The 57,051-nt window shown below is 69.5% G+C and carries 52 protein-coding genes and 3 tRNA genes (1 of these 55 only partly in view); 21 read left to right on the top strand and 34 right to left on the bottom strand.

What is annotated here, in order from left to right:
* The 3 genes from VIR15_RS08615 to VIR15_RS08605 form a co-directional block, all read left to right on the top strand.
* A protein-coding gene (locus VIR15_RS08615) for a winged helix-turn-helix domain-containing protein (RefSeq protein WP_331927060.1) crosses the window boundary here: on the top strand, positions 1–1,695 show its 3' portion. Its footprint begins 864 nt before the window's first position; only the last 1,695 of its 2,559 coding nucleotides appear in the window; the start codon falls outside the window, past its left edge; it ends in the stop codon at positions 1,693–1,695.
* Between the two features lie 91 nt (positions 1,696–1,786).
* On the top strand, positions 1,787–2,017 hold the full coding sequence (locus VIR15_RS08610) for a DUF8691 family protein (RefSeq protein WP_331927059.1): 231 nt from the start codon (positions 1,787–1,789) through the stop codon (positions 2,015–2,017).
* 119 nt (positions 2,018–2,136) lie between these two features.
* Positions 2,137–2,523: an SHOCT domain-containing protein gene (locus VIR15_RS08605; RefSeq protein ID WP_331927058.1), complete on the top strand. Its 387-nt coding sequence runs from the start codon at positions 2,137–2,139 to the stop codon at positions 2,521–2,523.
* Positions 2,524–2,605: 82 nt separating this feature from the next.
* Here VIR15_RS08605 and VIR15_RS08600 read toward each other — a convergent pair.
* From VIR15_RS08600 to VIR15_RS08585, 4 genes are all read right to left on the bottom strand, one after another.
* A tRNA-Val gene (locus VIR15_RS08600) sits at positions 2,606–2,680 on the bottom strand.
* Between the two features lie 17 nt (positions 2,681–2,697).
* Positions 2,698–2,768: transfer RNA gene (locus VIR15_RS08595), tRNA-Cys, on the bottom strand.
* Between the two features lie 36 nt (positions 2,769–2,804).
* Positions 2,805–2,877, bottom strand: a tRNA-Gly gene (locus VIR15_RS08590).
* Positions 2,878–2,955: 78 nt separating this feature from the next.
* Positions 2,956–4,068 (bottom strand): YihY/virulence factor BrkB family protein, encoded by a 1,113-nt coding sequence (locus tag VIR15_RS08585; RefSeq protein WP_331927057.1) that lies wholly within the window; start codon positions 4,066–4,068, stop codon positions 2,956–2,958.
* Between the two features lie 95 nt (positions 4,069–4,163).
* Here VIR15_RS08585 and VIR15_RS08580 point away from each other — a divergent pair, with 95 nt between their 5' ends.
* On the top strand, positions 4,164–5,801 hold the full coding sequence (locus VIR15_RS08580) for an acyl-CoA dehydrogenase family protein (protein WP_331927056.1): 1,638 nt from the start codon (positions 4,164–4,166) through the stop codon (positions 5,799–5,801).
* 109 nt (positions 5,802–5,910) lie between these two features.
* Here the strand turns inward: VIR15_RS08580 and VIR15_RS08575 are convergent, their stop codons facing one another.
* A complete protein-coding gene (locus tag VIR15_RS08575) occupies positions 5,911–6,828 on the bottom strand; it encodes a PPK2 family polyphosphate kinase (RefSeq protein WP_414654947.1) in 918 nt (305 codons plus the stop codon).
* 62 nt (positions 6,829–6,890) lie between these two features.
* Between VIR15_RS08575 and VIR15_RS08570 the strand changes: the two genes are divergently transcribed.
* Positions 6,891–7,634 carry a dihydrofolate reductase family protein gene (locus VIR15_RS08570; RefSeq protein ID WP_331927055.1) on the top strand — a complete coding sequence of 248 codons (744 nt, stop codon included), beginning with the start codon at positions 6,891–6,893 and terminating at the stop codon, positions 7,632–7,634.
* Here VIR15_RS08570 and VIR15_RS08565 read toward each other — a convergent pair.
* Positions 7,631–8,854: an alpha/beta hydrolase family protein gene (locus tag VIR15_RS08565; protein WP_331927054.1), complete on the bottom strand. Its 1,224-nt coding sequence runs from the start codon at positions 8,852–8,854 to the stop codon at positions 7,631–7,633. The genes VIR15_RS08570 and VIR15_RS08565 overlap by 4 nt on opposite strands.
* Before the next feature lie 107 nt (positions 8,855–8,961).
* Between VIR15_RS08565 and msrB the strand changes: the two genes are divergently transcribed.
* Positions 8,962–9,381: a peptide-methionine (R)-S-oxide reductase MsrB gene (msrB, locus tag VIR15_RS08560; protein ID WP_331927053.1), complete on the top strand. Its 420-nt coding sequence runs from the start codon at positions 8,962–8,964 to the stop codon at positions 9,379–9,381.
* Positions 9,382–9,478: 97 nt separating this feature from the next.
* A complete protein-coding gene (locus tag VIR15_RS08555) occupies positions 9,479–9,859 on the top strand; it encodes a DUF1707 SHOCT-like domain-containing protein (RefSeq protein ID WP_331927052.1) in 381 nt (126 codons plus the stop codon).
* A gap of 9 nt (positions 9,860–9,868) precedes the next feature.
* On the opposite strand, the gene hemQ is transcribed toward VIR15_RS08555, so the two are convergent.
* On the bottom strand, positions 9,869–10,570 hold the full coding sequence (gene hemQ / locus VIR15_RS08550) for a hydrogen peroxide-dependent heme synthase (protein WP_331927051.1): 702 nt from the start codon (positions 10,568–10,570) through the stop codon (positions 9,869–9,871).
* An 8-nt stretch (positions 10,571–10,578) separates the two neighbouring features.
* Positions 10,579–12,021: a protoporphyrinogen oxidase gene (gene hemG, locus VIR15_RS08545; RefSeq protein WP_331927050.1), complete on the bottom strand. Its 1,443-nt coding sequence runs from the start codon at positions 12,019–12,021 to the stop codon at positions 10,579–10,581.
* A gap of 108 nt (positions 12,022–12,129) precedes the next feature.
* Here hemG and VIR15_RS08540 point away from each other — a divergent pair, with 108 nt between their 5' ends.
* Positions 12,130–13,140, top strand: coding sequence for a DUF4349 domain-containing protein (locus tag VIR15_RS08540; protein ID WP_331927049.1), 1,011 nt, complete (start codon positions 12,130–12,132; stop codon positions 13,138–13,140).
* 236 nt (positions 13,141–13,376) lie between these two features.
* Here the strand turns inward: VIR15_RS08540 and murJ are convergent, their stop codons facing one another.
* A complete protein-coding gene (gene murJ, locus VIR15_RS08535; RefSeq protein ID WP_331927048.1) occupies positions 13,377–15,074 on the bottom strand; it encodes a murein biosynthesis integral membrane protein MurJ in 1,698 nt (565 codons plus the stop codon).
* Positions 15,074–16,150, bottom strand: a complete 1,077-nt coding sequence (gene hemE, locus VIR15_RS08530; protein WP_331927047.1) for a uroporphyrinogen decarboxylase — start codon at positions 16,148–16,150, stop codon at positions 15,074–15,076. Before hemE ends, murJ begins: the two co-directional genes overlap by 1 nt.
* Before the next feature lie 92 nt (positions 16,151–16,242).
* On the opposite strand from hemE, the gene VIR15_RS08525 reads away from it, so the two are divergent.
* Complete coding sequence (locus VIR15_RS08525) at positions 16,243–16,827, top strand: DUF3000 domain-containing protein (protein WP_331927046.1); 585 nt, start codon at positions 16,243–16,245, stop codon at positions 16,825–16,827.
* The gene (locus tag VIR15_RS08520; protein WP_331927045.1) at positions 16,824–18,077 is read left to right on the top strand and encodes an HRDC domain-containing protein; all 1,254 of its coding nucleotides are present in this window, start codon (positions 16,824–16,826) and stop codon (positions 18,075–18,077) included. The genes VIR15_RS08525 and VIR15_RS08520 overlap by 4 nt, the downstream gene beginning before the upstream one ends.
* A 58-nt stretch (positions 18,078–18,135) precedes the next feature.
* On the opposite strand, the gene VIR15_RS08515 is transcribed toward VIR15_RS08520, so the two are convergent.
* Positions 18,136–18,780 (bottom strand): TetR/AcrR family transcriptional regulator, encoded by a 645-nt coding sequence (locus VIR15_RS08515; protein ID WP_331927044.1) that lies wholly within the window; start codon positions 18,778–18,780, stop codon positions 18,136–18,138.
* A 54-nt stretch (positions 18,781–18,834) separates the two neighbouring features.
* On the opposite strand from VIR15_RS08515, the gene VIR15_RS08510 reads away from it, so the two are divergent.
* From VIR15_RS08510 to VIR15_RS08490, 5 genes are all read left to right on the top strand, one after another.
* Positions 18,835–19,275 (top strand): nuclear transport factor 2 family protein, encoded by a 441-nt coding sequence (locus VIR15_RS08510; RefSeq protein WP_331927043.1) that lies wholly within the window; start codon positions 18,835–18,837, stop codon positions 19,273–19,275.
* A complete protein-coding gene (locus VIR15_RS08505; protein WP_331927042.1) occupies positions 19,272–20,153 on the top strand; it encodes an SDR family oxidoreductase in 882 nt (293 codons plus the stop codon). The genes VIR15_RS08510 and VIR15_RS08505 overlap by 4 nt, the downstream gene beginning before the upstream one ends.
* Positions 20,154–20,179: 26 nt before the next feature.
* The gene (gene relB, locus VIR15_RS08500) at positions 20,180–21,709 is read left to right on the top strand and encodes a type II toxin-antitoxin system RelB family anti-toxin (protein ID WP_331927041.1); all 1,530 of its coding nucleotides are present in this window, start codon (positions 20,180–20,182) and stop codon (positions 21,707–21,709) included.
* Between the two features lie 163 nt (positions 21,710–21,872).
* On the top strand, positions 21,873–22,706 hold the full coding sequence (locus VIR15_RS08495; protein WP_331927040.1) for a 3-hydroxybutyrate dehydrogenase: 834 nt from the start codon (positions 21,873–21,875) through the stop codon (positions 22,704–22,706).
* Between the two features lie 93 nt (positions 22,707–22,799).
* Positions 22,800–24,656, top strand: a complete 1,857-nt coding sequence (locus VIR15_RS08490) for a helix-turn-helix domain-containing protein (RefSeq protein WP_331927039.1) — start codon at positions 22,800–22,802, stop codon at positions 24,654–24,656.
* A gap of 34 nt (positions 24,657–24,690) precedes the next feature.
* On the opposite strand, the gene VIR15_RS08485 is transcribed toward VIR15_RS08490, so the two are convergent.
* From VIR15_RS08485 to VIR15_RS08435, 11 genes are all read right to left on the bottom strand, one after another.
* Positions 24,691–25,626 (bottom strand): alpha/beta hydrolase, encoded by a 936-nt coding sequence (locus tag VIR15_RS08485; RefSeq protein ID WP_331927038.1) that lies wholly within the window; start codon positions 25,624–25,626, stop codon positions 24,691–24,693.
* Positions 25,623–26,660 (bottom strand): branched-chain amino acid ABC transporter permease, encoded by a 1,038-nt coding sequence (locus VIR15_RS08480; RefSeq protein ID WP_331927037.1) that lies wholly within the window; start codon positions 26,658–26,660, stop codon positions 25,623–25,625. Before VIR15_RS08480 ends, VIR15_RS08485 begins: the two co-directional genes overlap by 4 nt.
* Positions 26,657–27,541 carry a branched-chain amino acid ABC transporter permease gene (locus VIR15_RS08475; RefSeq protein WP_331927036.1) on the bottom strand — a complete coding sequence of 295 codons (885 nt, stop codon included), beginning with the start codon at positions 27,539–27,541 and terminating at the stop codon, positions 26,657–26,659. Before VIR15_RS08475 ends, VIR15_RS08480 begins: the two co-directional genes overlap by 4 nt.
* Complete coding sequence (locus VIR15_RS08470) at positions 27,538–28,293, bottom strand: ABC transporter ATP-binding protein (protein WP_331927065.1); 756 nt, start codon at positions 28,291–28,293, stop codon at positions 27,538–27,540. The genes VIR15_RS08475 and VIR15_RS08470 overlap by 4 nt, the downstream gene beginning before the upstream one ends.
* 5 nt (positions 28,294–28,298) lie before the next feature.
* Positions 28,299–29,057, bottom strand: a complete 759-nt coding sequence (locus VIR15_RS08465; protein ID WP_331927035.1) for an ABC transporter ATP-binding protein — start codon at positions 29,055–29,057, stop codon at positions 28,299–28,301.
* A complete protein-coding gene (locus VIR15_RS08460; protein WP_331927034.1) occupies positions 29,054–30,274 on the bottom strand; it encodes a substrate-binding domain-containing protein in 1,221 nt (406 codons plus the stop codon). The genes VIR15_RS08465 and VIR15_RS08460 overlap by 4 nt, the downstream gene beginning before the upstream one ends.
* Positions 30,275–30,503: 229 nt before the next feature.
* Positions 30,504–32,378 carry a 1-deoxy-D-xylulose-5-phosphate synthase gene (gene dxs / locus VIR15_RS08455; protein ID WP_331927033.1) on the bottom strand — a complete coding sequence of 625 codons (1,875 nt, stop codon included), beginning with the start codon at positions 32,376–32,378 and terminating at the stop codon, positions 30,504–30,506.
* 196 nt (positions 32,379–32,574) lie between these two features.
* Complete coding sequence (locus VIR15_RS08450; RefSeq protein ID WP_331927032.1) at positions 32,575–32,943, bottom strand: hypothetical protein; 369 nt, start codon at positions 32,941–32,943, stop codon at positions 32,575–32,577.
* A gap of 87 nt (positions 32,944–33,030) precedes the next feature.
* Positions 33,031–35,838, bottom strand: a complete 2,808-nt coding sequence (locus tag VIR15_RS08445) for an aconitate hydratase (protein WP_331927031.1) — start codon at positions 35,836–35,838, stop codon at positions 33,031–33,033.
* Between the two features lie 133 nt (positions 35,839–35,971).
* Positions 35,972–37,228, bottom strand: coding sequence for a class I SAM-dependent RNA methyltransferase (locus tag VIR15_RS08440; RefSeq protein WP_331927030.1), 1,257 nt, complete (start codon positions 37,226–37,228; stop codon positions 35,972–35,974).
* A complete protein-coding gene (locus VIR15_RS08435) occupies positions 37,225–39,186 on the bottom strand; it encodes an APC family permease (protein ID WP_331927064.1) in 1,962 nt (653 codons plus the stop codon). The genes VIR15_RS08440 and VIR15_RS08435 overlap by 4 nt, the downstream gene beginning before the upstream one ends.
* A 125-nt stretch (positions 39,187–39,311) precedes the next feature.
* Between VIR15_RS08435 and VIR15_RS08430 the strand changes: the two genes are divergently transcribed.
* Complete coding sequence (locus tag VIR15_RS08430) at positions 39,312–39,974, top strand: potassium channel family protein (RefSeq protein WP_331927029.1); 663 nt, start codon at positions 39,312–39,314, stop codon at positions 39,972–39,974.
* A gap of 59 nt (positions 39,975–40,033) precedes the next feature.
* Entirely contained in the window at positions 40,034–40,738 is a 705-nt protein-coding gene (locus VIR15_RS08425; RefSeq protein ID WP_331927028.1) for a potassium channel family protein, read from the top strand.
* A gap of 3 nt (positions 40,739–40,741) precedes the next feature.
* Here VIR15_RS08425 and VIR15_RS08420 read toward each other — a convergent pair whose 3' ends face one another.
* From VIR15_RS08420 to VIR15_RS08400, 5 genes are all read right to left on the bottom strand, one after another.
* Entirely contained in the window at positions 40,742–41,485 is a 744-nt protein-coding gene (locus VIR15_RS08420) for a DUF3159 domain-containing protein (RefSeq protein ID WP_331927027.1), read from the bottom strand.
* On the bottom strand, positions 41,478–41,873 hold the full coding sequence (locus VIR15_RS08415; protein WP_331927026.1) for an OB-fold nucleic acid binding domain-containing protein: 396 nt from the start codon (positions 41,871–41,873) through the stop codon (positions 41,478–41,480). The genes VIR15_RS08420 and VIR15_RS08415 overlap by 8 nt, the downstream gene beginning before the upstream one ends.
* Before the next feature lie 42 nt (positions 41,874–41,915).
* Positions 41,916–42,734: a DUF3710 domain-containing protein gene (locus VIR15_RS08410; protein WP_331927025.1), complete on the bottom strand. Its 819-nt coding sequence runs from the start codon at positions 42,732–42,734 to the stop codon at positions 41,916–41,918.
* Positions 42,735–42,864: 130 nt separating this feature from the next.
* A complete protein-coding gene (gene dut / locus VIR15_RS08405) occupies positions 42,865–43,389 on the bottom strand; it encodes a dUTP diphosphatase (RefSeq protein WP_414654946.1) in 525 nt (174 codons plus the stop codon).
* 56 nt (positions 43,390–43,445) lie between these two features.
* Entirely contained in the window at positions 43,446–43,745 is a 300-nt protein-coding gene (locus tag VIR15_RS08400; RefSeq protein WP_013492762.1) for a DUF4193 domain-containing protein, read from the bottom strand.
* 357 nt (positions 43,746–44,102) lie between these two features.
* Here VIR15_RS08400 and VIR15_RS08395 point away from each other — a divergent pair, with 357 nt between their 5' ends.
* Positions 44,103–44,288 (top strand): hypothetical protein, encoded by a 186-nt coding sequence (locus VIR15_RS08395; protein ID WP_331927024.1) that lies wholly within the window; start codon positions 44,103–44,105, stop codon positions 44,286–44,288.
* Between the two features lie 67 nt (positions 44,289–44,355).
* Here the strand turns inward: VIR15_RS08395 and VIR15_RS08390 are convergent, their stop codons facing one another.
* The 3 genes from VIR15_RS08390 to VIR15_RS08380 are packed head-to-tail and all read right to left on the bottom strand — an operon-like array spanning position 44,356 to position 47,006.
* A complete protein-coding gene (locus VIR15_RS08390) occupies positions 44,356–45,270 on the bottom strand; it encodes an inositol monophosphatase family protein (protein WP_331927023.1) in 915 nt (304 codons plus the stop codon).
* Between the two features lie 5 nt (positions 45,271–45,275).
* On the bottom strand, positions 45,276–46,355 hold the full coding sequence (locus VIR15_RS08385; RefSeq protein ID WP_331927022.1) for a ferrochelatase: 1,080 nt from the start codon (positions 46,353–46,355) through the stop codon (positions 45,276–45,278).
* 6 nt (positions 46,356–46,361) lie between these two features.
* Entirely contained in the window at positions 46,362–47,006 is a 645-nt protein-coding gene (locus tag VIR15_RS08380) for a trimeric intracellular cation channel family protein (protein ID WP_331927021.1), read from the bottom strand.
* A 58-nt stretch (positions 47,007–47,064) separates the two neighbouring features.
* On the opposite strand from VIR15_RS08380, the gene sepH reads away from it, so the two are divergent.
* Positions 47,065–48,372 (top strand): septation protein SepH, encoded by a 1,308-nt coding sequence (sepH, locus tag VIR15_RS08375; protein ID WP_331927020.1) that lies wholly within the window; start codon positions 47,065–47,067, stop codon positions 48,370–48,372.
* Positions 48,373–48,387: 15 nt separating this feature from the next.
* On the opposite strand, the gene VIR15_RS08370 is transcribed toward sepH, so the two are convergent.
* The 4 genes from VIR15_RS08370 to VIR15_RS08355 form a co-directional block, all read right to left on the bottom strand.
* A complete protein-coding gene (locus VIR15_RS08370) occupies positions 48,388–49,092 on the bottom strand; it encodes a thymidine kinase (RefSeq protein ID WP_331927019.1) in 705 nt (234 codons plus the stop codon).
* Between the two features lie 11 nt (positions 49,093–49,103).
* Complete coding sequence (locus tag VIR15_RS08365; RefSeq protein ID WP_331927018.1) at positions 49,104–50,255, bottom strand: alkaline phosphatase family protein; 1,152 nt, start codon at positions 50,253–50,255, stop codon at positions 49,104–49,106.
* A 7-nt stretch (positions 50,256–50,262) separates the two neighbouring features.
* On the bottom strand, positions 50,263–50,862 hold the full coding sequence (locus VIR15_RS08360) for a DUF5998 family protein (RefSeq protein WP_331927017.1): 600 nt from the start codon (positions 50,860–50,862) through the stop codon (positions 50,263–50,265).
* Between the two features lie 82 nt (positions 50,863–50,944).
* Positions 50,945–53,668 carry a bifunctional acetate--CoA ligase family protein/GNAT family N-acetyltransferase gene (locus VIR15_RS08355; protein WP_331927016.1) on the bottom strand — a complete coding sequence of 908 codons (2,724 nt, stop codon included), beginning with the start codon at positions 53,666–53,668 and terminating at the stop codon, positions 50,945–50,947.
* Between the two features lie 84 nt (positions 53,669–53,752).
* Here VIR15_RS08355 and VIR15_RS08350 point away from each other — a divergent pair, with 84 nt between their 5' ends.
* Both VIR15_RS08350 and VIR15_RS08345 read left to right on the top strand, forming a co-directional pair.
* Positions 53,753–54,361, top strand: coding sequence for a nitroreductase family protein (locus VIR15_RS08350; protein WP_331927015.1), 609 nt, complete (start codon positions 53,753–53,755; stop codon positions 54,359–54,361).
* A gap of 98 nt (positions 54,362–54,459) precedes the next feature.
* Positions 54,460–56,910, top strand: coding sequence for a DNA gyrase/topoisomerase IV subunit A (locus VIR15_RS08345; protein WP_331927014.1), 2,451 nt, complete (start codon positions 54,460–54,462; stop codon positions 56,908–56,910).
* Positions 56,911–57,051: the final 141 nt, after the last annotated feature.

Here is a 57,051-nt window from a genome sequence, read left to right as displayed (position 1 = left end):
CGCGACGACGTCACCGCGAGCGAGGCCTGGTACCACTGGCACCCGCTCTTCGCGGCGCACATGCGCCGACGTCTGATCGCCGACCACCCCGAACGAGCCACCGCGCTGCATGCGGCAGCGGCGGCGTGGTGGACCTCCGTCGATGCCCCGACCGCGATCAGACATGCCGTCGCCGCCGGAGACGGTGCGATGGCTGCCAGGATCTTCGCCGATCGGTGGCTGGAGCTCTTTCTCGAGGGGCGCAGCGATGCCCTCCTCGCCTCCGTCGACCAGGTGCCACAGGCCTCCCCGCACGTCAGCGAAGCGCACCTTGCGAAGGCGCTGATCTCCGTTCAGCGGGGCAGGATCGATGATGCCCGGTCGGCGATCGCCGCCGCCCGTGCGCTCGCAGACCTGCTCCCGCAGTCGGACCGGGCCGAGTTCGAGGACCGGATGGCCCTCGTCGAGCTGTTCTGCACCGGCTACGACCGGGGCTTGGGTCCCGCGGTCGGTTCAGGGGCGGCCTTGCTGGAGAGGTTCGATCGGAGCGCCGAGAGGCCAGGCCCTGCCGTCCGCGCATCCGTTCAGATGTTCGTGGGCATGGCTGAGGCCAGACTCGAGAACCACCCCGAGCTGACCCTCGAGATGCTGCGGTCCTCCGCCGCCACAGCGCACGACAGTGGACTGGTCGCTCTCGAGCTGACGGCGCTGGCCGAGTCATGCATCCCTGCGATCGCCGAGGGCCACCTGAGCGACGTGCGTGACGTCGCGGTAGAGGTCTTGGCACGAGCGAACGAACGAGGCTGGGTGGGCCTGGTGACGCTGGCCCCGGCCGTGACGTACCTGGGCTGGTTCGACTACTGGCGCGGCAACCTGAGCGAGGCACGAACCCAGCTGGAGCGCAGTCTGTCCATGATGGTTCCCTTCGACTGGGAGCTGCGAGGGCTCACCCTGAGCTTCCTCACGACGACCTGTCTGGCGCTGGGTGACCTCCGGAGCGCAAGGCGCGCTGCAGCGGAGATCCGGACCATGGTCGACTCCGGGCACACAGCGCCCACGTGGCCGTCCATGCTCGCGGGGCTCGAAGGATCGATCCTCATGGCCGAGGGGAGAACACGTGAGGCGGTGGCCCTCGCCAAGTCGCCCCCAACCGATCCAGAGTTCCCGCTGGCCCCTGCCCGGCGCGCGAAGGTACTCCTGCAGGCCGGACGTCCTGCCGACGCGCTCGCCGAGCTCGATCGCGTCCGCACGGCCACGACGTTCGTGCACATCGAATGTCTCTCCCGCTGCATCGAAACCGAAGCCCTCCTGGCCCTGGGGAGTTCCGATGCTCATGCTTCCCTCGAGCTCGCTCTCGCCGCGGCCGAGTCGGACGAGCTCTACGGCCCCTTCCTCGGCGCCGGCGAGGGCCTCGCCGACCTGCTCAAGTCCCACCTGCTTCACGGCACGGCCCATCCCACGGTCGTGACCCAGGTTCTCGGGCGGATGACCGAGGGACGACACCAGCACGGGCCGGGAACGGCGGCTCGGCTCACCGAGCGTGAACGAGTCATCCTGCAGTACCTCACCACCAACCTCACCAACGCGGAGATCGCCGAGGCCGAGTACATCTCGCTGCACACGGCCAAGACACACATCGCGCACATCTACCAGAAACTCGGGGTCAGCAGTCGCCGAGCCGCCATCCGTCGTGCTGCAGAACTCGAGCTGTACTGACCAACTCCCCCCGAGGGAGTGACGCGGCTGAGCCTGCGAGACGGGCATGCTGCTCGGGACCTGAAGTCCTGTCCAGACGAGGCTGATCGGTATGCACGCCATCGTTGTCGTTGCAGGCGAAGTGGACGAGCGAGACATCTGGCCCTACGCGAGGTGGTCCGACAGCGACGGGACACACACCACTCTGACGGCCAAAGTGCACGACAGCCAGGAGCTGGTTGGTGTTCTCGCCGCCCTGACGGCCCTCGGGCTCCAGATCGTGTCAACGCTGCTCATCGAGGAACCGCTCGGCCGGCAAGACACCGCCGAGCCGGACCAGTGACCCGCGATCTCCCCCGAAAAGTGCGATGTCGGCGTCCGAGCGAGGGAGGAACGTGGGTTGCGGCACAGGTGATGCCCCTCGACTGCGACGCAGCGAGGCACTGAGAGGAAAGGCGCACGATGAACGACTTCTGGGACTTCTTCTGGCTGCTTGTCTGGTCCTTCTTCTTCGTGGCCTACCTGATGATGCTCTTCCACATCTTCACGGACCTCTTCCGTGACCGAGAGCTCGGCGGGTTCGCCAAGGTGGTGTGGGTCATAGCGCTCTTCATTTTCCCACTCCTCGCAGCGCTCATCTACGTGATCGTTCGCGGGCAGGGCATGGCGCAGCGCGCGATGGAGCAGAACCGGCAGTACATGGCCGAGCAACAGGAGTACATCCGCAACGTGGCGGGGACGTCGTCGGCCACAACCGTCGACCAGTTGTCCCAGGCCAAGTCGCTCCTTGACAACGGCGCGATCTCCCCCGACGAGTTCGCCCAGCTCAAGGCCAAGGCCCTCGGCTGACCACCTCTCGGAGCAGGCGCCTCGGTTGTCTGCATGAAGAAGCCCCTGAGCCGGTTTTCCTGCTCAGGGGCTGTGGTCCGTCTGGTGGGCGATACTGGGTTTGAACCAGTGACCTCTTCCGTGTCAAGGAAGCGCGCTACCACTGCGCCAATCGCCCCGTCTTGGTGATGACCGAGGTGGAGACGGGATTTGAACCCGTGTACGCGGCTTTGCAGGCCGCTGCCTCGCCTCTCGGCCACTCCACCATGAAGGCAAGTTGCCTGTTGCCCCTTGTGCCTCCGAGCGGACGACCGGGCTCGAACCGGCGACCTCAACCTTGGCAAGGTTGCGCTCTACCAACTGAGCTACGTCCGCGGGAACACCAGCGGTGTAACTCCCCGCTCGGTGCTTGGTAGACAGTAGCGGATCGATCGGGGAGATACAAAACCGCCGTCAGCCCTCTCGGGCCTGCTCGTCACGTGGTCGTCCGACCCCCTCCGCGAGCTGCCGGTCGATGGCCGCCGCGAGGTGCGACCCGTCCCGCTTGGTGAACTGCTGGTCCCTGCTCCGTCGGCCCGGCACCGCCGGGTCGGCCTCGACAGCCGCCCCTGTGTCGTCGGGCCCACCACTGCGAGACAGCAGGCCGCCTGCCCAGGTCGCGAGCTTCGTGCCGGCTCCGTCTCGCAGCTCGACCGGCCACAGGACGCGCGTCGCCGCATTGAGGCCGGCCCCGATGAGAATCGCGATCGCCAGCGCATAGAGCCAGATGAGCAGCACGATCGGCGTGCTGAGCGGCCCATAGATCGACGACCCGCCGAGCGAGGCCTCGAGGGAGGTGCGCACGACCAGCGACGCGAGCAACCAGATCGCGAGCGCGAGCAACGCCCCTGGCAGGTCGCGCCACCAGCTCGCGCGCCGCGGGGTGGCGATGTGGAACAGCGTGGTGAGCGCCGCGATGGAGAGCACGAGGACGAGCGGCCAGTAGCCGAGGGTCAGCATGGCGAGCCGATCGGGCAGCCACGCCTCGATGATCGCCGGCCCGAGCAGGACGAGCGGGAGGAGAACCACGGCGACAACCACACCGAGCGTGTAGAGGCCGAAGGTGAGAAAGCGCTGGTGCAGGATGCCGCGCCCGTCGCCCTGGCCATACATGATCGAGATCGTGTCAACGAAGACGTTGAGAGCTCGAGATCCCGACCACAGCGCGAGAAGGAACCCCACCGAGATGAGGTCCGGGCGTCCGCCCTGCAGGACGTCACGGATCGTGGGCAGCAGCAGGTCATCGATGCTCGACTCGGTGAGGAAGCCTGACGCATATTCCGCGACGGCCGCGGTGAGCCGTTCGACGCCGTCGGGCCCGAGGATGATCCCGAGGTACCCGACGCCGCCGAATAGTCCGAGGACAAAGGGCGGCAGGGACAACAGCATGAAGAAGCCGCCCTCGGCTGCGAGGCCGGTCACCCGGTAGCTCAGGCAGACCCGGATCGTCTCGAGCACGAGTCGAGCCAGCGGCACCGCCCCTGGGATCCGCTCGAGCCAGCGCCGCACGACCGCCTTCACCGTCATCGCTCCCGAGGCTAGCCGTCGCCGAGCGCGACGGTCCCACGAGACGCGCCCGACCCATGGTCCGGCCCCGGCGCGGTCCGTCCTACTCTGCAGTAGTGAGCACGCACGAGGTCACCAACCAGGCCGAGCCGTTCCTCGACAGAAACTTCCTCGACGGGGACCGACCCCTGTCCGAAGCGGTTTCCCGGTGGGTCGAGCGGGACGACGCTGTCTCGCTCTCGGAGCTCGGCCGTCTGGCGGGCACGGCAGAGGCACAGGAGCACGGCCGCCTCGCCGACGCGAACCGGCCCGTCCTCCACACCCACGACGCCCGGGGGAACCGGATCGACGAGGTGGAGTTCCACCCGTCCTGGCACTGGCTCATGACCCAGGCAGTCGGTGCCGGGCTGACTGCCGAGCCCTGGACGGCCAGCGTGGCCGGCACGGCGCATGCACGTCGGGCAGCCGGGTTCATGGTGTGGTCCCGCGTCGAGGCCGGCCATGGGTGCCCCATCTCCATGTCGTATGCCGCTGGGTCGGCTCTGCGTCGTGACGCCGAGCAGGCGGGGCGCTGGCTTCCCATGCTCGCGAGTCGGAGCTACGACTTCGGCATCCGGCCCCTTGCCGAGAAGGTGGGTGCCATCGCCGGGATGGGCATGACGGAGAAGCAGGGCGGGTCCGACGTCCGGGCCAACGCGACAACGGCCATGCCGACCTCGGGCGGTCCGCTCCCGGGCGACACCTACCGGCTCACCGGCCACAAGTGGTTCTGCTCCGCGCCGATGAGCGACGTCTTCCTCATGCTGGCCCAGGCGCCCGGAGGCCTGACGTGCTTCATCGTGCCCCGAGCGCTCGATGACGGCACTCGTAACCCGTTCGCCCTCCAGCGGCTCAAGGACAAGCTGGGGAACCACTCCAACGCCTCGAGTGAGGTCGAGCTCGATGGCACGTGGGGTGCTCGGCTCGGCGAGGAGGGCCGGGGCGTGCGGACCATCATCGACATGGTGGGGGCGACCCGGCTCGACTGCGTGCTCGGCTCCACCGCCACGATGCGCGACGCGGTGAGCCGGGCGGTGCACCACGCTCGGCACCGCGCCGCCTTCGGCCGCCTGCTCATCGACCAGCCGCTGATGCGCAACGTCCTCGCTGACCTGTCGCTCGAGGCCGAGGCGGCGACGGTTCTCGCGATGCGTCTGGCCCACGCCTTCGACACCGGAGAGTCCGACTATGCCCGCCTCGGGGTGGCCCTCGGCAAGTTCTGGGTCTGCAAGCGCACCGCGCCCATGGTGGCCGAGGCCCTCGAGTGCCTCGGCGGAAACGGCTACGTCGAGGAGAACGGCCTGGCACGGCTCTACCGGGAGGCGCCGCTCAACTCGATCTGGGAGGGATCGGGGAACGTCAACGCTCTCGACGTGATCCGGGCCATCAGCCGGGAGCCGGCAAGCCTCGAGGCCCTCACCAAGGAGCTGCACCGGGTGCGCGGCGCAAGCCGGGTCCTGGACGACCACACGGATCGCGCTGTCGAGCAAGCACGTTCGCTACAACCGGACTCGCCGGAGGCGGCGTTCACTGCCCGTTCGGCGGTCGAGCAGCTGGCCGTGGCCATGCAGGCTGCCCTGCTCGTTGAGCACTCCCCCGGCGTCGCCGACGCGTTCATCGCCAGCCGGGTCGAGGGTGGCCACGGCCACACCTTCGGCACCCTCCGTGCCGACCTGGCGGGAGCCACCGGTCCCATCCTCGACCGGATCGGCTGACCCGGCCCAAACAACCCCGCAACACACCCGTTTACCGAGTGCCTGCTCCTGATGCAGCCGGCCCGACCAGGCGATAAGCGGGTGTGTTGCGACGCGGTGGTGGGGTCGGTCAGCTCTCGGCGAGGCGCTTCTTCTCCAGCTCGACGTCGAAGTCCGCCTCCGGCCACTGGAGGTCCATCTCGCGCAGCGCCTCGAGGAGCAGCTGCTGGACGGCGAGGCGGGCGTACCACTTGCGGTCCGAGGGCACGACGTGCCACGGGGCGCCCACGGTAGAGGTCTTGTCGAAGACCGCCTGGTAGGCCTCCATGTAGTCAAGCCAGCGGAGGCGCTCGTCGACGTCGCCCGCGTTGAACTTGTAGTGCTTGTCAGGCCGCTCGAGCCGCTCCATGAGGCGCGCCTTCTGCTCGTCCTTGCTGATGTGGGTCATCACCTTGACGATCTTGGTGCCGCTCGCGATGACCTGGCGCTCGAACTCGTTGATCTGCGCGTAGCGCTTCGACCACACCTCCTTCGGGACGAGGTCGTGGACACGCACGACGAGCACGTCCTCGTACTGGGATCGGTCGAATACTCCGAGCTGCCCGGGTCGGGGCAGGGCCTTCTCGATGCGCCAGAGGAAGTCGTGGGAGAGCTCCTCCTCGGTCGGTGCCTTGAACGCGGTGGCCTTGACGCCCTCCGGGTTGACCGAGACGACGTGCCGCATGATGCCGCCCTTGCCGGATGTGTCCATCCCCTGGACGACGAGCAGCAGGGCCCGCTGCGACCCGGCGGTCGACTCGGCCCAGAGCCGCTCGAGCAGGTCAGCCAGCTCTTCCTCCGATGACTTCAGGGCCGCCTTGCCAGCGAACTTGTCACCAGCGAAGGCGGGAGTCGCTGAGGCGTCGACGTCGGCGAGCACGAAGCCTTTCTCGACGTGCAGCGCATCCGAGAAGCCCCCGAGGGGATGGACTCCCTCGACCACCATGTCCTCGGCGAGCTCCGCGACCTCTCGCTCCTCGCCGGCCTTCTTCTTCTTGCCCTTGCCCATGTCGCCATCCTGTCGGATCCGGGCGCCCCACTGGGGGAAGCGCGGCCACCTACTGTTGGCCCATGCGTTTGCTCCTACCCGGTGACAGTGGCCTCACGCCAGGCGAGGACCTGAACCTCGAGCGACTCGCCGCGGCCTACGCGGTCCCAGCCGACCCGTGGCTGCGCTGCAACATGGTGACGACGCTCGACGGCGCGGCCAACGGCCCCGACAGCAGGTCCGGCTCCATCAACACCGAGGCGGACCACATCGTCTTCGAGCTCCTCCGTGCGCTGAGCGATGCCGTCATCGTGGGAGCCGGCACGATCCGGGACGAGGGATACTCAGCCGTCGCAGTCGCTCCAGAGCTTCGGCCCATCCGAGAACGTGCCGGGCTCGCTGAAGCCCTCCCCCTCGTCACCGTCAGCCGAGCCGGATTCCTGCCGCCGACCTTGCGGGGAGCGCCGCCCGGCGACGTCCTGCTCGCAACGAGCGCCTCCGCGCCTGGCATCAACCAAGCACGGTCGGCCCTCGGGGACGACCAGGTCCTCGTGTGCGGCGAGGAGGACGTGGACCTCCGCGATCTGCTGGGGCAGCTCCACTCGCGCGGCTGGACGAGCCTGCTCACCGAGGGCGGTCCGCACCTGATCGCCTCGTTTCTCGCGGCCGGCCTCCTCGACGAGCTGTGCTTCACCATCAGCCCGCGGCTTGTCGGGGGCGACCACCCACGGCCGGTGGGCGCCGATGCGGCACCGCTCGACCTCGAGCTGGCCGTCCTCGTCGAGGGGGACGGCACCCTCATGGGACGCTGGCTCGCCCGCTCCTAGGCTGTCCCTGGGGCCGTGGCCGGAGCCAAGGGTGCTGGCGCGCAAGGCAACCCAGCGACGAAGGACGACACCACCGATTCCCACCGCTCTGAGTCGTAGTTCCACTCGCGACAGTGCCGAGCCAGCTCCCAGGGCTCGAAGCGGACGATGTCCGGACGCCGCTCAGCGAGCGCGGCAGCTGGCCCAAACGGGACGACGGTGTCACCGGTCGAGTGGATGAGCAGGATCGGCACGTCGAGCTCGTCGGCGCGGGCCACCCAGTCGGTGTGCGCGAGGTCGATCGGCTCGATGAGCCCGACCAGCGCCCGTCCGCGTCTCGAACCCATGAGCCCCCGTGCCATCCGCACGAGCGGGCCGGGCAGGTGGTTGAGCCGGCCGTGGTGGCGCAGCACCGCATCCCAGTCGATGACCGCGGAGTCGAGACATACCCCGACGATGCGGTCGGCGTGGCGAGAGCGGCGGAGCGTCTGCAGGACGATCGCCCCGCCCATGGACCAGCCGACCAGGACGATGCGCTCGGCCCCCTGCGCGACCGCGGTCCGGATCGCCGCCTCGACGTCCCGCCACTCCGAGAGACCCAGGTTGTACCGCCCATCAGGACCACGCGGCGCGTCTCGGTCATTACGGTAGGCGGCGACGAGGCAGGTCCACCCCGCGGCACGCAGCACCGGGACGGCTCGCAGCGTCTCCTCCTTGCGGGCCCCGCGCCCATGGACGAGCACGGCCCAGTCGCGGCCCGCTGCCGACCCGTCGGGTCGGATGATCCAGCCGGGCAGCGCACCGACGTCCGACGTGACGACGACCTCCTCGTCAGGCAGCCCCATGCTGACGCTCGGCCGGTCCCAGTAGTAGTACTGGTTCCAGCGGGCCGGGCCGACGCCCAGCGTCCCGCGGTCGACGGCGAGGAGCTCGCGGCGCACGGTCGCGGCGGCCTCGTCGCGCTCGATGATCTGCCCGACCCGGGCATGCCCCGATCCCCCGTCGAGCCAGACGCCATAGCGTCCTGGCACATCCGGGTCTGGACCAGCGGCGAACGTGACGGACTCGTCGTCGTGCGCCACGATGGCGACGTCGTCCGGCTGGAGCTCGTCCGGTGTGAGCAACCGACGCGCGAACCAGGCGGCGGCCGCGACCGACCCGGCCGCCGCACCGACCGCAGAGCCCCCACCGGCCGCGCCTGCGATGAGGACGGGGCGGGTCACCAGCTGACGAACCTTCACGCGGCCATCGTGCCAAAGCCGCTGGGTACCCTACGACGTAACGGCTCGGTAAGGCGCCTTCCGTCCATGACGGGCACAAACGGCGCACGGGTCGCGTTGGGAGGAACATGAAGAGCGACAAGACCTATGCCGTCCAGCACACCGACGAGGAGTGGCGCGACCAACTGACGCCGGCGGAGTTCCAGGTCCTGCGCCAGGCCGGCACCGAGGCGCCGTTCCGGGGCGAGTACACCGACACCAAGACGCAGGGCGTCTACTCCTGTCGCGCGTGCGGGGCCGAGCTGTTCCGCAGCGACACGAAGTTCGAGTCGCACTGCGGCTGGCCGTCGTTCTATGCGCCGCTCGCCGGCGACAGCGTCGAGTACATCGAGGACCTCGCCCACGGCATGCGGCGGGTTGAGGTCCGCTGCGCCAACTGCGGGTCCCACCTCGGGCACGTCTTCGAGGGTGAGGGCTACGACACGCCCACCGACCAGCGGTACTGCATCAACTCGATCAGCCTGCGCCTCGAGCCGGCGACTGAGTGAGTCGATTGATTCCGTATGCCGCTGGGCTCGGCCGGAGCCCAGCGGCCGCGGGGTAGGTGGCGGGGTCGCGCGACGCGGGTTCGCCTATCCTCGCGACATGGGCACCGATAACTTCCGGATCGGGGACGCCGAGCGACGTGCGGCGATGGACCTGCTCGCCAGGCACCACGAGGCCGGGCGCCTCGACTCGTTCGAGTACGAGGACCGGCGTGGCAAGGCGGCGGACGCCGTGACACGCCGGGATCTCGACGTGCTCTTCACTGATCTGCCGGCGCTCGGACCCGATGGCTCCGAGCCTGAGCGGCGCGCAGCCGCGGAGGTCCAGCCGGGCCGCACGGGCGGGTGGCGAGTGCGGGACACCATGCTGGCGCTCACCCCGTTCATCGCCCTGGCGCTCTTCTTCCGGACCGGGTCGTGGGGCTGGTTCCTGCTCATCCCGATCGTCGCGATCGTGACGAAGGGCGTCTTCGACGACTGAGGCAGGTGCTCAGCGCAGGTTGGCGACGAGCTCCTTGGCCTCGACCTTCGGCCCGGTGAAGAAGGGGACCTCCTCGCGGACGTGGTTGCGGGCCCGGGAGGCGCGCAGCTCGCGCATGAGGTCGACGATGCGGTGCAGCTCGTCCGCCTCGAACGCCAGCACCCACTCGTAGTCCCCCAGGGCGAACGACGCGATGGTGTTGGCGCGGACGTCCGGGTAGTCGCGGGCCATCTGGCCGTGCTCGCGCAGCATGTCGCGCCGCTCCTTGTCCTCGAGCAGGTACCAGTCGTAGGAGCGGACGAACGGGTAGACGCAGACGTACTTGCGTGAGACCTCCTCGGCCATGAAGGCCGGGATGTGGCTCTTGTTGAACTCAGCCGGCCGGTGCAGGGCGGCCGACGACCAGACGGGCTCGAGGTGGCTGCCGAGCTCGGTGCGCAGCAGCCGGTGGTAGGCCGACTGGAGCTGCTCGATGGTCGGGGCGTGCCACCAGATCATGAAGTCGGCGTCGCCGCGTAGCCCCGCCACGTCGTAGATCCCGCGGACGGTGACACCCTCACCCGTGATCGTGTCGACGAAGGAGGCCAGCTCGTCAGCGAGCTCGTCACGGTCCTCTTCGAGAGGGGTGACGCTGGCGAACACCGACCACATGGAGTAGCGGATCGTCGCGTTGATCTCTCGCATCATGGCCGGGGTCGGCTTGTCACTCATGCCGCCCATCATCGCAACCCGTGTTCGTGATGCTGCAGCCGGGTCAGAATGGCCTCGGCTGCCCGGCGGCCCGATGCGATGCACGCCGGGACGCCGACTCCACTGTAGGCGGCGCCGGCGAGAGCGACCCCGGGGACGGGCTCGGTCAGGTCGGCGACACGGTCGAGGTGGCCGACGGAGTACTGCGGCAGGGCGCCTCCCCATCGCTGGACGTGGGCGGCCAGCGGGGGCGGCAGAGGACGGCCGAGGACGGTCGCGAGGTCGTCGATCGCGGTGGCCACGAGCTCGTCGTCGGTCCGGTGGAGCACGGCCTCCTCGCCGTGCCGCCCGATGGACGCGCGAAGGACGGTGCGGTCCGGATGGGCGGCGGCGAGCCACGGCCACTTGACGCTGCTGAACGTGGAGGCCTTGATCGTCAGCTGCTCAGTCGGCGGGACGAGGAAGCCGCTGCCCTCGAGCAGGTCCGGCGTGGGACCCTCGAGGACGAGCGTGACGATCGCCATCGACGCGTAGTCGATCGCGGCAAGGCGCTCGGCCGCATCCGGGGCGATGGTGCGCAGGAGACGAGCGGTGGGCGCTGCCGGAGTCGCCACGACCACGGCGTCGAAGACGTGCCTGCGCACGTCGGTCGTCGGTCCGGTGGAGAGCACGAGGGACTGGTGCTGCGGGTCAGCGCGGTCCTCGTGTCGGCGCTCGAGGCGGCGGACCATGGTGCCGGTGCGGATGTCGACGCCGAGATCTGCCAGTCGGCTCACCATGACGGCCGGCACCGCGCCGAGGCCACCGACAACGGTGGCGAAGACGGGCTGCGCCCCATCCCCGGCGTCCGATCTGTCGGCCGGAGCAGGTGGTGCGGCCGACCGGGCCGCCTCGAGCACCGAGGTGCCCGCCGCGGCGGCGTGGAAGAGGGACGGCACCGCCAGCTGCAGGGAGAGCTCGCGTGAGTTGCCCGCGTAGACGCCTGCGAGCAGCGGCTCGACCAGCTTGTCGGTCACCGCAGGGCCGAGCCTGGCGTCGATGAACTCCCCGACGGACACGTCCGTGTCGACGGGCGGGGTCTCCTGCTCGGCCGTGAGCCGCCGGATCTCGGCGTCGGTCAGCAGGCCGCGCACCGACTCGGGGTCCGATGGCACGCCCATCAGGGTTCCGGACGGCATCGGCCAACGCACACCACCCGAGACGATCGCGGCCGGCACCCGTGCCGGATGGGTCACCCGGTCGGCCAGCCCGAGCTGCTCGAAGAGCTGGATGGCCTCGGGTCGGCGGGCCAGGACCGACTCGGCCCCGACGTCGACCCATACATCGCCGACCTGCTCGAGCCGGAGTTTGCCGCCCGCGCGGGAGGAGCCTTCCAGGATCGTCACGTCGAGGTCAGGCGCCTCGCGGATGAGGTGCCACGCCGCCGCCAGCCCCGCGATGCCGGCACCGACCACTCCCACCCGCACGCCCATGGGGGTCACTCTGCCACCCCTCGAGCAACGTTTCGGCGGCGTCCCGTGTCCATGCCGGTAGAGCGTCGCCGCCCCGCGACACCGAGGACACGCAGCCGGGAGCCCACCATGAATGTCTTCAGTCACTTCCGCCTCACCGACTCGCGCCGAGGACGGGTCCTGCTCGTGATCGGTGCCGTGGTCCTGCTCGTGGCCCTGTCGATCCCGTTCGGGTTGAGCGCGCTGCGGTCGGGCCCTGCCGCGGATGGCTCGATGCCAGCCAGCGGCTGGCTTCCGGGTCCATCATCCGGATCCGACAAGGCAGGCGGCGCGGCAGAGCCCGTTGCACCCGGAGTCGGGCCCTCCGAGGCTGCCGTGGTCGGGCCGAAGCTGGCGCGCACCGCCTGGCTGGGCGTCAAAGTCACCAACATCGCCAGGGCCAGCGCCCAGGTCCGTGCCATCGCCGTTGCGGCCGGGGGCCAAGTCCTTTCCGAGAGCATCGTGACCGCATCCGACCCGACCGGGTCGTATGGCAGCCCGAAGGGTGCGTCGGGAGTGTCCGAGGACGCGGCCGTGCCGCCCGTGGGGCTCAACGAGGCGCGGTTCACCCTGAGCGTGCCGGCCGACAAGCTCGACTCGGCGCTCGCCGACCTGTCGTCCGCGAATCTCGGTACGGTCTCGTACCGCTCGTCCCAGTCCCAGGACGTGACCGCGACGTACACCGACACACAGGCCCGGATCGAGCCGGCGAAGGACAGCATCGCCCGGGTTCGCGCGCTCATGGTCAAAGCGACGACGTTGGAGCAGATCGTCCTGCTCGAGAGCGAGCTGAGCCGCCGCCAGGCCGACCTCGACTCGCTTCAGCAGCAGCTGGCCGACCTCGACCACCGGACGACGATGTCGGAGGTGTCGGTCTCGCTCTGGACCGACGAGGCGGCGCCCCAACCGAACGACAACGGCTTCCTCGCCGGGATCCAGAAGGCGTGGGACTCGCTGCTGAACTCCCTCGTGGTCGTTCTCACCGGCCTCGCCGTGCTCCTGCCGTGGCTGCTCATCGCGCTCGTCGTGGCCTGGTTCATCCGCCGTTGGATCGGTCGGCGCGGTCGCGGACCAGCTACCGCGGCAAGCACCACCGACTGACCCACGCCCCAATCGAGTGAACAAGATTCGGGATGGATCACTCTCCCAATCGAGTGAACAAAATTCGGGAGGGCCGGCGCTGACCCTGCGTCGGCACCACAACTTCGCCCGGGCGGCGTAGGCGTCGATCGGGGCTGGGTGCGGGCAGTTCCCCGAGGACCAAGCCCAGCGGCATACGGCACCGGTGTGAAAGGGCACCGTGCGCCCGAAAGCTGTTCACTCGATCAAAGGAGGGGTCAGCCGATTCGGCGGCGGACCATCTCCGCCACGTCGCGGATCTCACTCACGCGGAACGCGTGCGCGAGGGCAACGTAGACGATGACGAAGAGCACCCCCGCGAACGAGAGAACGACGCCACTCGTGAAGAGGCGATCCACCACGCTCGACGGCGCCGTGGGGTCCCCGAGGATGGGAGACAACACCGTCATGGCGCCCCAGGCGAGCAGACCCGCGGCAGCGGCGGCCACCCCGATCCGGGCCGTCGAGTCGACGATCTCGCCAAGACCGAGCAGGCCGAGTCGTCGCCGGAGCAGAAAGATCCCCGTCGTCGAGCTGGCGACGTTGCCGACCGTCTGGCCGATGGCGACGACGGCGATCGCCCACTTGGGTTCGAGGGCGAGCGTGATGAGACCAGCGCTGAGCGAGATCGTCGTCAGCACGGCCTGCATGACCAAGGGCGAGCGTCCATCCTCGAGGGCGAAGAAGACGCGGTAACACAACAGGTCCACGCCGAACGGCACGATGCCGAGGATCATGACGACCAGGATGATGGCGGCGAGCTCGATGGACGGCCCGTCGATACCGGGGTTGAGCAGGGCGACGATGGGCGTCGCAGCCACCATGACGAAGACCATCACCGGCACGTTGGCGACGAGCGGCAGGATCATCCCGCGGCGGAAGTCCGACTTGAGCGTTGCGACGTCGTCGTCGGCGGCCGACTTCGACAGCCGGGGGAAAAGCGCCGTGATGATGGAGACCGCGATGAAGGCGTGCGGCAGCATGAAGATGGTGAAGGCCACCGTGTAGACGGACGTCGCTCGCAGCGGGTCCTCCGAGGACCGGCCGGATCGGGCGGCGGCCGTGTTGAGCACCCACTGGGTGATGAAGAACCCGAGTTGGGAAACTGCCAGTCCGGTGAAGGCCCAGACCGCGAGTCGGCTGACCCCCCCGAGGCCCACGCCACGCAGCCCCCACCGGGGGCGATAGCGAAACCCGGTCCGGTAGAGGGCCGGGAGCAACCATGCGGCCTGGGCAACGACGGAGATCGTCGCGGAGCCGGCGAACAGCCAGATCATCGGACCGGTCCACTGGTCCGGCGTGCGAGGCATGGGCTGGCCGTGCACGTTGACGACCTGCGGGGCCGGGAAGACGGCGATGAAGACGAGCAGCCCGACCACCGCGACGACGTTGGCGATGAACGGTGCCCACGCGAAGGCCCCGAACCGGTTCTTGGCGTTGAGGATCTGGCCGAAGAGGGCGAACGCGCCGTAGAAGAAGATCTGTGGCAGGCAGATGAAGGAGAAGGCGAGCGCCAGCCGCTCGAAGTCGCCGCCTCGGTCGCCGGACAGCAGGGACACGAAGGCGCCCGCCCCCAACAGGACCAGGATGGTGATTCCGCCCATCGCGATGACGGCGATCGTCACGACCCGGTCGGTGAACTCCTGGCCGCCGTCCGGCAGCTTCATCGCCCGGGTCAGGGCGGGGATGAGGACGGCGTTGAGGATGCCGCCCGCGGCGAGGATGTAGAAGACGTTGGGCAGGGTGTTGGCGAGGTTGAAGGCGTCACCGGCCGCGAGCGTGCCGATGATCGCGGTGAGGAGGCCGGCCCGGACCACGCCCAGAGCCCGGGACGCGAACGACCCACCCACCATGACGAGGCTCGAGCGGGCCAGCGACCCTTGCTTCTCCGCCTGCGTCACCTGCGCCTCGGACATCAGCGAGTCGACACCTCATGGACCAGGGCGGTCACCCTGGTCAACACGTCGGGGTCGACGTTGGGCGGCACGCCGTGGCCGAGGTTGAAGATGTGGCCCGAGGCCTGCCGGCCTTCCTCCACGATCTCGCGCACCCGTCGCTCGATCGCCTCCCACGGCGCGAAGAGCAGGGCAGGGTCGAGGTTGCCCTGCACCGCATAGCCGGGCCCGAGCCGTTCGACCGCGTCCGCCAGGCTGACGCGGTAGTCGACGCCGACGACCTCGGCGCCCGCCTCGCCCATGAGGCGAAGCAGCTCCCCCGTGCCGACCCCGAAGTGGATCCGCGGCACGTCGAGGTCGCTGACCGCGGCCAGCGCGGCGGCCGAGTGCCGCTGGACGTGGCGGATGTAGTCGGCGCGGGACAGCGCGCCGACCCACGAGTCGAAGAGCTGGATGGCGCTCGCGCCGGCCTCGGCCTGGACGCGCAGGAACGCGCCGGAGATCTGGGCCAGTTTCGAGCACAGGGCGTCCCAGAGCTCCGGGTCGCCGTGCATCATGGCCTTGGTGTGCTCATGGTTCTTCGACGGCCCGCCCTCGACGAGATAGGAGGCGAGGGTGAAGGGCGCGCCCGCGAACCCGATGAGCGGGGTCGAGCCGAGCTCGACGACCAGCTGTCGGACGGCCGCTGTGATGTATGGCACATGGTCCGGGGTGAGATCGACGAGCTGCTCGAGATCCCTCCGCTCCCGGACCGGGCGTGACACGACAGGGCCGACGCCGGCGACGATGTCGAGATCGACCCCGATCGCCTTGAGCGGCACCACGATGTCGCTGAAGAAGATGGCGGCGTCCACCCGGTGCCGACGCACCGGCTGGAGGGTGATCTCCGTGACGAGCTCGGGCCGCATGCACGACTCGAGCATGGGGATGCCCTCGCGGACGGCCCGGTACTCCGGCAGGGAGCGGCCGGCCTGGCGCATGAACCAGACCGGCGTTCGGGACACCGGCTGGCGGCGTGCGGCGCGCACGAGATCGCTGTCCCGGGGGATGGGCGGGCCCGTCGAGAGGGAGGCAGTGGACGTGTCTGGGTTCGGCACCGCTCAATCCTGCCACGCGTGCGGGGGTGGCCCGGCCAGGGACCTCGGCGCGCCCTGCGGACAAAACACTCCCGGCGACATACCCTCGACGGGTGCACACGAGAACGCTGCCGGGGAACCACGGCGCGGACTTCGCGAAGGTGCTCACGGCCCTCCGCGACGTCCGAGTGCGCTCTGACGTGCGACTGACCGAGGTCCCCGCCCCCACCCGGATCGCTCCCTACGCCGCGGCGCTCACCGCCGATGTCATCGACCCGGCCGACCCCGAGGGCGAGCTCGCAACCGGCCGGTTCGTCCTCCTGCACGACCCGGCGGGTCCTGACTCGTGGGCCGGCACCTGGCGTGTGGTCACCTTCGCCCGCGCCGCGCTCGAGCCCGAGCTTGCGGGCGACCCCATGCTCAGCGCGGTCGGCTGGTCGTGGCTGACCGACTCCCTCAAGGGCCGGGGGCTGGCGTGGACTGCCGAGGCGGGCACCGTGACCCGCGTCGTCAGCGAGAGCTTCGGCGGGCTCGCCGACCGCGCCGCCAGTGTGGAGATGGAGATCCGCGCGTCGTGGACCCCGGTCCGCGGCGCCCTCACCGAGCACCTGCGTGCGTGGGCCGACCTGCTGTGCACCATCGCAGGGATCCCGCCCCTGCCGGACGGTGTGGTCCCGCTGCCCGGGCAGCGCCGGTGAGCGCTGAGCCCCGCGACCCGGGCGACGACCGCCACGCGCCGCTTGTTCCCCTCACGATGCCGACGGATGGCGTACCCGACGTCATCACCGACGAGCGGTCCCTGATGCGCGCCGCCGAGGCGGTCTCGGAGGGCTCGGGCCCGATCGGCATCGACGCCGAGCGCGCCTCTGGCTACCGCTACGGGCAGCGCGCTTATCTCGTCCAGGTGCGGCGGGCCGGCGCGGGCACCTTCCTCGTCGACCCCATCGCCGTGCCCGACCTGGCGCCACTCGACGCGGCGATCGGCGATGCGGAGTGGATCCTGCATGCGGCGACGCAGGACCTCGTGTGCCTCTCCGATGTCGGCCTGCACCCCCATGTCCTGTTCGACACCGAGCTCGGCGGCCGCCTCGCCGGGCTGCCGAGGGTCGGCCTGGGCGCCATGGTCGAGCACTACCTCGGCCTCCAGCTCGCCAAGGAGCACTCGGCCGTCGACTGGTCGGCACGTCCGCTGCCGGAGCCGTGGCTGCGCTACGCCGCCCTCGACGTCGAGGTCCTGGTCGACCTGCGCGAGGCGGTGTTGGCCGACTTGGAGCGCCAGGGAAAGGCCGGCTGGGCCAAGGAGGAGTTCGAGTCGCTCTTGTCGTTCACCGGTCCGGAGCCGCGGGTCGATCCCTGGCGTCGCACCTCCGGCATTCATCGCATCCGCGCCCGGCGGGGCACCGCCATCGTCCGGGAGCTCTGGCTGTGGCGGGACGCGGTCGCCCAGGAGCGCGACGTCTCTCCCGGGCGGGTGCTGCCCGACGCCGCCATCGCGGAGATCGCGATGGCCCACCAACGGGCCGAGCGAGCACCGCGCACCCTGACCTCCTCGGATCCGCGCCTGGCCAGGTCGATCCGGCGGCACTCTGAAGCCCTCATTGAGGTGCTCTCCCAAGCCTTGGCCCTCCCCGAGGACCAGCTGCCACCCCTCGCCCTGCCGTCAGTCGGTCCGCCCCCACCACGCACGTGGGCCGATCGGGATCCCGTTGCCGCCGCGCGACTGGCCCGCGCCCGGGAGCTGCTCGGAGGTCTGTCGGAGGAGCTGGCCATCCCGGTGGAGAACGTCCTCACCCCCGACCTGCTCCGCCGCTACCTGTGGGAGGGACCCGCTGCCCCGACGACGGCCGAGGTCGCCCGGGCCCTGACCGCGATGGGCGCGCGCTCCTGGCAGACGACGTTGGCCGCGCCCCTCATCGCCCGCGCCTGCGCGGAGCATCCGCGGCCCTGACGGGCCCCGCGCTCACGACGCCGTGGGGCTGGAACCATGCCCAGCGGCATACGGACATTCAGGCAAGCAGGTGCGCGACGAGGCCGCGCTCGACGAACGACTGATACTGCTCCGGTGTCCACCCCGCCTGGGTCACGAGGCGGTCATAGAACGTCGTGTACAACAGGAGGACGTCGCGCGCCTGCTCCGGTGTGACGCCGTCGCGCAGGTAACCACCCTCGACGAGGTACGCCGCATTGTGCTCCATCCGCGCCGCGCGTTCTCGCTCGATCTGCGCCTGCAGCTGCGCGACCTCGGCGTCGACGTGGGCGGCACTCTCCACGAGGCGGAAGATCGGGTCCGCCACGGCGCCCACCTCGACGGCGAGCCTGGCCCAGTTCCGGATGATCGCGACACCATCCGGGGCCGCGCGCGAGCCTGCGTCACTGCGGAGCTCGGCGTGGGTCGGTGCGGAGCCGGCCAAGGAGCGGTGCCAGACCGCCTTGAGCAGTCCCGCCTTCGAGCCGAATGACTTGTAGATGCTCTCGACCGATACGGCGGCCTCGGCGGCCACGCCGGCGAGAGTCGTCGCCGCGAAGCCGTCGGCGAGGAATTGGTGCCGGGCCGCGTTCAGCACCGTCTCGCGGCGCTCGGCAGCCCGAACCCGCCGACCGGACGCGTCGTAGCGTCGGCGCGGGCGATGACCATTGACAGCGGGTGCCACCAGGCGGATCCTCCAATTGAATACAGATTACTGTAACCAATTTCAGGAGGAGCCATGGACCCGACCCGCACACCGTCGGCACTTCTCGACCAGCTCGTCACCTCGACGAATGCCCATGACCTCGACGCTCTCGTCGACTGCTTCGCCGTGGACTACGAGCTCACTGATCCGGCCCACCCGGTCAGGTCGTTCACCGGCGCCGCACAGGTGCACAAGAACTGGGCTGCGCTCTTTGCCGCCGTTCCCGACATCCATCTCGACGTGCAGCAGCGCGTTCTATCCGGCGAGAGCTTCTGGCTGGAGGGCCGGCAGATCGGCACGCGTCGGGACGGGCAACCGCTGGACAACCAGATGGTCTTCATCGCCCATGTCTCGGGTGGCCGCATCGCCAGCGCCCACATCTACGTCACCCCGGTCGAGCAGGCGGGCCCGGACATCGATGGGGTCATCGGAGGCCTCACCGGGGCCGGGGCGGCCGGCGGAGCGGCGTCGTGATCACCATCGTCGGCGGCACAGGACGACTCGGGCGCCTCGTCGCCGCGCAGCTCGTCTCGCACGGCCACCAGGTGCGGGTCGTCGCCCGGTCGAGGCCGGCAGTCCCGGTACCCGGTGCGGAGTTCGTGGCGGCGGACGTACGCAGGCCAGAGACGCTGCCCGCGGCGCTCGAGCACGCGACCGTGGTCGTGTCGGCGATGCACGGCTTCGACCCAGCATCCGGAGAGTCTCCCGCAGCGGTCGATCGGGACGGGAACACCAACCTCGTGGCCGCGGCACGGCGGGCTGGAGCGCACATCGTGCTCATGTCCGTGGTCGGCGCCGACCCGGGACACCCGATGGAGCTGCACCGGATGAAAGCCGCTGCGGAGCAGGCGCTCCGAACGGGAGAACCGGATCCTGCCCGGCCCGACTGGACGATCGTGCGAGCGTCGGCGTTCGCGGAGCTGTGGGCCGAGATCCTCATGCAGCTGGCTGGCCGCAACGGCGTTCCCAAGGTGTTCGGCTCTGGGACGAACCGGCTCAACTTCGTCTCCGTCGAGGACGTCGCCGCTGCGGTCACCCGAGCGGTGCTGGATCCGACGTTGCGCGGCCAGGCGATCGATGTGGGGGGCGATGACCTGACCATGACGCAGCTGGCACAGCACGCCAGCGGAGGATCCGAGGTCGGGCACATTCCGCGGGGCGCGCTGCGCGTCATGTCATTCGCCATGCGACCGATCCGACCTGCCCAAGCGCGCATGGCCAGCGCCGCCCTGCTCATGGACCAGATCGACCTGACATTCGACCCCGGCCCCGCCCGAGCGGCGCAACCCTGGCTCCCGGCGACGAACGTCACCGATGCCCTCGACGCCCAACGGTGCGCCAAGTTGCGTTAACTCATATATGAGTTAACCTCGGGTCCGTGTCTGAGACCTACTTGACCCGCATCGGCGGCCTGATCCGCGACGCGCGGCGCCACAAGGGAATGACCCAGTCCGATCTCGCAGGCCTGCTGGGGACCTCGCAGAGTGCCGTCACCCGGATCGAAGCCGGGAGGCAGAACCTCAGCCTCGACATGCTCGCCAAGATCGGCGACGCGCTCGACTCCGAGTTCGTCTCAGTGGGTCACTCGGGCCCCCAGCACCTGCGCATCGTCGGCGGAAAACCGCTGTCCGGCTCGATCGACGTCAAGACCTCGAAGAACGCCGCCGTGGCGCTGCTCTGCGCCTCCCTGCTCAACCGTGGGCGCACGACGCTGCGCAACCTCGCCCGCATCGAGGAGGTCAACCGGATCCTCGAGGTCCTCGCATCGATCGGCGTCCGGACCCGGTGGATCCCGGACAGCAACGACCTCGAGGTCATTCCCCCGACCCAGCTACGGCTCGACGCCATCGACGTCGCGGCGGCACGGCGTACCCGGACCGTCATCATGTTCCTCGGTCCGCTCCTGCACGACTACCCCGAGTTCCGGCTGCCTTACGCCGGCGGCTGCGACCTGGGCACGCGGACCGTCGAGCCTCACCTGGCCGCTCTTCGCGCGTTCGGGCTCGAAGTGACCGCGACCCACGGCTTCTACGAGGCGCGCTCGAACCGAAGCGTCAACCCGACCCGCGCCATCGTGCTCACCGAGCGGGGTGACACGGTCACGGAGAACGTCCTCATGGCGGCGGCCCGACACGACGGGACCACCATCATCCGCAATGCCTCGCCCAACTACATGGTCCAGGACCTCTGCTTCTTCCTCGAGAGGCTCGGCGTCCGGATCGAGGGCATCGGCACCACGACGCTCGTCGTCCACGGCCGCGCGCACATCGACGTCGATGTCGACTACTCCCCCAGCGAGGACCCGATCGAGGCGATGAGCCTGATCGCCGCCGCCGTCGTCACCCACTCCGCCATCACCATCCGCCGTGCCCCCATCGAGTTCCTCGAGATCGAGCTGGCGACGCTCGGGGAGATGGAGATGAAGTACGACCTCAGCGAGGAGTACACCTCCGCCAACGGCAAGACCCGGCTGGTCGACATCACGACGGTGCCCGGCCCGCTCCGGGCGCCGACGGACAAGATTCACCCGATGCCGTTCCCCGGGCTCAACATCGACAACCTGCCCTTCTTCGCCCTCATCGGCGCCGTAGCCGAGGGCAGCACCATGATCCACGACTGGGTCTACGAGAACCGGGCGATCTACCTCACCGAGCTGACCAAGGTCGGAGCGCGAGTCCAGCTGCTCGACCCGCACCGCGTCATCATCGAGGGACCCACGCGGTGGCGGGCCGCGGAGGTCGTCTGCCCGCCAGCGCTGCGCCCGGCGGTCGTCATCCTCCTCGCGATGCTCGCGGCGCCCGGCACCTCGGTGCTGCGGAACGTCTATGTGATCAACCGCGGGTACGAGGACCTCGCCGACCGGCTCAACGCGCTCGGTGCGACCATCGAGGTCTTCCGCGACATCTAGACCTGCGTGGTTGTGGTCGTCAGGGCGACCACGACCACGCACGATCCAAGAAATCGCCTCCGTGACCCGCCTTGGACCGGCGGGGGCCGGGCCACATCGCTTCCGTAGATTTGTGTCTGGCACGCACATGATCGGGTCGGTAGACGGTTCATAGTCTTCCGGCATGCCCGACGCCCGCCATGACGCTCGCGACGCCGCTCCAGGGTCCACCGCACCGCTCCGCGGGACGGACCGCACGACGGCCAATGACCCCATCGACCTGAACGGCAAGACGGCCCTCGTCACCGGGGCGGCCAGCGGCATCGGCGCCGCCATCGCTCGGGCGCTGAGCAGGGCGGGGGCCAAGGTGCACGCGGTCGACCGCGACGAGGCGGGGCTGGCCGAGGTCGCCCAGGAGTCGGGGATCAGCCCGGTCGTCGCGGACCTGGCCGATCTCGATGGCCTGGGGGGACTGCCCACCGCCGTCGACATCCTCGTCAACAATGCGGGGATCCAGCACGTCAGCCCCGTCGAGGAGTTCCCGCTCGAGCGGTTCGACTTCATCCTCGACCTCATGCTGGTCTCCCCGTTTCGCCTCATTCGCCAGTCACTCCCCCACATGTACGCCCAGGGCTGGGGTCGGATCATCAACATCTCGAGCGTCCACGGGCTGCGCGCCAGCGCCTTCAAGTCGGCCTATGTCACCGCCAAACACGGACTCGAGGGCCTCTCCAAGGTCGTCGCCATCGAGGGCGCTCCGCATGGCGTGACGTCGACCTGCATCAATCCCGCCTACGTGCGCACCCCCCTGGTGGAGAAGCAGATCGAGGACCAGGCTCGGACGCACGGTATCCCGCCGAGCGAGGTGGTCGACAAGATCATGCTGTCGCCCGTCGCCCTGAAGCGCCTCGTCGAGCCGGACGAGGTCGCCGCCCTGGCGCTGTTCCTCTGCGGCCCAGCGTCCGCCTCGGTCACGGGCACATCCTTCCTCATGGACGGCGGGTGGACGGCGCACTGAGGCATCTGAGGGACCTGAGGGATCACTGCGTGGGCCGCCACCGACGCGCCGCCCCAGTGCCCCCGTGCCTGTGACCTTGCCTAAGATCGGCCCGTGACGACGACACCGGACACCTCGACCGAGCAGGTCCTTCACCTGCTCGAGCTGCTGGCGTCCGGCGCCACCGTGGCCGAGGTTGCCGGCGCCGACGCCCCATCGGTCGGGCGCGATCTGGCCCTGCGCATCGCACACACCCGAGACGTCCACCAGCGCCGGGAGGCCGGGCTCGCGGCGTTGCTCGACACCGCCCGCGAGCTCGCCACCGAACACGACCCGGCCCAAGTGCTCGAGGCGATCGTCCGCCGGGCCCGCCACCTGCTCCAGACCGACCTGGCCTACCTCACGCTCTACGACCCAGTGGCCAAGGACACCTACATGCGGGCCACCTCCGGTTCGGTCTCGGCGGCCTTCCAATCCGTGCGCCTGGCCCTCGGTGACGGACTCGGCGGGCTCGTCGCGTCGACCCAGAAGCCGTACTGGACCGCGGACTACTTCTCCGACGCACGGTTCCAGCACACCCGGCCGATCGACGGCGCCGTCGGCGAGGAGGGAATCGTCGCCATCTGCGGCACGCCCCTCATCGTCGAGTCAGAGTTCGTCGGGGTGCTGTTCGCCGCCAACCGCACCGCGCGGCCGTTCACCCGTGAAGAGGTCGGCCTCCTCGGCAACCTGGCCACCCTCGCGGCCGTCACCCTCGTCCAGACCCGGGCCCTTGCGGACGCCGAGAACGCCGTGCGGGCGCTGCAGCAGGCCCACGAAACGGTGCGCCAGTACGCCGCCGGTGTCGAGAAGGCGGCAGCGGCGCACGACCGCTTCGCTGCCCTCGTCCTCGGTGGGGGCGGGGTCGCTGGAATCACCCACGCGGTCGCCGAGCTGCTCGGTGGCTGGGCGGTCCTCGCCGACGAAGGCAGCGCGGTGCGGTCCGCGACGGGACCGGCGCCGGACCTCATCGAAGGGCCGGTATTCCAGGAGCTCCAGCGGAAGGCAAGCGAGGCGGGTGGACGCATCGTCCACGCCGGCAACACCTACGCCGTGCGAATCACCGCGGCCCACGAGCACCTCGGCACCCTCTTCATCGGTGATGTCGGCGACCTCAGCGACTCCGACTGCCGCACGGTGGAACGCGCGGGCATGGTGACTGCGCTCGTCCTTCTCTTCGAGCGCAACGCCGCGGATGCACGACAGTCCGAGCGGAACCGGCTGATCTCCGATCTCGTCGCGGGCAGGGGCGGCGATGCCGAGCGCGTCCAGCTCGCCCGGGCGTGGGGCTTCGACCCGCTCACCGAGTTCTGCGTCCTCGTCATGCGAGGAGAGGACCGTGCGGCGAACCGCGCCCTCGTGATGTCGGTGAGCACCGCGACCGGCGAGGGCTCTCTCGTCGGCTCGCACGACGGACACATCGTGGCGCTCGTCCCTGGGCAGGATCCGGACACGCTCGCAAAGTCGGTTGCCGCGCGCCTCGCTCGAAGGTCGCCGGTGACGGTGGCCGGCGTGGGACCCGTTACCGGTGTCGACGAGATCCCTGCTGCCCACGAGGAAGGAGCACGGACGGCCAGAGCCCTCATCGCGCTCGGTCACCGTGGCCACGGAGCGGCCGCCACCCAGCTCGGCTTTGCCGGCCTCATCGTCGGCTCCGACCCCGATGTCGCCGAGTACGTCAGGCGGCTCCTGGCGCCGATCCTCGACTACGACGAGCGCCGGGGCACGGACCTCGTCGGCACTCTCGAGGCGTACTTCGCGGCCGGTTCAAGCCCACGCCACGCCGCCGCGAGCCTGCACGTCCACGTCAACACCGTGTCGCAGCGGCTGGAGCGAATCGGCGCGCTGCTCGGCCCCACCTGGCAGCTGCCCGATGAGGCTCTGGAGCTTCAGCTCGCCCTTCGTCTACGCAGATTGCTCGCGCAGGACTGAGCTTCCGCCGCCGGTCCCAGTGAGATCAGTGGGATCAGTGGGACAGGCCCAAGTGGCGATCGATGGCGTCGGCGATCGCCTCGATGCCGGGGGCGTCCATGATGACGTCGTAGTGGTTCGCGTCGACCGGGGTGACCGCCACCGCATCCGGGACCCCGAGAGCGGCAAGCCGCTGCTCGTCATAAAGGCCTTGGGGCTCGTTGAGCAGTCCACGCCGCGCCCACACGAGGTCGATCGGCTTGCCGAGCTCGACGGCTCGACGCACCGCGCCGTGGGTCAGCGGATCGGCCAGGATGTCCGCGCCGTCGGCCCGAACCGCTTCGAGCTCGCAGGAGCTGCGCCATCGGCCGCCCGCTGCCTCGTCCTGGACCAGGTCGTGGATGATGTACTGCCGGACCGCCTCGCCACCGGGACCGCGCAGGGCCGGCCCCAGACTGGGATGGGCGTCCCAGAAGGCGAGGTAGTCCTCCACACCGTCGAACCGCATCGCGAGGCGGTCCATGGCCGGGCCGATGACTGCGGTCAGCGCCGCATCGATGTCGAGATCCGCCGGCGCCGGGATGGCCAGTCCGCCGTCCACCAGGACGGCACCCGAGAACCGCTCCGGGTGGGTGGCCAGGGCAAGAGCGGAGATGAACGCGCCCATGGAGTGACCGACGAGCAGCGGCGCCGCCGCGAAGACCGAGGCGATCGAGCTGAGGTCCTCGACGTGAGCGGCCAGCCCGTATGGCGCCGGCACTCGTCGGCTTCCACCGCGGCCGCGAAGGTCCGGCGCGAGGAAGCGGACTGCGCCGGCTCCGTGACGGCGATCGACCTCATCGGCCACCCGCCGCCAGGACAGGCCGTTCGCGGTGATCCCGTGGACGGCCACGACCACCGGAGCGCCCTCCCGGGCCTCACCAACAGTGAGGTCATGGATGGCGAGGCTGCCGATCGGCTGCTCGATGACGAAGTCGGGGGCGATGCTCATGTCGCGCGGCCTCTCCTGATGAGCCGGCCCCCGAGTCCCGTCAGGCCGGCCGGTGCGAAGTAGACAATGATGATAAAGAACAACCCGAGGATGAAGAGCGGCTCGGACAGGACTTGCTGCACGACGTCCGGCAGTGCGTCCAGGAAGCCTGCGCCGCTCAGCTCCACGAGGCGTGCGTCGGCATAGTGGTAGAGGAAGCCGCCGAGCAGCGCACCCCACATGCTGCCGGCTCCGCCCAGCACAACCATGATGAGCAGGGCCAGCGTGAACTCGGTCGTCGTCACGTGCGGGTTTGACCCGCCGAGGACGAGGGCGTGGACGATGCCCCCCAGGCCGCCGAGGACGGCACCGACGACGATCGCCAGCAGCTTGACGCGGTAGGTGTCGAAGCCGAGCACTGCAGCGCGGGCCTCGTTCTCGCGGACCGCCGCCATGGCGTGACCCGCCCGCGACCGCACGAGCAGCGTCACGACGGCGAACGCGACGACGACGAAACCGAGCGCGAGCCAGTAGCGATAGGGCGCGTTCGCCACGCCGACGAGCAGCTCGGGCACGGCGTCCCGGTTGAGGGACTTCCCCTCTTCACCGCCGGTCAGGCCGCCGGCGTTTCTCATCACGATGATCGACGCCGCCTGGGCGAATGCCAGTGTCACCATGGCGAAGGCGATCCCGCCGACCCGCAACGCGATGCCGCCGACGACGAGCGCGAGCAGCGTCGTCACGCCCAGCGACACGAGGATGGCCACGGGGAGCGGAAGCGCCCAGTCGGACAGGGAGATCGTGAGCAGATAGCTCCCGGCGGCGACGAACAGCGCGTGCCCGAAGCTGAGCAGCCCGGTCCGGCCAAAGATGACGTCGTAGCTGAGCGCGATACCGGCGATCACGAGGCAGGTGGCGAGCAGCTGGAGGCTGCCCGGCCCATTGACCCGACCCGGGAGGAGACCCGGCACCTCGATCGGCACGTACGGCAGGTAGGCGAGCACGGCCAACGCGATGATGGCCGGGAGAGCCTTGAGCGACACGGCGGTCCTCATGCGTGGGCTCCCTTCATTGACGTGGGGCGGAGCAGGAGGACCAGGGCGAGCAGGAGCACGACGGACAGGTCACCGACGCCGCTCGCCGCGTAGAAGTTGGCGAGCTGCTGGACCAGGCCGACGGCCACCGCCGCGACCGCGGTGCCCACCAGGGATCCCATGCCGCCGATGACGACGACGATGAAGGCGTAGATCAGCAGCGAGCCGCCCTGTGCGGGCGAAACCGTGCCGGCGTACTGCGAGTAGAGCAGTCCGGCCAGCGCGGCAGCCGAGCCGCCGAGGGCGAAGACGATCGTGAACGTCCGATGCACGTTGATGCCGAGCGCCTCGACCATGGTGCGGTTCTCGACACCGGCGCGGATGATCAGGCCGAGGCGGGTGTAGTGCAACAGTGCCTGCAACCCGAGGAAGACGGCGAGCGCCACTGCGATGAACAGGAACCGATCATTGGGCAGGCGGGCTCCGAGGAGCGTCGTCGTGCTCGCCATCCACTCCGGCTTCTCCACCGTCCGGGGGTCGGCACCCCAGATGCCTTGTGCCGCAGCGACGCTGGCAAGCGAAAGACCGACTGTGACGAGGACCTGCTGGATGTGGTGCCGGTAGAGCGGCCGGATGAGGACCACTTCGACGATGAGCCCGATGACGGCGCCGACGACGACCGCGACGAGCACGGCTATGGCGAGGCGCGCCGCAACGGAGAGGCTGGCGGGCAGGGCTCCCATGGTGAGGAATCCGGCGTAGGACCCGGCCATCATGAATGCGCCGTGAGCGAAGTTGAGCACGCCCATGAGGCCGTAGATGATGCTGAGCCCGCTGGCCGCGAGGAAGTAGAGGGCCCCCAGTCCCAGGCCCGTGACGAGGATGAGCACGAAGTCCGTCATGCCGCCCCCTCCCGCCGCATCGAGACACCGAGGAGCTCGCGCGTCAGCTCAGGGTCGGCCACGAGCTCCGCCGCACCACCACGGTGCACCACCTGACCGGCGTCGAGCACCACCACCGTGTCGGCGATGCGCCGCACGAGTGGAAGGTTCTGCTCGACGAGCAGGATCGGAGTGGTCCGGGCAACCTCGGCGAGCACGTCGGCGACCTCGGTGACCAGCTTCGGGGCCAGACCCTTGGTCGGCTCGTCGATGAGCAGCACGGACGTGTCCTTCAGCAGGACCCTGGCCAGCGAGACCATCTGCTGCTGGCCACCGGAAAGCGTCCCCGCGCGCTGCTTGGCGCGGGCGATGAGGTCGGGGAACAGCCTGCCCACGATGGGCGCCTCCACACCGCAGTCCGGATCGACGAGACGCAGGTTCTCGTCCACGGTGAGGCCACCGAAGACCTCCCGGTCCTCGGGGACGTAGCCGATGCCGCTGCGGATGATCCGTGTCGTCGCCTCGTCCTGGATCTCTCTGTCCCGCAGGAGGATCCGGCCGGTGCGCGGGGCGAGGCCGATGATCGCCTTCAACGTCGTCGTCTTGCCCACACCGTTGCGCCCGAGCAGGGCGGTCACCCCGCTCGCCGGCACGGTGAACGAGACACCCTGCAAGACGTGGGAGCCGCCGTAGCGGACGTGGAGGTCCTCGACCGAGAGCACCGGGCCGCCGTCGCCGCCGGGTGCGGCCGCCCGGTCGAGGGCGGTGGTCATGTCAGTCACAGGGCTTCTCCAAGGTAGGCCTGTTGGACGCGCTCGTCGGCGGTCACTTGCTGAGGCGATCCGGACGCGAGCAGCTGTCCGTGGTGGAGCACGGCCACGCGGTCCGCGAGCCCCAGGACGACGTGCATGTGGTGCTCCACCATCGCGACGGCCACCCCCGAGTCCCGGACCTCGCCGATGATCTCGGTGAGTCCGTCCACGTCCTCGGCGGACACACCGGCCATGGGTTCGTCGAGGAGCAGGACCTTCGGGTCCGAGGCAAGCGCCATGGCGAGCTCGAGCTTCCTGCGGTCACCGTGCGAAAGGTCCCGCGCACAGGTCGTGGCCTTTCCCGGCATCCGGACCCGCTCCAGGAGAGTGTCGACGTCCTCCCCGGCGGCCCCATCGCGTCCCGGACGTGCCACGCGGAACGGCGAGAAGGGTGCCGACCCGCTCGCCTGGACCGCCAGGTGGACGTTCTCGCCGGCGGTCAGCCCGTCGAAGAGCGCGGAGGTCTGGAAGGACCGCGACAACCCCAGACGAGCCCGGCGCGTTGCCGACCGCTTCGTGACGTCGTCGCGGCCCAACCGGACCGATCCGGTCGTCGGGCGGGTGACCCCGCTGAGGATGTTGACGAGCGAGGACTTGCCCGCCCCGTTGGGGCCGATGATGCCGAGCAGCTCACCGGCCCCGACGTGGAGGGAGACGTCATCGAGGATCTGGGCGCCACCGACCTTCCAGCCGATGGCCTCCCCGCTGATGACTGGTGCGGTCACTTGAACGGCGTGACCGGGGGAGCGACGGCCGCGGGGTCAAGGGTCTCGCCGAGGGCCGGCATGACGTTGCTGCCGTCCTGCTTGAGCGTGGCCGTGAACATCGGCTGCAGCAGCGCGTGGTCCTCGGCACGGATCTCGAGCTGACCCTTCGGTCCCTCGAACTTCCAGCCCTCGAGCGCGGACACCATGGCATCAACGTCCGAGTCGCTTGCCTCGATGGCGTGCGCGATCATCTGGGCCGCGACGAAGCCGTCGTTGGTGAAGAGGTCGACCGTGGCGCCCTGCTCCTTCATGCCCTCGTCGAGCGCCTTGTAGGCGGCGTTGTCGGCTGCGCCGTCGAAGAAGTGGGAAAGGAAGTTGATCTGCGTCGATGCCTTGCCGAAGATCGCGTGGGTCGGCTTGATGTCGAGACCGGTCACGACCTTGGTCGACTCGAAGACCCCCTGCTGCTCCAGCGTCGACCACATCGCGGCCGCGTTGGTGCCGGCCCAGGCGACGAAGAGCAGGTCCGGAGAGGAACCCTTGATCTTCGTGGCGAACGGGGTCACATCGGTCGCGGCAGCGGGGACCTCGACGGAGTCGACCGTCGCGCCCTTGCCCCCGAGGACGGCGGTGACGGCGGCGATGTTGGCCTTGCCGAAGGCGCTGTCCTGCGCCAGCACGGTGACCTTCTTGCCGGTCACGTCGCCGAGCATGGAGCCGGCGGTCGCGACGTCCTGGAAGGTCTGGCGACCAGACCGGAAGGTGTACTTGTTCGCGCCCGTCACGGCGTCGACGGCCGCCGGGCCGGAGACGAACAGGATCTTGTTGTCCGCGGCAAGCGGCGCGACCTGCAGGGCGACACCAGACGAGGTCGAGCCCGCGATGATCTTGTGGCCTTGACCGATGAGGTCGGTGGCGGAGGCGACCGCCTTTGCCGGGTCGCCGGCATCGTCCTGCTCGGTGACCTCGATCTTGTGGCCGTTGACCGCGCCCGTGCCCTTGGTCGCGTAGTCGAGACCGGCGGCAAAGCCCTGACGGTACTGCTCACCGTAGGTCGCGAGCGGACCCGACTTCGAGTAGACGAGGCCGACCTTGACGGGGGCCCCTGACGCTGCGTCGCCCGCCCCCGGCGTGCCTTGGTCGGCCGGGGCGCCGGGCTCACCGGGCGTGCCACAGGCCGCCACCGACATGCTGAGCAGGGCTCCCGCCAGCACGACACTCCAACGCTTGGACACGATGGTCCTCCACCTCTGGTGGGTGCTCGCTTCCCTGGTCGTCGCGAGATCCTTTGTCACCCAGCCGTTCCCGGCGAAAGTAGTTGAGCGTGCCTCCCCGCTTCGTGGGCTCGCCCACCACAAAGGGCTAGATCCCATGTGTGCAGTCGACACGGAAGCCGACCACGGCGGCGCCGCACTGACGCTCGCGAGCGAGCCCAGCGGCATACCCCGGCAATGAGTCTGGTGGTCAGCGCGCGGTGAGCTTGGGGGCGAGGCCGGCCACGACCGTGTCGGCCGTCAGTCCGAGCTCCTCGAGGAGCTCGGAGCGCGATGCGTGCGCGAGGAAGCGCTTCGGGATGCCGAAGGTGTGCACCGGTACGTCAATTCCCGCTTCCCGCAGCGCGGACGTGACGGCAGACCCGATCCCGCCGCTGACGAGGTTGTCCTCCACCACCGCAACGGCACCGGCGGACCGGGCCAGCTCGACGAGGGCCGGGCTGACGGGAAGCACCCAGCGCGGGTCGACGACGCGCACCGTATGGCCCTGGGCAGCGAGCTTCTCCCCCACGTCGACCGACATCCCGGCGAACGCCCCGACACCGACGACGAGGACCTCAACCTCCCCCTCGCCGGTCTCGTGCAGGACGTCGATGCCGCCCACGGATCGCACGGCGGCCACCGGCTCGGCCACGTCGCCCTTGGGGAAGCGCAGCACGGTCGGCGCGTCGGACACGTCGAGCGCCTCGCGCAGCTGCAGCTTGACCTGCTCGCCGTCACGGGGTGCGGCGAGGTGCAGGCCGGGCACGATCGAGGTGAGGGTCATGTCCCACATTCCGTTGTGGGACGGTCCGTCGCTGCCGGTGACCCCGGCGCGGTCGAGGATGAACGTCACACCCGCGCGGTGCAGCGCGCAGTCCATGAGCACCTGGTCAAAGGCCCGGTTGAGGAAGGTCGCGTAGACCGCGACGACGGGGTGCAGCCCCGCGAAGGCCAGCCCGGAGGCCATGGTCACGGCATGCTGCTCGGCGATGCCCACGTCGAAGACGCGGTCGGGATGGGTGGCGGCGAAGCCGTCGAGCCCCACCGGGATGAGCATCGCTGCGGTGATCGCCACGACGTCGGGCCGCTCGGACCCGATGCGGACCATCTCCTCGTTGAACTCGTCGGTCCAGATCCGGCCGGACACCTGGAAGGGCAGCCCGGTCTCGGGGTTGATCTTGCCGATCCCGTGCATGTGGTCGGCCACGTCGTCGAGGGCGGGCTGGTAGCCGCGGCCCTTCTGGGTGATGACATGGACGATGACCGGCCCGCCGAACTCCTTCGCCTGCCGCAGGGCCTTCTCGACGGCCTGTTCGTCATGCCCGTCGACCGGCCCGTAGTACTTGAGCCCGAGGTCCTCGAACATCCCCTGCGGGGCGACGATGTCCTTGATCCCCTTCTTCACCCCGTGCAGCGTCTCGAACATCGCACCGCCGACGACGGGCGTGCGCACGAGGGAGCGCTTGCCCCAGCCGAGGAACCGCTCGTAGCCCTGGGTCGTGCGCAACGTCGCCAGGTGCTCGGCGAGACCGCCGATGGTGGGGGCGTAGGAGCGCTCGTTGTCGTTGACGACGATGACGAGCGGCAGGTCCCTGTCGACCGCGATGTTGTTGATCGCCTCCCAGGCCATCCCACCGGTGAGCGCGCCGTCACCGATGACGGCCACCGTGTGGCGGCCGCTCTCGCCGCGCAGTCGGCGCCCCTTGGCGATCCCATCGGCCCAGGACAGGGCAGTCGATGCATGGGAGTTCTCGACGACGTCGTGCTCGGACTCGGCGCGGCTCGGGTACCCGGACAGGCCGCCCTGCTTCTTGAGCTTGCTGAAGTCGTGCCGCCCGGTCAGCAGCTTGTGCACGTAGGACTGGTGGCCCGTGTCGAAGACGATCGTGTCCCGGGGCGACTCGAAGACGCGGTGCAGCGCGATCGTGAGCTCGACGACACCAAGGTTGGGGCCGAGGTGCCCACCCGTCTTGCACACCTCCGTGACGAGGAAGGTGCGGATCTCCTCGGCAAGCTCCGGCAGGTCGGCTGCCGCCAGTGCCTTCAGGTCCGCTGGGCTCTCGATCTGCTCGAGCAGGCTCACGCTGGCCAGTTCCTCTCGTTGGGATGCGTCGATCGAGTCTACGGCGTGACCGGCCGGGGCCAGAAAGCCGTGGTCCCGGCCCGCACGGTTTCGTCACCAGCTTCACAGGAGGCCTGCACAAGCCATGCCGTATGCCGCTGAGTTCCTCGCGCGCGTCGCTCCCGTCAGTGCCCGCCGGGGGGAGGCTCACAGAGACTCACAGGCGGGGTGCGAAGACCTTGCCCTGGAGGGCCTCGTGGAGCAGGCGCGCGGACCGTGATGCGGCGAGCAGGCGGATGCCCTCGGCCTCGATCTGGACCAGGATCTCGTCGAGCGCCTCCGCGGGGACGTGCGGACCGATGGCGACGCGAGCCTCTCGCCAGGCCTCGCGCATGGCGACGACCTGGCCCTCGAGGTGGCGGCCGGCGAGCCAGGCGAGGGCGATCGGGTGCTTGCGCCAGCCGGTGTAGGACCGGTAGTCGGGCGGGCACTGGTCGAGCAGCCACAGCACCGCCCGGTCCTCCCATCCCGGCGTGTGGGCCGGGGGCACGCCCTCGGGCCAGCCGGGTGGGGTGTGTGCTGCCATGCGGTCATTGTGCACGCCAGAGTTGACCCCAGCCCCGCATACCGCGCTCAGCGGCATACGGGGCCCTCGTCCTGTCTTGAGCGGGACTCAGCTGGCGACGAGTGAGCGGAGGACGTACTGGAGGATGCCGCCGTTGCGGTAGTAGTCCGCCTCACCAGGCGTGTCGATGCGCACGACCGCGTCGAACTCCTTCGTCGAGCCGTCCTCGGCGGTCGCGACGACATGGACCGTCCGGGGGCTGTTGCCCTCGTTGAGCTCGGTGATGCCCGAGATCGAGAACGTCTCCGTGCCGGTCAGGCCGAGCGACTCGGCGTTCTCGCCCTCCGGGAACTGGAGCGGGATCACGCCCATGCCGATGAGGTTGCTGCGATGGATCCGCTCGTAGCTCTCGGCGATGACCGCCCTGACCCCGAGCAGGCTCGTGCCCTTGGCGGCCCAGTCGCGCGACGACCCGGAGCCGTACTCCTTGCCGGCGAGGATGACCAGTGGCGTGCCCGCAGCGGCATAGCTCTGCGCAGCGTCGTAGATCGTCGTCTGCTCGCCGCCCTTGGTGAAGTCACGGGTGAAACCACCCTCGACGCCGTCGAGGAGCAGGTTCTTGAGGCGGATGTTCGCGAACGTGCCCCGGATCATGACCTCGTGGTTGCCGCGGCGGGAGCCGTAGGAGTTGAAGTTCTTCCGCTCGATGCCGTGCTCCTGCAGGTACCTACCCGCGGGGCTGTCGGCCTTGATCGACCCGGCCGGGCTGATGTGGTCCGTGGTGACGGAGTCACCGAGCTTGGCGAGCACCCGGGCGCCCTCGATGTCGGCGACGGGGGCCGGCTCTGCCGTCATGCCGTCGAAGTACGGGGGCTTGCGGACGTAGGTCGACTCGGCGTTCCAGGCGAACGTGTCGCCCTCCGGCGTCGGGAGCGACCGCCAGCGCTCGTCCCCGGCGAAGACGTCCGCGTAGTCCTCGGTGAACATCTCCTTGCTGATCGACTCGGCGATGGTCCGCTCGACGTGCTCCGGAGCCGGCCAGATGTCCCTGAGGTAGACGTCGTTGCCGTCCCCGTCCTGGCCCAGGGGCTCGGCCTCGAAGTCGAAGTCCATCGTGCCGGCCAACGCGTACGCGATGACGAGCGGTGGGCTCGCGAGGTAGTTCATCTTGACGTCCGGGTTGATCCGGCCCTCGAAGTTCCGGTTCCCCGAGAGGACCGACGTGACGGCGAGGTCGCTGTCGTTGACCGCCTGCGAGACCTCCTCGATGATCGGTCCGGAGTTACCGATGCATGTCGTGCAGCCGTAGCCGACGAGGTGGAAGCCGAGCTTCTCGAGGTAGGGCCACATTCCGGCCTTGTCGTAGTAGCCGCTGACGACCTTGGAGCCCGGCGCCATCGAGGTCTTGACCCACGGGGCAACCGTGAGCCCCTTCTCGACGGCGTTCTTGGCAAGCATCGCGGCAGCCATCATGACCGAGGGGTTGGACGTGTTGGTGCAGCTCGTGATCGAGGCGATCGCGACGTGGCCGTGATCGATCGTCTGCTCGGCACCATGGAGGGTGACGGTGGTCGGGTGGCTGGCCCGGGCGAGTCCCGCGGGTGCGGCTGGCGAGTGGGAGGGCCGGCCTGCGCTCTCGGACGCCTCGTGCGCGTCGTGGGAGGGCGAGTCGGACGCCGGGAACGTGCCCATCAGCTCCTGGTCGACGCTGCTCTTCTCGATGCTGTTGCCGTTGACGACGTAGTTCTTCAGGTCATTGCGGAACTGATCCTTGGAGCGGCTCAGCTCGATCCGGTCCTGCGGGCGCTTCGGCCCGGCGATGGAGGGGACCACCGTCGAGAGGTCGAGCTCGAGGTACTCGGAGTAGCGCGCCTCCGTGCCCGGCTCGAGCCACATGCCCTGCTCCTTGGCGTAGGCCTCGACGAGCGCAACCTGCTCGTCGGAGCGACCCGTGAGGCGCAGGTAGTCGAGCGTGACCTGGTCGATCGGGAAGATCGCGCACGTGGACCCGAACTCCGGGCTCATGTTGCCGATGGTGGCCCGGTTGGCGAGCGGCACCTGGGCGACGCCCTCGCCGTAGAACTCGACGAACTTGCCGACGACGCCGTGGTCGCGCAGCATCTCGGTGATGGTCAGGACGACGTCGGTGGCCGTCGCGCCGCTCGGGATCGACCCGGAGAGCTTGAAGCCGACGACGCGCGGGATGAGCATCGACACGGGCTGGCCGAGCATGGCCGCCTCGGCCTCGATGCCGCCGACGCCCCAGCCGAGCACGCCGAGGCCGTTGACCATCGTCGTGTGCGAGTCGGTGCCGACGCACGTGTCGGGGTAGGTCACACCGTCGCGGGTCATGACGACGCGCGCCAGGTGCTCGATGTTGACCTGGTGGACGATGCCGGTGCCGGGCGGGACGACCTTGAAGTCGTCGAACGCGGTCTGGCCCCAGCGGAGGAACTGGTAGCGCTCGTGGTTGCGCTGGTACTCGATCTCGACGTTCCGCTCGAACGCGTCGGGGCGGCCGAAGACGTCGATGATGACCGAGTGGTCGATGACCAGCTCGGCGGGAGCGAGGGGGTTGATCTTGGCGGGGTCACCACCGAGATCGGCGACGGCCTCGCGCATCGTCGCCAGGTCGACGACGCATGGCACGCCAGTGAAGTCCTGCATGATGACGCGCGCCGGGGTGAACTGGATCTCCGTGTCGGGCTCGGCGTTGGCCTCCCAGCCGCCCAGGGCGCGGATGTGGTCAGCCGTGATGTTGGCCCCGTCCTCGGTCCGCAGCAGGTTCTCCAGGAGAACCTTGAGGCTGTACGGGAGGGTGTCGTGTCCCTCGACCTGAGCGAGGCGGTAGATCTCGTACGACTGACCGCCGACCTCGAGGGTCCCCTTGGCCTTGAAGCTGTCAACACTGCCCACAGCGGGCTCCTTCCAGCAACTGAAGTTGGATGTCGCTATCGACCATTTATCTTGATATCAAGATATCTAACCACACGCCCCGACCATTGTCAGCCCGGGTCGCCCACGCGACCAGAGGAATGGCGGCCGATCCTCAGCCGGCGGGTTCGAGCACGGCGAGGCACTCGACGTGGTGCGTCATCGGGAAGGCATCCCAGGCCTCCACGTGCGTGAGCCGCAACCCGTGGTTCGCGGCTGCCTTGACGTCGCGGGCGAGGGCGGCCGGATCACACGCGACGTAGACGACACGTCGGGGGCGCATCGCAGCCACGTGCCCGATGACCGCGGGACCCGCGCCCGTGCGGGGTGGGTCCAGCACAACGAGGTCCGTGGTGATCTCTTGCGAGACAAGGGAGCCCAGCTCATGGTCGACACGGCTGGTCCGCCACTCGACGTTGTCCTGCCCCTCGGTGTTGAGCAGGCCGTTCGAGACAGCGAGCGCATCGCCCTCGACAGCGAGGACAAAACCACCGGGCGACACGAGCTCGCCGAGACGCATGGTGAACAGGCCCGAGCCGGCGTAGAGGTCGAGGACGCGCTCGCCGGGTGCCGGCTCGAGGAGCGCGACGACCCGGGACAGGAACGTTGATGCCGCGCCCGGATGGACCTGCCAGAAGCCTCTCGCGGAGACGACGTACTCCCCCTCCCACGACCCGTCGTGGACACGCTCGCCCACGAGGCCACCGCCCTGGTCCGCCCCGCGCGGGATCGGCAACGGGACGAGCACCGGCTCAGCTGGATGGGCTGCATCGATGACGTCGACCGCGGTGCAGCCCTGCCACTCGGTATCGAGCACGCCGGAGGCTCTGACACCCTCCGTCGCGATGAGGCAGTCATCGACCGGGACGATCCGGCGCGAGCGGTGCCCGTGCAGCCCGGCTCTGCCCGCACGGTCGACGGCGAACTCCACACGCGTGCGCCAGCGGAGCCCGTCGCGGTCACCGGGGACGGGTTGGACGTCGACCTCGAGCTCGGTGCCGGCGAGCCGGGCGAACTGCTCGCGCACGACGGCGGCCTTGAGCTCACGTTGGTGGGCGAGCGCGGCATGCTGGAAGTCGCATCCTCCGCAGACGCGTTCTGCGGCGTAGCGACAGGGCGCCGGCACCCGGTGGGCCGAGGCCCGCAACACCTCGACGGCGTCCGCGCGGACGAACCGGTCACCGACCCGGCCCTCGGTCACCCGAGCCACGACCCGCTCCCCAGGAAGGGCGTGCCGGACGAACACCACCTGCCCCTCGTTCCGCGCGACGCAGTGGCCACCGTGCGCGACGGCTCCCACGTCGAGCGTCCACTCGGCCCCGACGAGGCTGGCTCGGCCCGCAGGTCGCTCCCGAGGAGTGCGACGGCTCATGTGCCGCCGCCGCGCACGGAACCGGGAATGGGGGGCATGTCGATCCAGTCGCGCTCCGCGCCCTCCGAGGAGGCGAGCTGCCACGGCACGCTGACGACCATCACGCCGGGGGTGAACAGCAGCCGCGCCTTGAGGCGTAGCGCGCTGTGGTTGTGGAGGACCTGTTCCCACCACCGGCCGAGGACGTACTCCGGCAGGTAGACCGTGACGAGGTCCCGCGGGTTGCCGGTCCGGATCGAGCGCACGTAGTCGAGGATCGGTCGGGTGATCGAGCGATAGGGCGAGGCCAGGACCTTGAGGGTGACGGGGATCTGCCGTCTCTCCCACTCCTCCACGAGGGCATGGGTCTCGTCGGGATCGACGTCGACGGTGACTGCCTCGAGCATCGACGGCCGGCTCGCCCGCGCGTAGGACAGTGCGCGCATGGTCGGCTTGTGGACCTTGGAGATGCACACGATGGCGTGGACGTGGCTGGGCAGCAGGGGTTTGTCGGACTCCCAGTCGATGGCGAGCTCCTGGCTGACCCGCTCATAGTGCTTCCTGATGCCCAGCATGAGCGCGAAGAGCACGGCCATCGCGAGGATGGCGTAGCGGGCGCCGGCCTGGAACTTCGTGATGAGCACCACGATCAGGACCGTGCCAGACATCGCCGCACCAATGGCGTTGATGACGCGCGACCGCATCATCCGGCCGCGGGCCCTGGCGTCGCGTTCCAGGCGCAGGTGCCGGGTCCAGTGCCGGACCATGCCGATCTGGCTCACCGTGAACGAGACGAAGACGCCGACGATGTAGAGCTGGATGAGCGCGGTCACCTCGGCCTTGAACGCAATGACGAGCAGGATCGCCGCACCCGACAGGATGAGAATGCCGTTGGAGAAGGCCAGCCGGTCACCCCGGGTGTGCAGCTGGCGGGGCAGATAACCGTCGCGCGCGAGGATCGAGGCGAGCACGGGGAAGCCGTTGAACGCAGTGTTGGCGGCGAGCACGAGGATCAGGCCGGTGACGATCGAGACGAAGACGACCCCGACCTCAAAGTCCCTGAAGACCGCTACCGACAGCTGGCCGATGACCGTGTGCTGGACGTAGTCCTCGCCGACCGGCTGCCCGTTGCGCATCAGCTGGGAGGCTGGGTCGTCGGCGATCTTGACCCCGGTCCACTGGGACAGGGCGATGATCGACGTGAGCATCGTGATCGACAGCATCCCCATGAGGAGCAGGGTCGTCGCGGCGTTGCCGCTCTTGGGCTTGCGGAAGGCGGGCACGCCGTTGGAGATCGCCTCGACGCCGGTCAGGGCGGCGCATCCGGACGAGAACGCGCGTAGGAGCAGGAACCCAGCCGCGAGCCCGGTGATGGCCTCGTCCCCCTCGGGCACGAGCGTCAGCCCAGCAGACTCCGCCGGTGCGAGGTTTCCGGTGAACTGCTGGAGGAAGCCATAGGCGCCCATGCCGACGATGGCGACCATGAACGCATAGACCGGCACGGCAAAAGCCATGCCCGACTCCCGGACGCCACGCAGGTTCATCGCGGTGAGGAAGAGGATCAGCACGACCGCGACGATGACCTCTCGGCCGCGCACGAAGTCGAGGACGGTGGCGGCGTTCTGGACACCGGACGAGATGGACACCGCGACGGTCAGGACGTAGTCGACGAGCAAGGAGCTGGCCACGGTGAGCCCAGCCTTGGGGCCGATGTTCACCGTGGCCACCTCGTAGTCCCCGCCTCCCGATGGATAGGCGTGGACATTCTGCCGGTAGGAGGCGACGACGACGAGCATGACCAGGATGACCGCGACCGTCACCTGCCAGCTGTGGCTCATGACGAATGCGCCGCCGGCGAGGCCGAGCATGAGCAGGATCTCATCCGGAGCGTAGGCCACGGACGAGAGCGCATCGCTCGCAAAGATCGGCAGGGCAAGGCGCTTGGGCAGCAGTGTCTCGTGGAGCCGGTCGCTGCGCATCGCACGACCGATGATGACGCGCTTCCAGAGCGAACCAGTTCCTGGCACGACGACACTGTATGCCGCTGGGCCCGGCAGCGTCGTCACGTGCGCCGCGCACTACGGCTGGGTGTAGCGTCGCGACCGTGCACTTCGTCATCATGGGCTGTGGGCGAGTCGGCTCGACCTTGGCCCGTATGCTCGGTTCACACGGCCACGACGTCGCCATCATCGACCAGGACGTATCGGCCTTCCGGCGGCTCGGCACCTCGTTCGAGGGGCAGACGGTCACGGGCATCGGCTTCGACCGCGACACCCTCATGGCTGCCGGCATCAAGGGCGCCTACGCCTTCGCCGCCGTGAGCAGCGGCGACAACTCCAACATCCTCGCAGCGCGCGTCGCGCGCGAGACGTTCGGGGTCGAGCATGTCGCCGCCCGCATCTACGACCCTCAACGCGCCGCCGTCTACCAGCGTCTCGGCATCCCTACGGTCGCCACCGTCAAGTGGACTGCGGACCAGATGATCCAGCGCCTGCTGCCCTCCGGGGCGATGCCGGAGCTGACCGACCCGAGCGGCCAGGTCGTCATCGCCGAGGTGCCTCTGGCGGAGGGATGGATCGGCAGCTCGCTGACCGATGTCGAGGCCAGGACCGGGGCGCGCGTCGCATACATCACCCGTCTCGGCCAAGGGGAGCTCCCTCGTCCCGACACCGTGGTCCAGCAGGGCGACCTCGTCCACCTGGCCCTCATGCGAGACGAGCTGGCGCGTGTCGAGCGCATCTGCGACCAGCCACCCGTGCTCCATTGACCATCGTCCGCGCAGCCTCGCCCTCGCGGACGTAGGTTGGTGCGAGGACTCGGCTTCTCTTGAGGAGTGATCAGATGCGCGTCGTCATCGCCGGAGCAGGCAGCGTGGGGCGATCGATCGCCCGCGAGCTGCTCGCCAACGGCCATCAGGTACTGCTCATCGACAAGGACGCCGATGACGTCCAGGCGTCCCGCGTGCCGGAGGCGTCGTGGCTCTTGGCCGACGCGTGCGAGCTCAGTGCACTGGAGGAGGCGCGTCTCGAGGCGTCCGACGTCGTCGTGGCGGCCACCGGCGACGACAAGGCCAACCTTGTCCTGTCCCTGCTCGCGAAGACGGAGTTCGGCGTCCCTCGCACCGTTGCACGAGTCAACAATCCCAAGAACGAGTGGATGTTCGACGAGTCCTGGGGCGTTGACGTCGCTGTCTCGACTCCGCGGCTCATGACCGCTCTCATCGAGGAGGCCGTCAGCATCGGTGACCTCGTGCGCATCTTCGAGTTCCAGCAGGGCCGCGCCTCCATGGTCGAGATCACCCTGCCGGACGGTAGCCCGTTCGCCGGCCAACGCGTGGGCGACATCATCTGGCCCACGGACACGGTCCTCGTCGCGATCATCCGTGACGAGCGGCCGATCGCACCGACGCGGGACGACGCAATGGAGGTCGGAGACGAGCTGCTCTTCATCACGACCGCAGAGCAGGAGCCGCAGCTGAAGCAGCTCGTCGCCCCGCGATCCCGTCTCAACGACGTCGGGATCGACCGCTGAGCCTCAGTCGTCGCCCGCGGACTCGACCGTCACGGCGCCGGGCCGCCGGGGGTCGATCGGGGTGTTCCCACGCAGGAGAATTGCGCCCATGACCGTGATGGCGACGATGTAGGCGGGCCATCCGAGCACGACCTTGGCCACGCCGAGAGCCGCCACCTGCTCGGCGAGATAGAGCGGCACCATGACGGCCAGCCGGACGACATTGAGCGCGATGAGGACCCACGCGAGACGCATCGCCACCGTGATGATTCCCGGATGCTTGTGCCACCACGTCGGGTCCTCCGCGAACGCCTCCGGCTCGGCCACCGCGACGACGAAGCCGAAGAGCGGCCATCGGGCCAGGTTGGTGACGAGGAGGAGGACGAGGAGGCCGGCGTTCTGCAGCATGCCGGGCAGGAACGCGTCCTCCGCCTGGCCGGACCTGAGGGCGAAGAAGGCAGAGATCCCGACGCCGACCGCAGCGTAGGCGATGAACCGTGGGTCCTGTCGCTGCAGGATCCGGAGCGCGAGCGGGATCAGGACCATGACGCCCGCCGCGAGCAGCGACACCTTGAGGTCCTTCGTGAAGGCCCAGGTCAGGGCGAAGGCGAGGGTCGGGACCGCTGACTCGACGGCCCCTCGCCACCCGCCGATCGCTTCCGAGAGCTTGACGCGGAGCAGTTCCTCGACGGTTGGGTACCGGCGCAGGTCCGTCTCGGACCGCGCCACGCCGCTGGCGACGGGGGTGCCGTCAACGTGCTCAGCCAAGGGACTCCCCTGCTCTCCCGATGACCTCGTAGGCCGGGTTGAAGATGGTGACGGTGCGACGCTGGAGGGTAACCCGTCCGGTCGCTCGGAGGTGGATGCCGGGCGAGATCCCCGGAATGCTACGCCGGCCCAACCACACGAGGTGCAGGGCACCACTGCCGTCCCACAGCTCGACATCGAGAGCCGGCACGTCTACCCGGGGGCGCAGGGCCATGGTCCGCACCTCGCCGACGACGGTCACTCGCGCCCTCGGTCGAGCCTCCCGGATCGGGACGACCTCCGCCTCGGCGGCGTGCGGCCTTGGCTCGATGGGGCCGTCGACGTCAGGGTGGTCTCGACGGAGCCGCTCCGCGAAGCGGCGCAGGCGATTTCCGGTGTCAGACGTCATGAGGATCTGCGCTGCGGGACAGCGAGCCCGCGGTCATCGGGATCACCGGACCTCGGTGATCTCGGGCCCGCGCTCGAATGGCTTGAGGTCGTCGAGCCGCCGCCGGTCACCAGTCCCGTCCTGGTCGGGCTGGGCGTGGTCGTGCTCATCGTGCTGCTCGGGTGGCTGCGTGGGCTGTCCCGTGCTGTCGGGGAGCCGCAGGGCGAGCAGCTCACGGGGAGGCCGGGCCTCGTCGCCCCGGTCGATGACGGTCGTCCGGATCACGTCGTGCACGTCCACAGCGGCCGCGTCGTCGATGGCGGCGCGGCCGCTCACCACGGCCCGGAGGAACCATCGCGGCCCGTCGAAGCCGATGAACCGGGCCGGCATCAAGACGGTGCGACCATCGGGCCCCTTCTGGGGCATCCGCGTCAGCAGCTCCTCACCGAACTCACCGGTGCGGACCTCGGACGTGCCACCTGAATCGGTGATGCTCTTGCCGATCTCGTTGCGGATGTCGATCCAGACACCCTCGCTCCTCGGCGCCGCGAAGGCCTGCAGCTGCACGGCGGACTCGCCGAGCACCGCCGTGACTCCGGTGATCTGCTGCTCCTGCTCGTTCACCTCGAGGCGCAGTTCCATACCCGGCTTGCCCTTGAGCCAGAGCGCCCCGAGGTTGAGGTACTCGCTGTCGTCCCGCACGGCGGACCGGTCAAACGGACCGGTCATCCCGTCGACCGTGGCAATGCCCGCCCCCACCTCCTCCGGGCCTCCCAGGCCCTCACCTGAGTCGAGCCGGAGGTCGTCATCCAGGTCATCGAAGTCCGCCTCAGGGGCTACCTGCTCGTCATGGGCCGACTTGCGGCGGCTGAAGAGTCCCACGTGAATCCGTCCTTCTGTCTACAACTGTCGAGGGGCCGAGCGGCGCACCCCGGGCGACCATCGGCCGGCCTGGCGAACCCGGCGAGTGGCGGGGCCACTGGTGGGGCCCGGTGCATCCTGTCAGGTCCAGTCAGGCGCTCGGCGGTCGCGCTGCCCCGAAGCCGCCGGTCGACCCGTGTCCAGTGTCCCCCCGGACGGTCGCGTCGAGCGAATCGACGGCAACGAAGCGTGCTCGAGCCACCGGCTGCACGACGAGCTGGGCGATGCGGTCTCCGCGGTGGATGACGAAGTCCTCGCTCCGGTCCAGGTTCACCAGGTTGACGAGGATCTCGCCGCGATAGCCCTCGTCGATGGTGCCGGGCGCGTTGACGATCGAGATGCCATGGCGGGCTGCCAGCCCGGATCGGGGATGGACGAATCCAGCGTGGCCCGGGGGGAGCGCGATGGCGACGCCCGTGGGCACGAGGACGCGCTCTCCGGGGCGGATGACGAGCTCGACCCGCGACACGAGGTCGGCTCCGGCGTCACCGGGATGGGCGTAGATCGGCAGCGGAAGCTCGGGATCGAGCCGGTGCACGGCGACGACGAGGAGCGAGTCCAGACTTGCGTCGGCTGCGTCGGCTGCGTCGAGGCTGGCAGCACAAGGGTCGGTCACGTGGACCGACCCTATCTGCTCGAGCGCGGACTCGACCTGCCCGTGGGAGGCGGCGCTCAGGCCGCACACTCCGTGCAGATCATCATCCCGTTCGTCTCCTTGGCGAGCTGGCTCCGGTGGTGCACGAGGAAGCACCGGGAGCAGGTGAACTCGTCAGCCTGCTTCGGCAGCACCCGCACGGACAGCTCCTCACCGGAGAGATCCGCACCGGGCAGCTCGAAGCCCTCGGCCTGTTCGGTCTCGTCGACGTCCACACTGGACGAGCTCTTGTCGACACGACGCGACTTGAGCTCCTCGATCGAGTCCTCACTCAGGTCGTCGTCTGTCTTGCGTGGCGCGTCGTAGTCGGTTGCCATCTGTGCCCTCTCACTGCTTGCTCGTGCTCCGCCTGGCGGAGAACCACCCCATGTCGTGACGCGAGAACGTCCCCACGCGCCTCCTTGTTCCCGCATGTCCGGTGACGGTGCTGACATCGTCGAACATGCTGCGTGCGCGGATTGTGCCCGATCTGCCAGCGGCTGTCATCTTGGGTCGCGGCGAGTCTCATCCGAGGTACCCGCGAAACGGACAGACCTGCCATTTCCGGACCGATCCTGAACCATTTCTTTGCCAAACCCAGACCCAGCCCGGTGCAGGCTGGGTCCCGACTTTCCCGTGGACCCACTGATAGGGTCTGCGAGCCCGACCGACCTTCAACCCGGCCAGGAGGTGCCATGACCGAATTCGGCGAGCAGATCCGCGTCCGCGTGCTCGACGCCCTCGATGATCTCGCCCGAGCGCGCGCCGTCGGCGACGACTACCGCGTCCAGATCCACACGGGCGAGCTCGAGTCCTTCGCCCGCCTCGCTGCGGAGAATGGCGTTCGGGTCCCGGAGCTGGAGCAGTTCCGGGCCGCCTGAGCGGCCAACCCAGCCACGCGGTGACGTGCCGGTATGCCGCCGACCGGGCTCAGCGGCATACGCCGCCTCAATGCGTTTGGTGCCCGGCGGGCTGGAAGATTTCCCGCAGCGGCTCGATGAGCGCCGGTCCGGCGGCCAGGGTCAGGGCCTTGCCCGGGTGACTCCCCACGCCCACCACGACACCTCCCGCCTCCTCGACGATGAGCCAGCCCGCGGCCAGGTCCCAGGCGTTGATACCCGACTCGGCATAGGCGTCGACTGTTCCCTCGGCCACCCGGACGAGGTCGAGTGCGGCACTGCCGATGCGCCGGATATCCCTCACCTGGGGCAGCACGCGTCGCAGCACGTCTGCCTGGCGGGCGCGAACCTCTGGGTCGTAGCCGAAGCCGGTGGCGAGCAAGGTCCTCCCGAGCCGGTCCTCCGAGGACACCGTCAGCCGTCGTGGGACCTCCATCTTGGGACTCGTCCCGGGCCTTGTCTCGCGGTCCGTGTCGTCGCTGGGCTCAGGTCTGGACCACGCGCCGCCACCTCGACGGGCGTGGTGCACCACCCGGCGGGAGGGATCGCCGACCGCACCTGCAACCGGTCGCCAGGCGCCGTCGGTGCGGGCATCACCCGTGACGACGGCGACGGAGACGGCGTAAGCGGGGATGTCGTAGAGGTAGTTCACCGTCCCGTCGATGGGATCGACGATCCAGGTCAGGCCGGAGGTCCCGACCACGTCCACACCCTCCTCCCCGAGGACGCCGTCGTCCGGCCGGGCGTACCTGATGAGGCGGTGGAGCAGCTCCTCGGAGCGTTGGTCCATGACCGTGACGACGTCCGTGTCGCTCGACTTCGTCGCGGCGACGCCCACGCTCCGAGGACGGTCGTCCCGGATGAGCCGACCTGCCGCGAGGGCGAGGTCGATGCAGAGCCGCTCGAGCGCCTCGACCATGAGCTCGGACAGGCCGTGCGCCTCGGTGCTCGGATCTCTGGTCACTCGCCTCAGTCCCTCCCGCAGTGCGCCGGACGGGCCGCCCGGAGATTGGGGCAGCACCCGGCCATGCACACGGATGGCATCCGACCCTCGAAGTCCTGCACCGGCTCGCCCCGTGCCTCCGCCGCGCGCTCGGCGACGGCGTCGACCAGGTCGGCGACGAAGACCGGATCACTGCCCACGGTCGCCGCCCGGACGAAGCGGAGCCCGACCCGTGCGGCAGTGGCTGCGGCCTCGGTGTCGAGGTCGTAGACGACCTCCATGTGGTCCGAGACGAACCCGATCGGGGCCGCGACCACGGCAGTGCGTCCCTCTGCTGCCAGCTCCTCGAGGCGATCGTTGACATCGGGTTCGAGCCAGGGCTGCGTCGGAGGCCCCGAGCGCGAGCAGAAGACGAGCTCGCCGAGGAGGTTGCGGCCGAGCACAGTGTTGGCCTCCTCCGTGAGGGCCGATGCGAGGGCGAGGTGCTGGCGCTGGTAGAGGTGCCCGTCGCCGTCCCCCGGCCCGGAGGTCGCGTCCATCGCCTCGGGGATCGAGTGGGTGACGTACAGGAGGGCGATCTGCTCGTCGGGGACGCCATCGAGGGTCCGCAGGGCAGCGACGACCTTCTCGAGGTTGGCTCTGCGGAAGCCGGGCCTCGGGGCGTAGGGCGCGATCTTGTCGATCACGAGATCCAGCCCGTCCTCCCGGAGCGTGTCGAGAGCCTCCGCGAGGTTCTCCCGATACTGGCGGCAGGAGGAGTAGGACGAGTAGGCGCTCGTGGTCACCGTGACCACGCGTCGGTATCCGGCCGCGTGCGCTTCCCGCAGGGCGTCCTCGAGGAAGGGCTCGCTGTTGCGATTGCCCCAGATCACCGGGGTGACATCCCCGCGTGCCCGCAGCTCATCCCTGATCGCGGTGATGAGGGCGCGGTTCTGGTCGTTGATCGGGCTCCTCCCGCCGAACAGGAAGTAGTGCTCGCCGACCGCTTCGAGCCGCTCGTCCGGAATCCCCCTGCCCGCAGTCACGCGGCGCAGGAACGGCATGACCTCCTCGGCGGCCTCCGGGCCGCCAAAGCTGAGCAGGAGGATGGCGTCATAGGGCTGCATGCCAGATCACTTTCGTCGCAGTTGGCCGGCACGAAGTGGCCGCGGCGCGTTGAGGTCCAGCCGCACCGAGATGATGCGGACTCCGAAGACGAGGGCAACCGCCATCCAGAGCACCCAGTCGTGCAGGGCGCCCAGCTCGCCGGCGACCACGACGATGACCGCACCGAGGGCCGCGGGGAGGGCGTAGAGCTCGCGGCGCAACACCTCGGGGACCTGGCCCGCCAGGAGGTCGCGGATCATCCCGCCGCCAATTGCCGTGATGACCCCGACCAGCACGCACGCAATGGGCGCGACGCCGAAGGTCACCGCTTTGAGGCTTCCGGACACCGCGAAGGCGGCGAGGCCGCCGGCGTCCAGGACGCGGACGAACCGTGAGACGCGCTCGACGCCGGGCTGGTAGATGAAGGTGACCAGGCCACCCAGCGCGGCGGCCGACAGAAGCCGCCAATCGGTGATCCCCACCGGCGGCACCGATCCGATCAACAGGTCGCGCAGGATCCCGCCGCCCAGTGCGGCCGCACCAGCGAGAACGAGCACGCCGACGATGTCGAAACCCTTCTTGACCGCCACCAGTCCGCCCGAGAGCGCGAAGACGAACACGCCGATGACATCGAGCGCGAACTGGGCCGAGTAGTACGACGGGGTCTGCATGCCAAGGCAAAGGTACCCCGCGCGGCGTGGTCGCTTTCGTCACACTCGGCGCGGTGGCATGCTCGACACGCAGGCAGCCGGGCGACTCCGGCTGACGTTCGACCGGGAGAACGCACGCATGCAGGACCTCAGGCTCATCGGCGTCCATGAGGACGGTGTGCACCTCCTGCTCGCCGACGACGAGGGCAACCGCTACCAGCTCCCGCTGGACGAGTCGCTGCGCGCCGCAGCACGACGCGACCGGCCGAGGCTCGGCCAGCTGCAGCTGGAGGTCGAGGGCGGCCTGCGCCCCAAGGACGTCCAGGCGATGATCCGGGCCGGCCTGACGGCAGAGGAGGTTGCCGAGCGAGCCGGATGGGCCGTGGAGAAGGTGCACCGTTACGAGGTTCCGATCCTCGCCGAGCGCGAACATGTGGCGGGGCTCGCGCAAAAGGTCCGGTTGCGCAGCCGTGGGGCGCACGGAGCACCCTCGACCCTGGGAGCTCGGGTCGCCGAGCGGCTCCGCTCCCGGCAGCTCGACCCCGAGGCAACCCAGTGGGACTCTCGCCGCACGGACCGGGGCGCCTGGACGGTCGTCGTGCTCTTCAATGCAGGGGGCCGACAGCGCGAGGCGGCGTGGGACTTCGACCCGCTGGCTCGCACCGTGGTTGCGCGCGACGACGAGGCACGGTGGCTCAGTGAGGACGAGGACCTCGAGTCCCCCGGACCGTTACCGGCCCCGCATCTCCCGGCTCTCACCGGACCCGCCCAGGTCTACGACGTGGAGGCGGAGGGCGGCATTGCCAGTCGCCGGCAGGGCCGACCCACCGAGCCGGGCGAGCCAGTCGACCTCATGGAGGCCATCCGCGAGCGGAGCGCAGCACGCGGGCGACGTCAGCGCAGCCGCGGCGCCGACGTACCCGGCATCGACGACGCGCCAGAGGTCGCACTCCCCCTCGAGAACCTGACCCGACCGCCCACGCGTGATGAGGCGCCACCCTCCGCTCATGGTCACCCGAGGGACGATCCGCGGGCGAAGCGTTCTTCCGCCGATGCGGCTGGAGCAGGTGCTGCCAGCGCCTCGGTGCGGCGACGCCGGCGCGGGGCGTCGACGGTGGGGTCGAGCGCGGCCGAGACCCAGCCCCTCCCCCAGTCCGACGACGGACAGCAGCCGACCGGACCGGACGAGGACCGGCGTCGCCCCACGCGGGAGGCCGTCAACGAGCCGGACCATGACGACCCGGCAGCGGATGAAGTCACGACGTCCCGCGCCAGGCCTCGGGCAGCTGCACCGTCCGCACCATCGCGCCGCCCGTCGACGCGCAAGTCGGGTCGCCCGAGCGTGCCGAGCTGGGACGACATCATGTTCGGACGCAAGACCGACTGATCCCGCGGCTCCCGCTCAGTCGGACTGCGTGATCGGCCGAGGCGGCAGGGCGCAGACCTCGAGGTCGAAGGGCAGTACCTCGGGAGACAGCGACGCGGCTCGAGCGGCGTGGGCCGTCATCCGGCGCATGTAGTGACGCCGGCACAGGACTTCGTACTCGACGACGCCTGGCTCGATGGGATTCTCGACGGGATTCGTGTCCCCGACGACCACCTGGTCGCCCTCGACGACCATGACGCCGTCGACGATGCGCGCGTTCGTCGTGCCGCGGCGACCGCACCAGCACAGCGCCTCGACCTGGAGAACCTGCACGCGGTCGGCGAGCTCGATGAGGCGCTTGCTGCCCGGGAAGAGCTCAGTTCGGAAGTCCGCCGTGATCCCGAATGCGAAGACGTCCACCTCCATCTCGTCGACGATGCGCGCCAGCTGCTCGACCTGCGCTGTCGAGTAGAACTGCGCCTCGTCGCAGACGAGGTAGTCGACTCGCTGACCGGCTGTCGCCCGCTCCACCACGCTGTCCCACAGATCGAGGTCGTCATGGACCTCGAGCGCCCCGGTGGACAGGCCGAGCCGAGACGACAGGACGTTGCTTCCGGCCCGGTCCATCTTGGTGAAGATCAGTCCCAGGCGACCACGAGCAGCGTGGTTGTGGTCCATCTGGAGGGCCAAGGTGGACTTCCCACAGTCCATCGTCCCGGAGAAGAAGACGAGCTCAGCCACGGTCGCCCAGCCTAGACGCCGCGACGCGGCGGGACCACGATCACCGGCACGGCGAGTTCCACGTCACTCGTCGAGCCGTGCAGCCCGAGCAGGCGCACCAGCTCCGGCCGCATGAGGCCACTGTGCACGACGGCAAAGGAGTCGTTCATGGCGACGACGAGATCCCCGATGCGCCCGGCCACGCGCTTCTCCACCGTGCCGAACCAGCCCTCGGCGATGAGCTGCTCACGCGGGAGGACCCGCGCGCGGTCACCGACGCGCTCGCGCCACACCGCTGCCACGTCCTCGGTGGCACCCTCGAGCGTGTAGAGCTGGATACAGCGCGGCTCCCCGCCCAGGTGCCGTACCCCGGCCATCAGGTCCGGCTCGTCGATGAGGTCAAGGCGGTGCTCGTGCGGTATGTCGATCATGCCGTGGTCGGCCGTGACGACGACGAGGGTGTCATCCGGCACCCGGTCGACCAGTGACGCGAGTGCTCTGTCGACCGACTCGACCTCGTCACCCCACTGCCAGGACTGGCAGCCGTGGACGTGACCGACCTTGTCGACGTCCCCCCAGTAGAGGTAGACGAGGGCTTTGGGCGTGGCCCGGACCGCGGCCACGGCCGCCGTCACCCGCTCGTCGAGCAGGCGGGCCGCGGTGAAGCGGGCGCCCCGGAGCGCCGCTGTGGTCAGGCCCGATCCCTCGAAGTAGTGCGGCCCGACCATGGTGACCTCGACCCCGGCGTTGACCGCGGCCTCGAAGACGGTGCCATACGGCTGCCAGGATCGAGGGTCGGGGCCGTCCTCCCACGAGAGCTCGTTGACGAGCCGGTCCGACTGCGGATCGAGCACCTGCATCCCGACGAGCCCGTGCGCACCCGGTGGCAGCCCGGTGCCGAAGCTGCCCATCGACGTGGCCGTCGTCGTGGGAAAGCCGCAGGCGACGCGATGCGCTGTCGCGAGGCGCTCCCTGAGGAACGGAGCGTGGCCGCTGCGTTGCAGGAGCAGGTCGTGGCCCAGTCCGTCGACGAGCACGACCACGGCGCGGGCCGTGTCCGGGAGGTCGAAGACGTCCATTCCCGCATATCGCCTGACCCCGAGCCGGTCCGCTACGGACGGCAGGACGGACGCGAGCGTCCCCTCTGACCAGTCCAGCGGCGGGGGCGCGACGCGAGGTGTCATCGGCTCCTCACGCCCGGACCGAGCCGCCGATGGCGCGGGACAGGTGCCGGGCGAAGGACAGCGCGCGCTCGACCGCGGGCTCGCCGTCGGCTGCTGCCGAGATCCGCAGGGAGATGTCGTCGGCGGCCACGGTCCCCTCGAAACCATGGTCCGCGGTGCAGTCGGGATCACCGCACTGGGCCGGCAGGAGGTCCAGCCGGCTCACGGCACCCCACCCCAGGGTGAGCGTGAGGTCGCGCGAGGGACTGCTCTGCACGAACCCCTCCGGCTCGGTGACGACATGGGTCACCATGACCCCTCGGACGGCGTCGAGGGGCACCGTCTCCGTCGTCGCCGTGGCCGTCGCCTGCGCTCCGGGCTCTGCGTGGTCGTCGGCATGGGCGATGACGAGGCGGCGACTCGTCACGGCCAGCACCGTGACATGCCGCCGCACGGTCTCGTGGTCGAAGGTCGTCTCCTGGTGGACCAGGTGGGACACGACCTCGTCTCCCGCGAGCGCGGACTCGACCACATCGCAGACCAGTGCCGGGTAGTAGCCGGCACGAGTGATCGCCGAGGTGAGGTCCTCCGGGAGGGCCCGCTCCGGGTCCTGAGTCACGCGTCGCATGGGTACCATCCTTGCACCCGCTCGCAGATGCGCGTCCCGACTGCCCACATCCGACCGGGCGAGGCCACCTCGAGGAACTTGGTCACGTGAGGCTTCGGCGCCCGGTGTCCTTGCGGACCAGCGCATGGCTGATGACGACCTCGGCCCCCAGCACGTCCACTCCCCCGGTCCACGCATTGACGGGGTTCAGCTCTATCGAGGCCAGCTCGGGCAGGTCGTCCGTGAGGACCGACAGGCGCGCGATGAGATCGGCGAGTGCGGCCCGGTGCACGGGCGCGGCGCCGCGATGGCCCGACAGCAGCGGAGCGGCCCGGACGCCGTTGATCAGGTCGGCGACATCGACGTCCGTCAGGGGCGGGATGCGGTGCGCGATGTCACCGAGCAGCTCGGTCGGCGGTCCCGCGACGGAGAAGCTGACAACCGGTCCGAAGAGCGGGTCCTCGGTGGCCTTCAGCACGCACGACACCCCGGGCACCGCCATCCGCTGCACGACGAAACGGTCGGCGCGGAGTGGGCCGAGCCGCTCGGTCAGCGACGCGTGGGCGTCACGGACCGCGTCGGCGTCTCCGAGGTCGGCCCGGACGCCGGCCAGCCCCGGTTGATGGCGCACGACTGGGGAGGTGGACTTGAGGATGACGGGATAGGTCAGCTCTTCGGCAGCGGCGACCGCCTCCTCCACGTTCGAGACCTCGATGGCGGTCCAGGGCCTGATCCCGTAGGTGCCCAGCAGCTCCCGGGTCTCCTCCCTGGTGAGGGCACGCCCCTCCGGGCTCGCCTCCAGCCAGGCGTCGAGGAGCGCAGCGGCGTGGGCACGGTCGATCCCGACGGGGGCCACCGGCACGCCCCGATCCTTGGCCCGCCACTGCGCGTACCTGGTCACGGAGCGGAGGGCGCGAATCCCGTCCTCCGGCATCGAGTAGGACGGGACGGACCGTTCCTGCCCGTCCGCGGCCGTGTAACGCATCCCGCCATCGACGCCGCGCATGCCGAGGAAGGTTGCGACACAGGGCTTGTCATGCTTTGCCACGACCTGCCGAACGGCTTGGGAGACCTCCTCGTCGGGGGTCACGAGGGGAGGGATGAATGCTGCCACCACGCTGTCGACCTCGGGATCGGAGAAGGCCGCGTCGAGCGCGTGCGCGAACTCCTCCGCCGATGCCTGGGGCAGCAGGGAGACCGGACCGTGCGTCACCTGCAGGCCCCAGCTCTCGGCCGCTGACGCGCTCAGCGAACCAAGTGCGTCGGAGTTGCCGACGACGGCGACCCGGTCGCCGGTCGGCATGGGTTGGTAGAGGGTCAGCTGGGCGACGTCGAAGAGCTGGTGCACGTTTTCGACGCGGATGACACCCGCCTGTCGAAGGAGGGCGTCAAAGGCCTGCGGAGGCACGGCCGGGGTCCGCGTGCGGTGCCCGGGTGGGGCGGCGTATTGCGAGACGCCGGACGAGACGACGATGACCGGCTTCACCGACGCGAGGTGACGCGCGATCCGGGAGAACTTGCGCGGGTTGCCCATCGACTCGAGATAGAGGCCGACGGTCGTCGTGTCCTGGTCGTCGATCCAGTACTGCATGAGGTCGTTGCCGGAGACGTCGACCCGGTTCCCCGCCGACGCGAAGACCGAGATGCCGAGACCGCGCCGGGCCGCCGAGGCCAGTACTGCGACACCGAGGGCGCCGCTCTGGGCAAACAGGCCCAGTCGCCCGCAGCCCGGGATGATCGACGCAAGGGTGGCGTTGAGCCGGACACCGGGGTCGTTGTTGATGAGCCCGAAGCTGTTGGGTCCGACGATCCTCATCCCGGCTCCCCGTGCCGTCGTGCGCAGCCGATCCTGCAGGCGAGTGCCCTCCTCCCCGGACTCGGCGAAGCCGGAGGAGAGGACGAGCAGCGACTTGACCCCCGCCCGTCCACAGTCCTCAGCGACCTCGATGGCGTCGGCGGCCGGCACGACGACGACGGCGAGATCGACCGGTCCCGGCGCGTCGAGGATCGTGGGATAGGCCCGCAGCCCCTGGATCTCCGCTGCCTCCCGGTGGATCGGGTAGAGCTCACCCTGGAAGCCCGCTTCGATGAGGTTGCGCAGGACGAGTGCACCGATCGAGTCCTCACGACGGCTGGCGCCGACGATGGCAACCCGCTCCGGGTAGAGGATCGTCCGCATGCTCCGAGACTCGGCGCGGTGCTCGCGGGAGAGCTGAACCGCCTTGGACTGCTCAGTGGGGAGGATGTCGAAGGACAGGCCGACGACACCGTCCTCGATGTGGCTTGACACCTCATAGCCGGCGTCCTTGAACACCATGAGCATCTTGCGGTTGTGCGGAAGGACCTCCGCCGTGAAGCGAGTGATGCCGACCTCGGGGGCAATGGCAGCGAGGTGCTCGAGCAGGACGGAGCCGATTCCCTTGCCCTGCATGTGGTCCGAGATGTTGAAGGCCACCTCGGCGCTCGATGCGTTGATCCGGTCGAACCGGCCGACCCCGACGATTTCGCCATTCAGGATCGCGACCAGGGCGACGCGATCGCGGTAGTCGACGTGCGTGAACCGGTGGACGTCACGGTCGCTCAACTCACGAAGCGGGGCGAAGAACCGGAAGTAGATGGACTCGTCGGACTGGCGGTTGTGGAACTGCCGCAACCGGTCCGCATCCGCGGGTGTGATCGGGCGGATGTGCGCAACGGTGCCGTCCCTGAGCACGACGTCGGCCTCCCACTCGACGGGCGCCTTGGGCCAGGACTCGCCCTCCACAGTGCCCTCCGGACCTCCGGCGCCAGCCGCATTGCGTGCCGGGGAGAGCTCGCTTCCCACCATGCGCACATCGTGTCACGACCCGCGCTCCGTGGCCCACGACGGGCGGCGGACCCACCGCGTGGCGGAAGTGCGAGGCTGTCGGACATGGAGTTCTCCGACGTGGTGCGGCGTCGCCAGATGGTCCGCCGCTACGACCCTGATCGGCCCGTGCCGCGTGAGATCGTCGAGCGTTGCCTCGCCAACGCGATCCGCGCGCCCAGCGCGGGCTTCAGCCAGGGCTGGGACTTCGTCGTCCTCGCGGAGGACGACGATCGCGACTCGTTCTGGAGGGCTACGACGCCTGAGGACGGCCCGAGCGACAGCTGGCTCAGCGGCATACGGAATGCACCCGTCCTCATCCTGTGCTTGTCCGACAAGGACGCCTACCTCGACCGATATGCCGACCCCGACAAGGGCTGGACCGATCGCGACGAACGTCGTTGGCCGGTCCCCTACTGGGACATCGACACGGGTATGGCTGCGTTGCTCATCCTGCTCACTGCCGTCGACGAAGGGCTCGGTGGGCTCTTCTTCGGGGTGCCGCCGGCCCACCACGACGCAGTCAAGGTGGCCTTCGGCATCCCCTCCGGCCGCGCCATCGTCGGTGTCATCTCCATCGGGCACGCGCTCCCCGGACCGAAGAGTCCCAGCCTGCGGCGACCCCGGCGGGGTGTCGGGGACGTCGCCCACTGGGGCCGATTCGGCATCGGCTGATCCCCTGCGCGAGCTCCCCGGCGTGGCACGTGACGGCTCGGGGACGCCTTGCGCGAAGATGGGGTGTTCATCCAACGCAGCAAGGAGCCCGACCCGGCATGGCCCGACGCACCACCACCACGCCTCCACCTGAGGACTTCGAGGAGAAGATCGTCGGGATCGACGTCGAGGAGGAGATGCAGAACGCCTTCCTCGAGTACTCGTACAGCGTCATCTACTCGCGGGCCCTGCCCGACGCGCGCGACGGTCTCAAGCCGGTCCAACGGCGCATCCTCTACGGCGCCAACGAGCTCGGGCTGCGTCCGGACCGCGGCCACGTCAAGAGCCAGCGCATCGTCGGCGAGGTGATGGGCAAGTACCACCCGCACGGTGACACGGCGATCTACGACGCGTTGGTCCGGATGGCGCAGCCATTCACGCTGCGCCTTCCCCTCATCGACGGACACGGCAACTTCGGGTCCCTCGACGACGGCCCTGCCGCGGCACGCTACACCGAGGCCCGGCTGGCCGAGTCCGCGCTGCTCATGGTGTCGGGACTCGACGAGAACACCGTCGACTTCGTACCGAACTACGACGACACGCAGTACCAGCCAGAGGTGATGCCGGCAGCGTTCCCCAACCTGCTCGTCAACGGAGCCGCCGGGATCGCGGTCGGCATGGCGACGAACATGGCGCCGCACAACCTCGTCGAGGTCATCGGCGCGGCACGCCACGTCATCGCCAACCCGTCGTGCTCGCTGGACGAGCTGATGAAGTTCGTCCCCGGACCCGACCTGCCCGGCGGTGGGCGGATCGTCGGGCTCGAGGGCATCAGGGACGCCTACCTGACCGGCCGCGGGAGCTTCCGGACCCGGGCCACGGCCCGGATCGAGAACATCACCCCACGCCGCAAGGGCATCGTCGTCACGGAGCTGCCCTATCTCGTCGGCCCCGAGAAGGTCATCGAGAAGATCCGTGATCTCGTCCAGAGCAAGAAGCTGCAGGGCATCAGCGACCTCAAGGACCTGTCGGACCGGGCCAACGGACTGCGCCTGATCATCGAGGTCAAGAACGGCTTCAACCCGGATGCCGTGCTCGATCAGCTGTACCGGCTGACGCCGATGGAGGAGAACTTCGGCATCAACAACGTCGCGCTCGTCGACGGCCAGCCCCGCACGATGGGGCTCAAGGAGCTCCTCCAGGTCTACGTGGACTTCCGGACCGACGTGGTCCGCCGTCGCACGGAGTTCCGCCTCGGCAAGAAGGAGGAGCGCCTCCACCTCGTCGAGGGCCTGCTCATCGCGATCGTCGACATCGACGAGGTCATCCAGGTCATCCGCAGCTCAGACGACGCCGGCACGGCGAAGACCCGCCTGATGGACGTCTTCGACCTGTCGGACCCCCAGGCCACCTACATCCTCGACCTGCAGCTGCGTCGGCTGACCAAGTTCTCCCGCATCGAGCTCGAGAACGAGAAGACGGAGCTCGAACGCACCATCGAGGAGCTGCGGGCGCTCCTGGACAACGAGAAGCTACTGCTCAAGCTCGTCTCCACCGAGCTCGCCGACGTCGCGAAGAAGCACGGGACGCCGCGCCGCACCGTCCTCCTCGAGAGCTCGGGCCAGGCCAAGCAGGCCAGCACGACGCCGCTGGAGATCGCGGACGACCCGTGCTGGGTGCTGCTCTCGTCCACCGGGCTGCTCGCGCGCACGGGCAGTGCCGAGCCGGTCACCGCCGAAGGTGCCAGGTCCAAGCACGACGCCCTGGTGGGCGCCGTGCGCACGACCGCTCGAGGTGAGTTCGGCCTGGTCACCACGGCCGGCCGCCTGGTGCGGCTGTCGGCCCTTGAGCTGCCGACGCTGCCTCCGACGAACGGGGCGCCGAGTCTGGGCGGTGGCGCACCCCTTGCCGCCTATGTCGACCTGGCGAAGTCAGAAGAGCCCCTGACCATCGTCCCGATCGGGGCAGACGCGCCGACCCTGGCGCTGGGCACCGCGGCCGGTGTCGTCAAGCGGGTGGCTCCGGACGCCCCGAAGAGCAACGACTGGGACCTCATCAGCCTCAAGGACGGTGACCGAGTCGTCGGCGCGGCCCTTGCCGATCGGGACGACCTGGACCTCGTCTTCATCACGAGTGACGCCCAGCTGCTCCGCTTCTCGGCGAAGTCCGTTCGGCCCCAAGGCCGATCCGCGGCTGGAATGGCAGGGATCAAGCTCGGACGCGATGCCCGGGCCATGTTCTTCGGCGTCGTCGACCCAAGCCGTGAGGCAGTCGTCGTCACCTCCGCTGGCTCCTCGGGTGCGCTGCCCGGCACGGAGGGCGGCTCGCTCAAGGTGACGCCGTATGGCGAGTACCCGGCGAAGGGACGGGCCACCGGTGGGGTCAGGTGCCACCGCTTCCTCAAGGGCCACGACACCCTCGTCGTCGCATTCGCCGGCAACACGCCGGCGCGGGCGGCGGCGGCCGGCGGTGTCGCCATCGAGCTGCCTGCGGAGACCGGCCGACGCGACGGCTCGGGCACCGAGACGAACACCGTCATCGCCGCCATCGCAGCCGCACCACCCGTCTGATGCCCCCCCGCAAGCGCGCGGCCAAGCGCCCGCCCTCTCCCCCGGCCGTGCCAGCGCCCCCACCCGAGCCACCGTCACCGCCGGGCCAGGATGAGGCGGGGGTGACCGGAGGTGGCCGGCACCCGGCCACCTCCGGTCACG

Origin of the sequence: Intrasporangium sp., assembly GCF_036566125.1 — a bacterium.
Classification (GTDB): domain Bacteria; phylum Actinomycetota; class Actinomycetes; order Actinomycetales; family Dermatophilaceae; genus Intrasporangium.
This window is presented reverse-complemented; position numbering and strand designations above follow the sequence as displayed.

What these genes read in the sequence shown, in the direction of transcription:
- msrB (WP_331927053.1), top strand. Translation starts at nt 8,962, where the DNA reads ATGAAGAGCGACAAGACCTATGCCGTCCAGCACACCGACGAGGAGTGG.
- murJ (WP_331927048.1), bottom strand. Translation starts at nt 15,074, where the DNA reads ATGTCCGAGGCGCAGGTGACGCAGGCGGAGAAGCAAGGGTCGCTGGCC.
- VIR15_RS08475 (WP_331927036.1), bottom strand. Translation starts at nt 27,541, where the DNA reads ATGACGGACTTCGTGCTCATCCTCGTCACGGGCCTGGGACTGGGGGCC.
- VIR15_RS08440 (WP_331927030.1), bottom strand. Translation starts at nt 37,228, where the DNA reads ATGAGCCGTCGCACTCCTCGGGAGCGACCTGCGGGCCGAGCCAGCCTC.
- VIR15_RS08470 (WP_331927065.1), bottom strand. Translation starts at nt 28,293, where the DNA reads ATGACCACCGCCCTCGACCGGGCGGCCGCACCCGGCGGCGACGGCGGC.
- VIR15_RS08495 (WP_331927040.1), top strand. Translation starts at nt 21,873, where the DNA reads ATGCCCGACGCCCGCCATGACGCTCGCGACGCCGCTCCAGGGTCCACC.
- VIR15_RS08570 (WP_331927055.1), top strand. Translation starts at nt 6,891, where the DNA reads ATGCGTTTGCTCCTACCCGGTGACAGTGGCCTCACGCCAGGCGAGGAC.
- VIR15_RS08360 (WP_331927017.1), bottom strand. Translation starts at nt 50,862, where the DNA reads ATGCGACGCGTGACTCAGGACCCGGAGCGGGCCCTCCCGGAGGACCTC.
- VIR15_RS08400 (WP_013492762.1), bottom strand. Translation starts at nt 43,745, where the DNA reads ATGGCAACCGACTACGACGCGCCACGCAAGACAGACGACGACCTGAGT.
- VIR15_RS08610 (WP_331927059.1), top strand. Translation starts at nt 1,787, where the DNA reads ATGCACGCCATCGTTGTCGTTGCAGGCGAAGTGGACGAGCGAGACATC.
- VIR15_RS08450 (WP_331927032.1), bottom strand. Translation starts at nt 32,943, where the DNA reads ATGGCAGCACACACCCCACCCGGCTGGCCCGAGGGCGTGCCCCCGGCC.
- VIR15_RS08510 (WP_331927043.1), top strand. Translation starts at nt 18,835, where the DNA reads ATGGACCCGACCCGCACACCGTCGGCACTTCTCGACCAGCTCGTCACC.
- VIR15_RS08485 (WP_331927038.1), bottom strand. Translation starts at nt 25,626, where the DNA reads ATGAGCATCGCCCCCGACTTCGTCATCGAGCAGCCGATCGGCAGCCTC.
- VIR15_RS08355 (WP_331927016.1), bottom strand. Translation starts at nt 53,668, where the DNA reads ATGGTGGGAAGCGAGCTCTCCCCGGCACGCAATGCGGCTGGCGCCGGA.
- VIR15_RS08575 (WP_414654947.1), bottom strand. Translation starts at nt 6,828, where the DNA reads ATGGGCAAGGGCAAGAAGAAGAAGGCCGGCGAGGAGCGAGAGGTCGCG.
- hemG (WP_331927050.1), bottom strand. Translation starts at nt 12,021, where the DNA reads ATGGGCGTGCGGGTGGGAGTGGTCGGTGCCGGCATCGCGGGGCTGGCG.
- VIR15_RS08605 (WP_331927058.1), top strand. Translation starts at nt 2,137, where the DNA reads ATGAACGACTTCTGGGACTTCTTCTGGCTGCTTGTCTGGTCCTTCTTC.
- VIR15_RS08480 (WP_331927037.1), bottom strand. Translation starts at nt 26,660, where the DNA reads ATGAGGACCGCCGTGTCGCTCAAGGCTCTCCCGGCCATCATCGCGTTG.
- VIR15_RS08345 (WP_331927014.1), top strand. Translation starts at nt 54,460, where the DNA reads ATGGCCCGACGCACCACCACCACGCCTCCACCTGAGGACTTCGAGGAG.
- VIR15_RS08435 (WP_331927064.1), bottom strand. Translation starts at nt 39,186, where the DNA reads ATGCGCAGCGACCGGCTCCACGAGACACTGCTGCCCAAGCGCCTTGCC.
- VIR15_RS08555 (WP_331927052.1), top strand. Translation starts at nt 9,479, where the DNA reads ATGGGCACCGATAACTTCCGGATCGGGGACGCCGAGCGACGTGCGGCG.
- VIR15_RS08350 (WP_331927015.1), top strand. Translation starts at nt 53,753, where the DNA reads ATGGAGTTCTCCGACGTGGTGCGGCGTCGCCAGATGGTCCGCCGCTAC.
- VIR15_RS08365 (WP_331927018.1), bottom strand. Translation starts at nt 50,255, where the DNA reads ATGACACCTCGCGTCGCGCCCCCGCCGCTGGACTGGTCAGAGGGGACG.
- VIR15_RS08385 (WP_331927022.1), bottom strand. Translation starts at nt 46,355, where the DNA reads ATGCAGCCCTATGACGCCATCCTCCTGCTCAGCTTTGGCGGCCCGGAG.
- VIR15_RS08415 (WP_331927026.1), bottom strand. Translation starts at nt 41,873, where the DNA reads ATGACGTCTGACACCGGAAATCGCCTGCGCCGCTTCGCGGAGCGGCTC.
- VIR15_RS08395 (WP_331927024.1), top strand. Translation starts at nt 44,103, where the DNA reads ATGACCGAATTCGGCGAGCAGATCCGCGTCCGCGTGCTCGACGCCCTC.
- VIR15_RS08585 (WP_331927057.1), bottom strand. Translation starts at nt 4,068, where the DNA reads ATGACGGTGAAGGCGGTCGTGCGGCGCTGGCTCGAGCGGATCCCAGGG.
- VIR15_RS08380 (WP_331927021.1), bottom strand. Translation starts at nt 47,006, where the DNA reads ATGCAGACCCCGTCGTACTACTCGGCCCAGTTCGCGCTCGATGTCATC.
- VIR15_RS08540 (WP_331927049.1), top strand. Translation starts at nt 12,130, where the DNA reads ATGAATGTCTTCAGTCACTTCCGCCTCACCGACTCGCGCCGAGGACGG.
- hemQ (WP_331927051.1), bottom strand. Translation starts at nt 10,570, where the DNA reads ATGAGTGACAAGCCGACCCCGGCCATGATGCGAGAGATCAACGCGACG.
- sepH (WP_331927020.1), top strand. Translation starts at nt 47,065, where the DNA reads ATGCTCGACACGCAGGCAGCCGGGCGACTCCGGCTGACGTTCGACCGG.